Source organism: Halomarina oriensis (assembly GCF_009791395.1).
Classification (GTDB): Archaea; Halobacteriota; Halobacteria; order Halobacteriales; family Haloarculaceae; genus Halomarina; species Halomarina oriensis.
On sequence record NZ_WSZK01000027.1, the window covers coordinates 1 to 45733 of the forward strand.

Sequence of the window (45733 nt, forward strand, 5' to 3'; positions counted from 1 at the left end):
TCGTGAACTCGAAGCCGACACGCCGGCCGAGGAGTGAGTCACGGCGACGGCGACCGGTTCCCGCTCCGGCCTCAGCCCTGCCACTCCTCGAACGACCCGTAGAGTCCCTTCGAGAGGTATCGCTCGGAGGATCGGGGAAGACGGTCACGACCGAGTCGTGCGCGGAGCGGCGACGTCGCCGTCCCGAATCTCCTCGGCGACGGCACGGGCGGCGACGCTCGCCGCGCCGGCCGACGACGCGACCAACTGTCCCTCCTCGCGGGCGAGACGCTTGAGTTCCGCCTGTGCGCGGCGGTCGGGGACGGTGACGAGTTCGTCTACCAGGTCGGGGTCGAACAGTTCGTTCGTGGCGATGTCCCCCGTCCCGATACCTTCGGTCTTGTACTCGCCGTGCGCGGCGTCGTCCGAGTCCGAGCTAGCGGACTCGCTCTCGAAGAACCGGTGGTAGACGCTCCCCTCCGGTTGGACGGCGACGACGTGGGTGTCGGGGTGGTTCTCGCGGAAGTACCGTGCCATCCCCATCAGCGTCCCCGCGGTGCCACACCCGGCGACGACGGCACCGACCTCGCCGTCCAACGCGTCGTCGATCTCCGGGGCGGTCGTCGCGTAGTGCGCCTCGGCGTTCAACGGGTTCGAGAACTGCTGGGGGACGACGCCGTCACGCTCCGCGGCGAGTTCGTCGGCGCGCCGAATCGCCCCCTGCATCCCCTCCTCGGTCGGCGTGTTGACGACCTCGGCACCGAGCGCCCGCATCAACTGCTGTTTCTCCTGGCTGAACCGCTCGGGGACGACGAACACCGCGTTCACGTCGAGTTGGCCCGCCGCCAGCGCGAACCCGATACCGGTGTTGCCGGCGGTCGGTTCGACGACGGTGCCACCCGGTTCGAGCGTGCCGTCGTCGAGCATCGATTCGAGCATGTAGACCCCGATGCGGTCCTTGATGCTCGCGCCGGGGTTGAACGACTCCAGTTTCGCGTAGACGGGTACCTCGTCGGGGGCGGCGTGGACGGCGACCAGCGGTGTCTCGCCGACGGTCTCCAGCACCGACGATAGTGGCTCGCGGTGGGTGGTCATCTAGGCAAATATTGCACCGATGGGCCTAATAAGCGGGGCGGTTCGACGGGACGAGCGGACGGTCACACGAGACTCCCGAGGGGCGGACCGAGATGGTCACGCGGTCGTCCGAGGGCGACGGTGTATTCCCCCATCCGGGTGCAGGCCCGCGAACTACGGACGGGAGTCGTCCGTGCCCACTCCACGTGCCAGTTCGTAGCTGACGGGGGCGGGGCGTAGCTTCGGGTCGACGACGGACAGCACGTCCGCTCCCGGCGTTCCGCTCAGTTCTCGACCGCGTTCATCAGGGCGCGGACGCGGTCCTCGTCGACCGGCCCGGCGGGGTCGTCGCCCGACTTGAGCGCCGTCCCGACGATGGCACCGTCGGCCACCGTGAGGATGCCCGGTGCGGTCTCCCTCGTCACGCCGCTCCCGACGAACGTCGGGACGCCGTCCGCGGTGGCCTCGGCGACGGTCGACAGTTGGTCGGCGTGAATCGCTCGGCCGGTCCCGGCACCGGACACCACGACCGCATCCGCGAGGCCACGGTCGACCACGTCGTGCGTCGCCGCGACGACGTCCTCCTCGCCCAGCGGCGTGCTGTGTTTGACCGCCACGTCGGCGAGCACCGCCACGTCGCAGTCGAGACGCTCGCGGAGGCGCATCGTCTCGTGGGCGCGGGCCTCGACGACACCCTGGTCGGTGACGCGTGCGCCGGCGTGGACGTTCACCCGGATGGCCGACGCACCCGTGGCGGCGGCGACCGACAGTGCGGCCTCCGCGTCGTTGCGGAGGACGTTGACGCCGACCGGGAGGTCGGTCACGTCGCGCACCGCCCCGACGAGCGCGGTCATCTCGGCGACGACGTGTTTGGGAACGTCGTCGGGATAGAACGGCGCGTCCCCGAAGTTCTCGACCAGCACCGCGTCGACGCCACCCGCCGACAGCGCCCGAGCGTCGGCCAGCGCTCGCTCTCGGACGGCCGCCCGGTCGCCGTCGTACCCGGGGGCACCGGGGAGCGCCGAGAGGTGGACCATGCCGACGACCGTCGCGTCGAGAAACGGGTTGTTCATGGCTCGCTCGGCGCGCCGTCGTCAAAAAAGGGCGTCGGTCGGCGCTTCGAGGAAGCGTTCGGTCGTCGGGGGCACCCGACGGTTCCGTCACTCCCCGTCACAGCACTCGCAGGGACAGGGGTCGTCGCTACAGCAGTCACAGGCCGATTCGGTCGTGGTCACGTCGTCGGACACCATCACCCGAGTGGAGGCCCGCACCGACCGTGAACGTGGGTGACCCTCCGAGCGAACCGACAGTCCGGGTGGAGCGTCGCCGGACTCGGAGGGACCATACGGTTAACCCGGTCGCACCCGCTCGGAGGGTATGCCCGTTCGCACGTTCGACGGCCACGAACCGCAGCTTCACGAGAGCGCCCGCATCGACCCCGCCGCCACCGTCATCGGTGACGTGACCATCGAGGCGGACGCGAGCGTCTGGCCCGGCGCGGTCCTCCGGGGTGACGACGGCCACATCCACGTCCGCGGGGGCGCGAACGTCCAGGACGGCGCGGTCTGTCACGAGGGGGCGGACCTCGGCCCCTACGCCACGGTTGGTCACAACGCCATCGTCCACGGTGCGACGGTCGAGGAGCGCGCGATGGTCGGCATGGGTGCTATCGTCCTCGACGGGGCGACCGTCGGCGAACGTGCGCTCGTCGCCGCCGGCAGCGTCGTCACGGAGGACACCGACGTCCCGCCGGAGACGCTCGTCGCCGGGACACCGGCCAGCGTCGTCAAACAGGTCCCCGACTCGCCGTGGGCCGCCGCCGGCGACTACTACGTCGAACTAGCTCGACGCCACGACGAGACGAGTGACCCCGTCGAGCAGGGAGAGGACTAACCCGTACGCGACCGTACCGACGACCGTGACAGACGACTCGACGCCCGTCGACGGCGACGCCGTCCGGACGTTCTCCTCGTTTCCCGACGGCGGTCTCACCGACGCCCAGTTCCGGGCGCTCGACCGCGACGACCGCCTCGCCCTCGACTCGGTGGCGGGCTTCCCCCAGCAGAACCGCCTGACGCACGTCTCGGTCACGGTCGACCGGGAGGACGGCGAGCGACTCTACGTCGTCGGCTGGAACCCGGACGCCGAGGAGTGGGAACAGCTACTCACCGCCCCGCTCGACGACGAGGGACGGTTCCGAGTCGACGAGGACGAGACCGGCGCGTACGTCGACATCGACGCCATCACGGCCTACGACGAGTCGACGGGCGACCCGGTGGTCCGCTTCGTCCAAGGACCCGACGAACCGCCACGCGACGCCGTGGGCCGCTTTCTCCGTGCGTTCGTCGCCCACCGCTACGACCCCGCGACGGACGGCGACCCGGTGTTCTTCTACGCGAGCGGGCGCGAGGACGACACGCGTCTGGAGACCGTCCGTGGCGAGACCCCCGACTGGGCCGAGTGAGTCGACCGACCGGGGCGTCGGCCGACGACCGACCACGAGCGCGAACCTGTCGGCAGGGGGTTATATCAGTAGTCACGTACTACGACGCGGCAGACACGCTCATGCTTCGACGACTCCGCACCGCCGTCACGGTGAATCCGTGGCGCTACGCCCTCCCTGCCGGTCTCCTCACCGGTCTCTACGTCCTCCTCGCCACGGAGCAGTTCGGAACGTACGACCACACCGTCGTCCTCCTCGCCGGGTTCGTCGGTGGCCTGCTCGTCGGACACGACTCCGGACAGGCCCGGCGCGTCGGCTTCCTGACCGGCGTCGTCAGTTCGTTCCCGACCCTGCTCTGGGCGCTCGACACCGTTCCGGCGTTCTTCCAGTGGCCACAGCCACAGTGGTTCGCCGGCGTCCAGACGCTGGTCCTCGTCGCCGTGGTCGTCCTCGCCGCACTGATCGTCGGTCTCGCGGGCGCAGTCGGCGGGGCCGTCGGTAGCTGGCTCTCGCGGAAGACCGGACCGAACGAACCGCGTCGAATCGGCGGCTGACCGGAACCGACGACCACTCGGTGAGCGGCGGGAGAACACGGGGACTGAGGGGTTCGAACCGCGGTCGCTCTGCTCGTTCCCTGCTTCGAACCCCTCGACGGTTCGTTCACCGACCGCTCGTCGTTCGACTCGCGGTCGGACGAACGGGCGCTGAGGGATTCGAACCCCCGACAAACTGGTCCGAAGCCAGTCACTCTGTCCAGGCTGAGCTAAGCGCCCTCAGGCGTATCGAGTGCCACGAGCGGTTTAACTCTATTCATCCGGCGTGGACGGCGCGAGGTGACCACGCCCACGACCGTCCGTGGGTCAGTGGCCCCGCCCGTCCTCGAAACCACTGGTCCGGCGGTCCGGACCCACCACGGCCCTGGCCGAACCCACCACGATAGGTCCGGCGGGCCGCACACGCCCACGACGCTTTTGCCCGCAACGGCGCTACTCGGTGGATATGGCAGTCCAATCGAACGACCAGCTCCGCGACATCCTCGAATCGACCGAGACCATCGCCGTCGTCGGCTGTTCGACCACCGCGGGGAAGGCCGCACACGACATCCCGCAGTACATGCTCGACCGGGGGTACGACGTCGTCCCGGTCAACCCCCACGCCGACGAGGTGTTCGACCGAACGGCGTACGACTCGCTGGACGAGGTGACCGAACGTGTCGACATGGTCGACGTGTTCCGGCCGAGCGAGGAGGTGTCGGGCATCGTCGACGCAGTCCTGGAACGCGACGACGTCGACACCGTCTGGTGTCAGCTCGGCATCACCGACGACGAGGCGGGCGAGCGCGTCGAGGAGTCGGGCCGACAGTTCGTCCAGGACCGGTGTCTGAAGGTCGAGCACGGACGGCTGCTCGACTGACCCGTCCCGAGGCCGGGTCGGCAGTCGTCGTCAGTTGCCGGTCCCGGAGGAGTCGTCGTCGTCCGCCGTCGACGCGGTCGAGTCCGTCGTCGTGTCGGAGGTCGACTCCTCGGCCGACCGTGTGGTCTCGTCGGCCGGTTCGGTCGCGTCCTCGCCGGCGGACGCGACCGCTTCGGTCTCTGCTTCCTCGATGGCCGTCTCCGTGAGGACGGCGTCGACGTCGACGTCCTGCTCGGCGGCGAGCGCTTCGAGCAGCGCGCGGTTCTCCGCGGTCCGGCGGTCGACCCGCTCGACCGTCTCACGCATCGCCTGAATCTGGTCACGAAGCTCGTTGAGCTTCGCGTAGACGTCCTCGGCCATGCTGGCGACCTTCTGAAGCTTCTCGGTGGTCCCTCCGAATCCCATGTTCGACAGAGTCGGCCCGAGCCACGAGTGTGTTGCGTTCTCGCTTCGAGGACACCGCGAGGAGCACCCGGTGTGGACGAGACGGGGCCGGAGAGCGGCGGGTTAAAGGCTCGTCCGGACGCGCGTTGTGCCAATGGAGCGGACCCGCCTCGCGCCCACCGTCGGAATTGTCGCCTGCCTCGTACTCCTCGGCGTCCTCGTCGTCCCGTACCTCCTCATCCAGACGCCGGGAATCGCGGCGGCCTACTACGCAACGACCCTCATCAACCCCCTGTTCGCGGGGCTGTTCGCTCTGGTCACGCTGCTGGCGCTCGCGGCGGGCCGCCAGCGCCGGACCGACCCCGCTATCGCGGCCGCCGTCGGACTCGTCTTCGGTGCGTTCGCCGCGCTCATCTGTCTGGTCTGGACCCTGAGCGGTCCACAGGAGATCCTGCTGAACGTCGACCTCTCGCCGGGGTCGGGCAGCGGGGAGTCACCGTTCGTCCAGAGCCTCCAGTACCACCCGTATCTCGTCGTCGGCCTCTCGTTCGTGCCGCCGCTGAGCGCGGGGTGGTACGCGAGCGAACTCGGCCTGTTCTGAACAGGATCGGGCGACGAACGACGGCACGGGGAGGGCGAGAACCCCACCCACGCAGGTCGTGTGACCGAAACGGCTTTACGTCGAAGTGGACTACCGAGGTGATGGACTAGGTCGGGCAGTTAGGCCCTGCCCCTTCCCGCGATATGGTCTTCAGCGGGAGCCGAACCACGGGTGCGTCCGGACCGACCGGTGCGGGCCCTGCAAGCCAACGTAGAAGCCTCGTCCTTCGGGGGCGGCGGTCCGGGTCGGCCCATCTGCAGGGATGGTTCGACACCGGTTAGTCGTGGACAGTTCGCCAGGCGCGGAAGCGAGCAGCGAATCCGCGGACATCCGTCGCTCGAAGGGCCGCGGGGTGGAGACGGTGCGCAGGATTCCCCGTATCGGAACGACCGGGCAACCCCGTTCGTCCGTCTTTCAACACTCCCGAGCCGACGGCTCGTCTGCCGCGATATCGAGACGAATCGGACCACACAGCGACGCGGCTACTCCACGCAGGCGACGAGCGTTCCCTCCGCGGGAGGGACTGGCGAGGCGTTCGTATCCTCGGCGCGGCGTGCGAACCGCTCGGTGACGAGATACCGGGACCGGACCCGTCCGCTCGTCCCTGCCACCTCCGTCGGTTCTGCCGTCGGCGTACCCGACTGCGGTGTCGCCGTGTACGTGAACCCGACCGTCCCACTCGTCTCGACGACGAACCCCGTCCCCGACTCGTGAGTGGTGACGCTGACCGTGGACACGTCGACGGTGATCCGGCCGACCTCCGGCCGGTCGTGGCGGACCTCGTTGTGCCACCACGCTCGCTCGAACGCCGTCGCGAACGTCTTCGCACTCCCCTCCTCGAGGTCCGTGGGGAGGTCGGGGTACGGAAGCGGGTCGACGCCCGTGTCGGGCGCTCGTACCGTCGGCCGATAGCGGTCCGAACAGTCCTCGAGAGCCGGGAGGGAAGTCGCTGTCGCCGTGCCAGTGGCCTGCTCCGTCGGCGTCGACTGCGAGGACTGGTTCGGTTGCGAGCCGTCCGTGTCGAGACAGCCGGTGAGAACCGTCGCTGTCGTGCCGGCGATGGCTGTCAGGAGGGACCTGCGAGCGGGCATGGTTCGACGGGCGCGGCCTCCCGACAAGTGTCTTCTGTCGGGAGCGTCGGACCGGCGAGCCGGTGCCGTCGGCCGGGGGCGGGAGTTCAGTCGTCCGACTCGGGAGCGACGGTCTGGCCGTCCGCGAGCCGGATGCCGCCGGAGAGGTCCATCTGTGGGAACGGGATGGAGATACCTTCGGCGTCGAAGCGCTGTTTGACGTTCGTCACGAAGTCGCCACGGATGCGCATGAAGTCGGCCCGCGAGGGGTTGGCGATCCAGATGCGCGACTGGAGACCGACGTAGGAGTCGGCGAGTTCCGTCAGGCGCACCGACGGCGCGGGCTCGTCCATGATGTCGGGGTGGTCCTCCGCTTCGGTCATGATTATCTCCGTGGCCTGCTGGATGTCGTCGCTGTAGTCGATGCCGAAGGTGAACTTCAGCCGGAGTTCGTCCTTCGCCACGGGGTTCTTGATGACGCCGTCGGTCAACTGACTGTTGGGAACCGTCAGCAGTTCGTTGTCGAAGGTTCGGACCCGCGTGACGCGCAGCGAGATGTCCTCGACGATGCCCGAGTTCCCGTCCCACTCGATCCAGTCGCCGATGCGGAACGGCTTGTCCGTGTAGATGAACACGCCCGCGACGAAGTTCGCCAGCACGTCCTGCATCGCCAGTCCGATGGCGAGCGTCGCGGCGGCCGCGATGGTCGCCAGCGAGGTCAGGAAGTTGCCGAACCCGGCCAGTCCGAACGCCACCGAGACGGCGACGAACAGCATCACGAACGTGACGAGGCGGAGCAGCGGGGCCTTCGCGTGCTCGTCGAGTCCACGGGAGTCCATCACCCGTCTGACCAGCGGCGTCAGCAACGCCCGGCCGATAGCCCACAGCAGGACGAACGCGACGAGGAAGACGATGGCCTGACCGAGCGGCCCCGCCAACTGGTCGGGGACGCCGACGTCGGCCAGCAGTTCCGCGACCGGTTGGGAGGTGTCGGGGACTTCGGGAGTGGTGACACCGGTGTCGCCACCCGTCTCCGTCCCCTGTTGCAGGGGCGAGAGCGGCGTCATCGATGGTAGACGGCGGTGTGTCCACGGACGTCCACCACGTCCGCGTTCACCCGCTCGGCGAGTTCCTCGGCCAGTTCTTCGGTCGTCGTCCCGCCACGCGAGGCGCGGAGGAACTTCGTCTTCACCACGGTTCGGTCCGCCAACTGGTCGTTCAACTCGGGAACGACCGCGTCGAGACCGCTCTTACCGACCCAGACGGTGACCTCCGCGTCGTGCGCGAGCGTCTTCAGATCGTCAGCCATTGTTGTCCCGGCTTACGAAGCGGTGCGGTTCAACGTTTCCACTTCGAGGCGTCGGTCCGTGCGAGACTCCCGTCGGCGTGAACGCGACGGAGGGGCCGTCGTTCTCAGCCGCCGTCGCGGTACGGGTAGCGCTGGTGCGCACCGCAGTCGCAGGTCACCACGACGTGGCCCTCCTGCGTGCGGACGCGAGCGTTCCGCCCCGGTCGGAGGTAGACGTCACAGCGGTCGCAGGTGAAACGCTTGAACGGACGAGGCAGCCCACAGCGGTTGCGCTCGGCGATGCGTCGGGCGAGGCGGACGTACTCGCGCGAGCGTTCGTACTCGTCCTCGGCCGCCGCTCTCCGGGCGAGGGCGTGTAACCGGTCGATGCGCTCCTCCGCGATGGTGGCCATGCTGTGTTACGAGAGAGTGGTTGCTGGCAGTCGCGTATAGCGGTTGTCGTTCGTGATGGGGGAGTCCCGCGGGGAGCGAGTGGCTGTGAAGCAGCGACCTCGAAAGCCCTCGGCTGCTCGACTCGGGAGGCACACCCTGTGCTCCTCAAGCTATCGCCCCGCGGTGCTTGGGGTGGCCGCCGTCACCGAACGTTCGGACGCGGTCGACGGAGTCGGGGCGGCGCGGTTGTGGCCCTGGCGGACCGAGAGGGCGCAGGTGTAGCGTTCGATGACTCTCGATGCCGTCGGACCCACAGGACACCGAGCGACGCAGGAGCCGAGTCCACACACTCGATTCCGGCAGTCCTAACACCCGAACGGGACACTCGAAGACGAATGCGGGTTCTGAACTACCTGGAACTGGAAGGGCCGCTCCGTCGCTCGGGGTGGGCCACCTCCGTCGCCGCCCAGCGCAAGGCGCTCGCCGACACCGACGTCGAACTCCTCACCTCGCCGTGGCGCGGTGGCTCGCTGTCGACGGCGGCCGTCCACACCCTCGTCGGTGACGGCCCGGTCGTCGACTTCGACGTGGCCCACACCAACGCCATCGGGCCGGGGTCGGTCGCCGTCGCCCAGCACGCGAGACACCACGGGATGCCGCTCGTCGCCCACGCCCACATCACCCGCGAGGACTTCGCCGAGTCGTTCCGTGGCTCGGAGCAGGTCGGCCCCTACCTCGAACGCTACTTGCGGTGGTTCTACTCGCAGGCCGACCTGGTGGTCTGTCCGAGCGAGTACACGAAAGGCGTCCTCGAATCCTACCCCGTCGACGCCCCCATCCGCCCCATCACGAACGGCGTGGATATGGAGTCGCTGGCGGGGTACGAGGCGTTCCGCGAGGAGTACCGCGAGCGCTACGACCTGGAGGGGATGGTCCCGTTCGCCGTCGGCAACGTCTTCGAGCGCAAGGGGCTGACGACGTTCTGCGAACTCGCACGGGAGACGGAGTACGACTTCGCGTGGTTCGGCACCGTCGATGACGGACCCCAGGCCAGCGAGACGGTCAGGAAGTGGACGAGCGACCCGCCCGAGAACGTCACGTTCACCGGGTGGATAGACGACAAGCGCGGTGCGTTCGCCGCCGGGGACGTGTTCTGTTTCCCGGCGAAAGTCGAGAACCAGGGTATCGTCGTCCTCGAAGCGATGGCCTGTGGGAAGGCCGTCGTCCTCTCCGATATCCCCGTCTTCCGGGAGTTCTACACCGACGGCGAGGACTGTCTCATCTGCTCGTCGCGCGAGGAGTTCCGCGAGGCGCTGGACCGACTGGCCGAGAACCCCGACCTGCGCGAGCGACTGGGCGAGAACGCGAAGGAGACCGCTCGCGAGCACTCGCTGGACCGCGTCGGTGAGGGACTGAAGCAGGCCTACGAGGACGTGCTGTCGGGGCGCGTCTAATCGACTGTACTGTGGGGAGAGAGGGGATGGGAACGATGCGACGTATAATAGAAACCACGTATTTTGATCGAGTGTCGAATAGCCTTACCCGACGGCGCACACCTTGTAACGGTATTCGTAGTCCTCAGGTACGCACATGCGTCCGGTCACCTCACAATTGTTATAAAACCCATCATCACAAGGAAGATTAAGCGGTCCTCCTTGCCGGAGCAGTGATCCAACACAAGCCAGACAGCCGAAGGTCGCAGTACCCAGTGTTGCCGCACAGGCAGCACAACCGACCAAAAACGCGGGGATTTGGAGAGCCCAACCGATGATGTCGACGAAACAATTCCAGTTTTGGTCGAGAAACGGGCAGTCGGAGATAGGAACGGAGCAACAGCCCCCAGGCCCACCTCCTGTTGCAGCATCTGTACCAACACCCGGTTCGCGTACCAGTGTGGAGGTTTCTTGAGTGACATCACCACTCACCACGCGAGTGGTAGTGACACTACCGTCAGAAGAGCTGGAAAGTTGCAATGACGGTCCACCACTCACTTCCTCAAATCGATATCCGACCGCATGGAAATCAACTTCATCAGAGGGGTTTCCGAGCCAGAGGAGGTACGCTTCTTGATTGACGAGAGAACGCTTGTTGTCGAAAGTGATTACAGCGTACTCTCGCTCATCAACGGTTCGATATCTGCTCTGTTCGAATAGAGGAATCCAACCCTGTTCTTCCATCACGTTCAGAATCATCTCAGCCTCAGGGTCCGACTTTATTTTGGAGACTATTTCGTCTTTTTTTTATCGCCTTGGTGTTTTTTTAACTTCAGGGAATTCGCGGACATCTACGTTTCGTTCAGCACTGGAGGTTCGTATCAGGCTTGTGCCTGTGGCCGTAGCAGCCCCTGCTGTACCAATCGATTTAAGGAGTTTTCTTCTATTGACATCCATCAGTCAAATATCCGTAGTGCATGGTTTAAATCTTTGCATCCGTCGATGACAAAATTGGCAAGCTAAATTATTCAAACTACTCCATTAATAGTTGAAAACCATACGATCACACCGATGCAAACTAGAGCCACGCCAATCATCCCATATTCCAGAGCTACAGGTATCGATTCGTAGCTAGAGTCGAAAAAATAGTATAGAGAGGCGAGCGTCAGTAGCAACACCAACGAAATATCTGAGTAAAGCACACCTGATTCGGCACCACCAGACCAACCAGCGTAAGCACGTAGTGCGGTCCCCACGGCACCAAGCATGAAGACAATCGGGAGATATTTCTTCATTAACTTAATTGTCGTAGCGAGGATTGATAAAACTACTCGCCCAGGTGAAGAGACACCGTTAATAAAACCAGGAAATCTTACCGACGGAAGTTCATCAAGTGGGAGATTCAATATTTGAGTTTCGTTGTAAAACGTGCCGTATCACATGTTTATCTGCATTGAAATCGCGAGTATCTGGACAAACCGTCATCATACGCAAACGTAGGATGACGAGAGATTTAGAATTTTGTTAGAAAATGTCCGACATCATCTGATTAGGCGAATCAACGCTCCGCGTTATGTGTCTGCTGTATTATCACCCTGAGCTCGATTCAGAGCCTGCAGTTCAGATAACAACGACTTAGGCGTTCGACCGTCCATCGGTTGAAAATGCGACCCGACGTGGCCGTCTTCACCGACACGTATCTCCCGACGGTGAACGGCGTCACCTACACCATCCAGGCGTGGCGCGACCGGTGGGTCGGGCGTGGCGGCCGGATGCCCGTGGTCTACCCCCGCAGTGCGCACGACCCCGCGGTCGACGAGTACCCCGTGTTCAGCCTCCCGTTCCCGTTCTACGACGGCTTCCGCGTCGGCACACCCTGGATTCCGAAGGCGGTCCGCGATGTGGACCTCGTCCACTCACACACCCCGTTCGGAATCGGACTGGCGGGACTCGCACTCGCCAAGCGACGGGACCTCCCGTTCGTCGCCTCGTTCCACACGCCGACCTCCGAGTACGCCAACTACCTCTCGAACTCCGCGCTCGCGTCGGTCATCTCCTCGGTGGCCGACGGCTACGAGACCCGCGTCCTCAGACGAGCGGACCGCGTCGTCACGCCGTCGCCGAGCGCGAAACGTCGTCTCCGTGAACGCGGCGTCGACGTCCCCATCACCGTCGTTCCGAACGGTATCGACGTCGAGCGGTTCTCTCCGGGTGACGGCGAGGCGTTTCGCGAGCGCCACGGTCTCGACCTCGACGGGACCGTCGTCGGCTACATCGGCCGCCACGGCTACGAGAAGCGCCTGCAAGACGTCGTGACGGCCTGCGAGCGACTCGACCGCGAGGTGACGGTCGTCTTCGCCGGCGACGGTCCGGCCAGAGCGTCGCTCGAAGCCCGTGCCGAGGAGTCACCGCTCGACGTGCGCTTCCTCGGGTTCCTGGAGCGAGCGGAGATGCCGGCGTTCTACACCGCGCTCGACGTGTTCGGACACCCCAGTCCCGTCGAGACGGAGGGACTGGTCGCTCTCGAAGCCAACGCCTGCGGGACGCCCGTCGTCGGCGTCGACGCGGGCGGCCTCGCCGACACGGTTCGGGACGGGGAGACGGGCGTCCACTACCAGCCGGGGGACCTCGACGGGTTCGCCGACGGTATCGAACGGGCGCTCGCCGACCGCGAACGACTCCACGAGGCGTGTCTCGTCCGTCGTGACGAGACGAGCGTCGAACACGCCGTCGACCGCCTGGAGTCGGTCTACACCGAGGTGCTCGACGGAACGACCGACCGTCCGTCCGTCGAGACGCACCACGACTGAGCCTTCACGGCTGAACCCTCCGGCGTGTGGCGGCGCGTGTGAACCACACCCAGGGCTAGCATCGTTGAGTGAACGTCTTTTTGCCGAGAGTCCTTCGGCGTACGATATGAAACTCAGGGGACTGCTGTTCGGCGGGAAGCTTCGAGTCGTCGCGGTCGTGTTCCTCCTCGTCGCCGCGAGCGTCGTCGGGGCGTACACGCTCGGCCTCGTCGGGCGGCCGGCGGTGACGGACGTCGAGAACCGCTTCGGTGACGTCGACCGGAACGAGACGACCATCCGGACGGACCTCGCGCTGTCGAACCCCAACCCGGTCGGGGTCCGGTTGGGCGGCGCGTCGGTCGACTACACCGTCTACATGAACGACGTCGAGATGGCCCAGGGCGGCCGCGACGGGGTGAACCTCCCACGAGGCGACTCCGAGTTGGGGTTCACCACGCAGATGGACAACGAACGCATCCCTGCGTGGTGGGTCAGCCACATCGAGAACGACGAGCGCACCGAGGTGACCATCGACGCGAGCGTCCACTCCTCGACGCTCGGCCGGTCGTTCGACCTCCCGCAGCGACGCACCATCGAGACGGACATCATCGGGCAGTTCCGGTCGACGGAGGACCGGCCGGTGAACGCGAACCAACCGCTCGTCTCGGACCCGGTGCTCGTCGTCCGGGAGACCGACGCCCAGTGGGGTGAGGTCACCGAAGCCCGGACGCCCATCGACGCGTCGATGACCGTCTACAACCCGAAGTCGGTGCCGTACGTCGTCACCGAGATCGGCTACAACGTGACGATGAACGACGTCCCCGTCGGCAACGGGACGACCGACGAGGGGTACGTCATCCCCGCCGGGGCCGAGAAGACCGTCGGCACGACGATGGCCATCGACAACAGTCGCCTCGACGAGTGGTGGGTGACCCACCTCCGGAACGACCAGGTGACCGAGATGCGCATCGACTTCCACGCGACCATCCGCCTGCCCAACGGCGAGACGGTTCGCGTCCCGCTGGACGCACTGACCTACACGAAGACCATCGAGACGGACATCTTCGGGACGAAGAACGCCAGCACGAACGGGTCGGCGAGCGCGGGTGAGACGACGCCGGCGACGACGGCCGGCCCGACGTCGACACGAACGCAGCCGCCGACGACGAGCGACGACGGCGGACTGCTCGGCGGTGACGGGACGACGACGAGCACGCGACCGACCGAGACGGCGGCCGGGACGACGACCGACGACGGTGGACTGCTCGGCGCTGCCGACACCGAGACGGCGACGACGCCGGCACCCACGGCGACCCGGACCGAGAACGGGACGGGAGGACTGACCGGCGGCGGGACGGAGACCGACGACGGCGGCCTCCCCTGACGAGGGTCGAGGCGAGTCGAGTGGGCGAACAGAGAGTCACGGAGCGGCGAGTGAGACGGGGACCGCCCGCGAGCAGCGCCGTGGGGCGTGCGGTCGGGGCTCACACTACGTTTATCCCGTCCGTCGCGTAGAGACGGGTATGTCGCGGAGTCACCCCACTCCTGGTCGCGTTCTCCACTGACCGTACCGACGGTGTCGTCGAAGTCACCATCGACGGCGACACCTACTCCCTCTCGCCCGTCGCCGCCCGCGAACTGGCCGACGGTATCGCCGACGCGCTGACCGAGCGCCACGCGTTCGTCCACACCCGCTACGAGCGCCGCGGCGACGGTTCGGTCGTCGTCGCTCGCCGCCGCGCCGACTCGGCGGGCAACGAAGTCGTGTTCGACTCGTCCGAAGACCTGCGGGCGACGTTCGAGGCGTTGCCCGACCGCTTCGTCGCAGACGACGTCACTCGTGTCTCCGGGTCGAGACGCCACCTGCTGGTTCGCTTCTTCGCCGAAGCGCCCGCGTTCGACTGCGTGTTGGTCTCGGAGAACCCGCTGTGTGCGAAGAAAGGCGAGAGCGGGTAGCCACTGGGCAGGCCGTGACACACCGACGCACACGACCGGGCGATTGAAACCGGCCCTGTGAGAACCAGCGGTCGGATGCATCCCCTCGACGCAGCGGATACGGCGGCAGTCTGCTCGGGCCGAAGCGGGTGGGCCGGCCCGGCGGTGGCCGAGGCGCTCGCTCACGCCCCGCTGGACGCCATCGACACCGAATACCCCCACGACGTCCACGCGGTCGAGTCGCCGGACTCGGTGCCGGTCCCGAGCGAACAGCACCCGGTGTTTTTCGGCTGTTACGACTGGCACTCGGCCGTCCACAGCCACTGGGCGCTGGTCCGACAGCTCCGACTGTTCGAGGACCACCCCGACGAGACGGCCATCGTGCGGAGCATCGACGACCGACTCACCGACGCGACCGTCGCCCGAGAGGTCGCGTACTTCGACGAGCACGAGTCCTTCGAGAAGCCCTACGGCTGGGCGTGGCTCCTCCACCTCGCGGCGGAACTCCGGCGGTGGGACGACGAGCGCGCCGACCGGTGGTCCGGGACGCTGGAACCGCTCGAAGCGCGCGTCGTCGACCTGGTCGAGGGCGAGTTCCTGCCGCAGAACCGGGCGTTCCGGGTCGGTACCCACGGGAACACGGCCTTCGCCCTGCACTGCGTCCTCGACTACGCACGGAGCGTCGGGAACGGGTCGCTCGAATCGGCGGTCGTGGACACGTCGCTCCGACTGTTCGAGGACGACACCGACTACCCCGTCGAGTACGAGCCGCTGGGATGGGACTTCCTCTCGCCGGCACTGACCGAGGCGGACCTGCTCCGGCGCATCCTCGACCGCGAGGCGTTCACGACGTGGGTCGAGCGGTTCTTCCCCGAGGTGACGGACGCGCCGTACAGCGACCTGCTGTCGCCGGTCGGTCTCGACGACGACAGCGGTGGTGTCGCGCTCCACCTGGTCGGTCTGAACCTCTCGAAGGCGTGGGCCATGGCGGGCCTCGCCGACACGCTGGGGGACCACCGCTACGCCGGTCCGTTCGAGCGAGCGGCGCAGGACCACGCCGCCGCCGGTATCGACCACGCGTTCACCGACGACTACGCCGGGTCGCACTGGCTGTCGTCGTTCGTGCTCTACCTGCTCACGAGAAACGAGGGCGGCATCGCACCGGCGTGACGAGGACGGACCGACTCAGTCGATGGTGACGTGTTCGCTCTCGTCGTTGAGCGCGAGGTTCGTCGCTATCTCGGCGTTCCTGACGGCGTACTGGGCGGTCTGGGCGAGACTGACGAGCACCTCACGCACTTCGAGGAGGTCCGCGTTCGACATCTCCGGGAGGTCGTCGAGCATCTCGCGCTCGCGGTCGTTGATCTCCGCGAACAGCCGTCGGACCTCGATGGCGAGGTCGTAGTCGCGCTCGACGGCCGCACGGACGCCCTTCTCCGTTATCTCGTTGACGCTGTCGGTGAACTCCCGAATCTTGCGCATCGTCGACTCGTCGACGTCGAGGGTGTGACCCTCCGCCGAGAGCGCGATGTCGGCGATGTCCTCGGCGTTGTCGGCGGTGAGTTCGAGGTTCTTGGCGATGGAGCGGTAGCCGATGAGCGCGAACCCGTCGTCGAGGCCCAGCGCGCTCGTGAGGTTGGGGTTCTGGTAGGCGGTGAAGATGAGGCGCAACAGCAACACGAATATCTTGTTGGCCTGGCGCTCGCGGTTGAGCGCCCGCTGGGCCAGGTCCGGGTTGCCGTGAGCGAGCGCCTTGATGGCCTCGTTGCGCATCGTCGACCCGGTCGATTCGAGTCGTTCGAGCAGGTTGTCGAGGGTGAAGTCCTCCGGGTCGACGCTACACCGGATGGCGATGCGTTCGGGCCGTTCCTCGATGACGCCGAGGCCCATCAACTGCGTCTCGGCGTTGTAGACGGCGTTGATGGTCGCACTGTCGAGCGTCTCACCCTCCGGCGCTTCGACGTGGATGACCCGCCGCCCGAGGACGTACTGGGCGACGATAGCACGCTCGACGGCGTCCGAGTCGAGGCTGTCGGCGTGGATGGTCGCCTCCGACTCCTCCTGCTGGACGGACTCGGGCATCACCGTCAACATCCCCTTCTCACCGATACGAATCGACACCTCGTCGCCCTTCTCGACGTCGTAGGCTTTCGCCCACTCCGCCGGGAGCGTCATCGCCAGCGTCGACGGACCCAGGCGCTGGACCTTCCGCGTTTCCATGGTCCTCCTACTGCATCGATACCCCTTAAGGATGTTCCAAGACGCTCGGGAATCAGAACCGAATACCAGGGACAACAGTTACCATACGGCCGGCGACCGGCCGTCGTCTCGCTCGCCGCTCACCGCTCAGACCGTCTTCAGTAGTCGATGCTCGAAGCGACCGACGCGGACCTTCTGCCAGCCACGAAGCTCGTCGTCCAGGTCCGGGTCGCCCGTGTCGACGCGCAGCTCGCCGACGGTGTCGAGTTTCGACGGCGAGGCGACGACGACCACCGAACACCGGCGAATCACGGCCGGCGACAGCTGCTGGTTGCCCCGGCCGAAGACGAACCCCTGCCCACCGATGGGGGAGACGACGACGACGTTCGCCTCGCCGAGTGCGTCCAGAACCGCCTGCTCGGAGCCGTCACGGACGAGCAGTTCGCCACCGGCCTCCTCGCCGTCGTCGCCCGGTGCGTTCGCCCGCCACACGTCCACGCCGAGCGGTGACCCCTCGAACCCGAGTTCTCGCTTGATGGTCCCCACCGTACTGCCGGGACCCAGCACGTAGGTGACACCCGGTTCGACGTCCGCGGCGACGCCCGCCGCCAGCGCCTCGACGCTCCCACCGCCCAACTGCTTCGAGGACTGGACCTCGCTGGCGACGGGAACCGAGACGATGGCCTTCAGTTCGGTCCGGACCTCGCCCTCGCGGTAGGCCGCCTCGTCGATGTCGTTGACCTCGCGCTCCTCGGTGCGGTCGAAGGTGGCGGCGATGCGACCCGCCGACCGGGGCGTCACGCCGAACACCGACGAGTAGATTTTCACTCCCGCCGGGATACCGAGTATCGGTGTGTCGGTGCCCGACGCCGCGACGACCTCGGCCACGTCGACGGCCGTCCCGTCGCCGCCAGCGAACAGCAGCAGGTCGACACCGGCGTTGAGCAGCGCACGAACCGCCCTCCGAGTGTCGGCGGCGCTCGTCGCCTCGTCGTCGGGGTGGCCGAGCACTTCGAGGTCCAGACCGGCGGCCTCGGCTTCGACCGCCCCCATCTCGCCACCCCACGTCAGGAGTTCGACCGGTTCGGTCGCCGCGTTGGCGAGTGCGTCGAGCGCGTCACGGGCACGGCCGGGTGCTCGTGGCTCAGCGCCGCGCGCGCGGGCCTCCTCGACCATCCCGTCGGTCCCCTTCAGCCCGACACGACCACCCATCCCGGCGACGGGGTTGACGACGAATCCGATGCGTCTCACGTCGGCGGCTTCTGTCGGCAGCCCCAAAGCGTCGCCGGTACGCGGCGGTTCGGCCTCCGACAGCCACCACGACGGGTATCAACGCTTATACGACCGCCAGCGGAAGTGAGGGCATGAACGTGCTCCTGCAGGAAGGGGTCCAGACGGGCATCATCGACGCGTCGGGCTGGCTCATCGGCGTCGGCGGACTGGTACTGCTCGCCGTCTGGCTCGTCTACCTCACGCGCTGACCGCAGTCCACACCGCCACTGGAACCGCACTACTCCTCACGGCACCCGGTGGTCGTCGTTCGCCCGTTCGATGCCTCCCGGCGGTCGACCCTACCCCTCGCGGATTCCGGTGGACACCGCTCGGATTTCGGGGATGCTCGCTGGCGCTCGAATCTCCCTACTCCTCGACGGTCTCCGACCGCTCGGCCAGCCAGGCGGCCGCCGCCCGAACCTCCTCGGGGTCCGCCCCCCGAAAGCGCACGCTGACGTTCTCGCCGGGGTAGCTCCCGAGTGTCACGTCGAACTCCTCACGGACCTGTGCGAAGCGCTCGACGAGCGCGCTCTCGGGTTCGGCGACGACGATGGACTCGACGTGGAGGACGGTCCCCTCGAACTCCGCTCGAATCGCGTCGAACATCGCTTTCATCTCCGCTGGCACACCGGGGAGGACGTACACCGACCCGACGACACAGCCCGGCGCGACGCCGACGTCGTTGTGCAGCGGCCGCCCACCCTTCGGCAGTTCGGCCGTGCCCTCGGCGAGGTCCTCGCGCGTGTAGCCCCCCTCGGCTTCGAGCCACGACAGCGCCTCCTCGTTGCGTTCGAGCGGGACGCCGAAGGCGGCGGCGATTCCCGCCATCGTCAGGTCGTCGTGCGTCGGGCCGAGTCCACCGGTGACGACGACGGCGTCGTACTCCGCGCGGTACTCGTTGACGACACGGGCGATGTCGGCCTCCCGGTCCGGGAGCGTGACGACGCGCTCGACGGTCACCCCCCGTGCGGTCAGCTGTTCGCCCAGCCAACTCGCGTTCGTGTCCACCGTCTCCCCGGCGAGCAGTTCGTCACCCACAGTTACGACCGCGACACGCATGGCTCTGCGTTGGCGTGGGGCGACCAAAACGGCGCGGGTAGCGGGTGCGCGGTTCTCGCTCGTTCGCTGGCGCTCACTCCCTCCGAACCGCGCACATACGAACGGCGACCGTCGGGAGCCGTGAGTAGGGAGATTCGAGCGAAGCGAACGAGAACGGCGTTTTCGAGAACGACAGAGTCGCCGGTTTCCAGCGAAACCGTCGGTCTCACACGGCTCCCCGTTCGGGTTCTCGAAGATTCTCCTTCACTCGCTGCGCTCGTTCAGTCCGAACCGTGCTACTCCTCGCGGTTCACGTCGAGTGCGACCTCCTCGCGGCGACGCTCCAGGGCACGAATCTGCCGGAGGTAGTAGACCGCACCGGCGATGCCTGCGATGGTGAGCACCCCCGCTATCGACCCGAAGATGAGGAGGTCACGGTCGAGGTAGTAGCGCACCGAGACGTCCCGCGAGACGCTGTCCCAGCGGATGTGCGTGCGCCCGTCCTCCTCGAACGTCGCCGACGGACTCGGATTGACGTTCGAGAGCAGCGGGACGGCCGCGTCCGTCGCCGGCGGGAGTGCCGCCTCGTAGGAGACCCCCTCGATGAACGCCGGGACGGTGAACGACTTGCCGGGTTTCGGAGCCGAGAACGCCAGCGACCCGTTCGGTTCGGGCACGGTGATGTTCAACTCCTCGCGGCCCTGGTCGACGGTGAAGTTCGAGCTGTTGGCGGGCGTGATGACGGTGCCGTTCTGGTAGCGATATCGGAGGCCGCTGATGTCGAGCGGCCGCTCCAGTCCGAACCCGGTCCGTCCGTAGACGTCCAGACTCGTCCGGTTCTCACCGAGGTCGTACACCGCCCGGTAGCTGTCGGTCCCCACGTCGATGTAGACTCCCGCCTCCTCCTCCCAGAGGTCGTCGTAGGTCGCGTTCTCGTTCAACTGCTGGTCGGGGACCTCGCCGGGGCCGAAGAGGCTGGTGCAGCCCGCGCTCACCGTCAGGAGGGCGAGCAGACAGAGCGCGAGCGCACGCCTCATGGGACCACACAGAGCAGTTCGGCGGGCAGGTACTGCCCGACGCTGGCCAGGAGGCCCGGCGGGTCGGTGTCCGCTTTGCACACCACGGACTGTTCGAGCAGGCCGAGGCGCTCGACGGTGACGATGTCCTGTGCGTGGCCGGCGCGGTTGACCGTCGCTCGGACCTCCGCCCGTGTGGCGCTGTTGACGTTCAGCCGACCGGTCTCGGCACGCGTCCAGTCGTAGAGTCGGTCACGCTCGCTGTCGGCGAGTCGTGGCGCGTCTTCGTCGTAGACGAACCGCAACGGGAGGTGCTGGACGAGACCGAACCGGTTGCGAATCTGCTCGGGAGTCCCCTGGCCGAGGCCGAGTTCGCTCGCGGGGACGCGAACGCGCTCGCCCGCATCGAGGATGAACCCATCGTCGTCCCACGATTCGAGCGTCCCGACGTACTCCTCGCCGTCCTCGAAGGCGGACGTGATAGCGCCCCACTCCTCGCGGAGCAGGTTGCGGGCGACCACCTCGTCGTCACCCTCGACGGTCACGGAGGGGAAGTCGTCGTCGCGCAACCCGAGCGTCCACTCGACGTCGAGGTCCGCGAGTTCGTTGCCGACCAGCGACCGGAGGCTGTCGAGTGCCCGGTCACGGGCGTCTCCTTCGACGTAGATTTTCGTCGCGAGGACGACCATCTACGCCTGCGCCTCGTCGGCCGGTTCGACGTTGAGTTCGTCGCGCAGTTGCGCGATTCGCTCGTCCATCGCTCGGACCAACTGGTCGTTGCTCATCGACTCCAGGTCCGCACCGCAGGAGGGACACTCGAAGGTGAACTCCATCGCCTCGCCGAACTCGAAGCGGATGGACTCCTCGGGACAGAGGTAGAACTCGTTGTCGGCCTCGTACTGCTGGCGCTCTTCGAGCGCGTCCAGCAGGCGGTACATCTCGGACTCGAGCACCTCGGGGATCTGGTCGTACTCGAACGTCCAGAGGTACGTCAGCCATCCCGAGTCCTCGTCGCGCACCCGGCGGTACGACGCGAGGTCGTTCTCGTAGAGGATGAACAGCGCACGGCGAACGTCGTTGAGTTCCAGCCCGAGGTCCTCGGCCAGTTCCTCGTCGGTCACCTCCCCATCGGGGGGCGCGGCGGCGACGGGCATCCCCGTCGGTCCAACCAGTTCGTGGAGATACTTCTGGATGACGGGGTCGTTCAGTAGCTCTTCGAAAGCCATTACGGAAACGTGCGCGAGACTCGTGCCTAAAGGTTGCGCTCTCCGAGGACCGGACACGCCGGTCCAGAACCCGCTCCGTGGGCGTTCTCCGTCGAGCACACGGTTTAGCATCGTGCACCGACAACACCACTCATGGACGAGCCAGCACCGCCGGAGGACCTGCCAGCGGACGCCGCCGACGCCCTCCACGCTCTCGACGGTCACGACCTGCGAGAGGCCATCGTCTACGCACAGGAGTTGCTCCGGGCCCGCCAGGAGCCGTTTCCGTCGGTCGAACCGGCGGGCGACGAGGAGGTCGTCCGCGTCGACGAACACGAGGGGTATCTCGAAGTCCACAAACGTCACCGCGGCGCGGACGGGCGACTCGGTGGCCGGTACGTCTACCACGTCGCCAGCGAGCGCCACCCGGACGGGAGCGTGCGCCTCCGCTGGTCGCTCATCGGGAGGGCCGAAGAGAGAGACGACCACGCCGGGGACCGGTGACGTGTCGTCCGACTCGACGACGCGCCGCCGTCGAGACCCGACGCCGATGCACCGACGACCCCCCGAGACCCCTCGAACGTGGCTCTCGAACTGTGAGCGCACACGGCGAGTGCGGCACGCCCGACGTTCGATATAGCACGATCCGGTTCATCGTGTGGGTGTCGAACGCTCGCCGCCACGGCGGGACGAGCGGTGAGAACGCGCATCACTCCTCCGGGTCGACGGGGACCACCTTCTTCCCCGTCGCCATCGGGACGACGCGGCGGTCCGCGTCCGTCCACTCGCGGTCGAGTTCGCGGCCGTCGAACAGACGGTCGAGGAAGACGGCGAGGCCGGCGACCTCGGAGTGTGGCTGGTTCGTCACACCGACGTTGTAGTCCGCGGCCTCGTAGACGTCGAACGACACCTTCTCCGCACCGACGACGACGAGCACCGGCCCGTCGGCGTGGGCCGCCCGAATCTCGTCCTCCACGTTCTGGACCGGGAGGCCGTACATCGTGAGGTGGACGACCACCCCCGGAAACTCACGGATGATACGCTTGGGGTCGTCGGCCAGTTCCACGGAGAAGGGACCGCCGAAGCGGTCGGTGATGTCCGAAATCGTCTCCAGGGACGTCCTCGCGTCGCTGGCGAGGACGACCCGGTCGGCCCCGAGCGCCCGAGCCGTGAGGCCGACGTGGGTCGTCATGCGGTTGTCCCGGCCCGGTCGGTGGCCCAACCGGAGGACCGCGACCTCCTGTCCGTTCATGGGGGGAGTTCGCCGCGTGGCGGGAAGGCGTTTCGACTCTTCGGCTCGCCGGACGCGAGCGGAAGGCACTTGCCGGATTGCCGACGAGCGCACGCATGGACCTCACGGACAAGCGAATCGTCGTCACCGGCGGCGCGGGCCTCATCGGGTCACAGCTGACCGCGGACCTCGTCGCCGACAACGACGTGGTCGTCGTCGACGACCTCTCGAACGGCCGACTGGAGACGGTTCCCGAGGCGGCGACGTTCGTCGACGGCGACCTGCAGGACGAACGTGACGTCGCGTCGGCCATCACCCACGACGTGGACGTCGTCTTCCACCTCGCGGCGGCCGACAAGTACGTCGACACCGACTCCCCGCGCCGGCAGTTCGAGGCGAACACACGGATGACCCACAACGTCCTCGAACGGATGGAGGAGGTCGGTGTGGACGCGTTCGCGTTCACCTCGTCGTGTACCGTCTACGGCGAGGCCGGTGAACCTACACCGGAGGACTACGGCCCGCTCGAACCCATCAGCAGCTACGGCGCGACCAAACTCGCCGAGGAGTCGGTCTGTTCGGTCTACGCGCACTCTCACGAGTTCAGCGTCTGGACGTTCCGCTTCGCCAACATCGTCGGTCCGCGCTTCGGGGCGGGTGTCGTCCCGGACTTCGTCGAGAAACTCGACGCCACCCCGGAGACGCTGGAGATTCTCGGCAACGGCGAGCAGCGCAAGTCGTACATGCACGTCACGGACTGCACCGCGGCGATGCGCCACGTCGTCGAACACACCGACGCGCCGCTCAACGTGTTCAACCTGGGCACCCGCGACACGACGGACGTGACGGCCATCGCGGACATCGTCGCGGACGAGATGGGGCTGGACCCCGAGTACGCCTACACCGGTGGTGACCGGGGCTGGACCGGAGACATCCCGGTCGTCTACCTCCCCATCGACAGACTGCTCGCGACCGGTTTCGAACCGCAGTACGGGTCGGACCAGGCCGTCCGTCGCGTCACCTCACAGCTACTCGACCGACTCGACTGAAATCGTCCGTTCCGCTCGGCAGTCCTCCTCGTCCGCACGGAGCTCCCCGCGGACGGTGTACTCGCCGGTCGTCGACGGCGTCCACTCGAACTCGAAGGCGAGCGAGTCACCGGGAGCGACCGTCTCGTGACCCATCGCCATCGTGAACATCCGCCCCTCCGACCAGCGCCAGACCTCGCTGTCGCCGTCGAGGACGACGCAGTCGGCGTGACCGCCGTCACGGAACGTCAGTTCGACCGACTCCTCGCCGGTGTTCTCGACGGTGTACCGCACGTCGACGCTGCCGCCCGTCTCGACCGAGAGTTCGCCACTGAGCATGCCGGCCCGTTCGGGAGCGGCGGGCATAGGCGTGCGGTGTGTAAACGGCATGTTGCGATAGGAAATCGGTGTCGGCCGTGTGCAGCGAGGCGGGTCGTCGGGTGGTGCCGAGCGAGGGGACGGGGCCGCGGTCGACCGAGTACGTATTTATTGCCGCCCGTTCGAGGTGGGACGATGAGCGAGCGGACGATTCCGGTCGCCGACGAACCGGTCGCCGGTGCGATGCCTCAGACGGACGGACAGCGATGGCTCGTCCTCAACCCGACCAGCGGGAGCGCCGACCACACCGAACGGGTGCGGACGCTGGGCGAGGAGCGAGACTACCACATCGAGGAGACGACCGGTCCGGGGCACGCGATCGACCTCGCCGAACGGGCCGCCGAGGCGGGTGTGAACCTGCTCGCCGTCGCGGGCGGGGACGGGACGCTCCACGAAGTCGTGGGCGGACTGGTGCGAGCGGACGCGCTCGACCGGACCACCGTCGCCGTCGTCCCGACCGGGACCGAGAACATCTTCGCACAGAACGTCGGCATCGAGACCCCAGAACAGGCGTTCGACGTGGTCGAGACCGGTGCACGCCGTCGGGTCGACCTCGGCGTCGCCGGCGGCGAACCGTTCACGATGTCGTGTATCGCGGGACTGGTCGCCAACGCGAGCGTCTCCACGTCCGACGAGTTGAAAGAGCGCTTCGGGTCGCTGGCCTTCCTCGTCAACGGGTTGCAGGAGGCGGCGTCGTTCGACGGCCTCCACATCGACCTCACCGCCACCTCGAACGGCGAGGAGGTGACGTGGTCGGGCGACGCGCTCTGCGCACTGGTCGGCAACTCCCGGCGGTTCGTCGAGGAGGGAGGACAGGCGAACCTCGAAGACGGCCTCCTCGAAGTCGTCGTCATCGAGCGGATGCCCGCCGGTGACATCGTCGCCGAGGCGTTCGCCCAGCGGGTCTTCGGGCGGACGGGCGACAACGTGTTCCACACCCAGGCGAGTCAACTGACCATCAGCGCGTTCGACGACCACGACGACCCCATCGACTTCAGCCTCGACGGCGAACCCCGGAGCCACGACGACCTGACCATCCACTGCCGCCCCCGGTCGCTCCGCGTCTGTGTCGGGCCGGAGTACGACGTCTCGCCGGCCGACGACGGCGACTGACGGGAGCGAGGACCACACCCACGGTCGGGGGCGGGTCACGACACGCACCCGCCGAACACTGTCGGTGCGAATACTGTTGCCGACCGGACAGTACACCAATACGCACAGACAAGCCACGAGTTTAATCGTGCACAGTCCTGCGAATTCGCCGTGACGAATCACAGCAGACGAACGTTCATTCGACTGACCGGCGCGGCGGTCGGTGCCGCGACCCTCGGTGCTGGAACGGCGACGGCGAGCGAGTCGGACTCTCGCTTCTTCATCAACCTCCGCGACGTCGACCGGTCGGCGGTCCCCGACGACGTCGAGATCGTCCACGACCTCTCGGAGGCGGACGTGCTGGTGGCTCGCGGCGACCAGGACCGTGTGGACGGCACGACGGTCCCCGACGTCACCATCGACCGGAGCGAGGACAACGCGGGTGCCGTCGTCGAGGCCGACGGTCCGCCCGCCTCGGGCGGGAGTGCGAGCCACAACCACGACGGGCCCGCGTCGAACACGGAACTCCAGTGGGACAAACGTGTTCAGGACCTGAACAACGAACTGACCGACAAGCCCGGCGGCGGGAAGTCGATTCACGACACGACGACGGGCGCGGGCACACGCGTCGCCGTCGTCGACTCCGGCGTCTACGCCGAGCATCCCGACCTCGTCGACGTCGTCAACACGGAACTCTCCGAGAACCTCACGGGCGACGGGTTCGACTTCCGACCCAACGGTGCCGGCAGCCACGGGACACACGTCGCCGGTACCATCGCTGCGACCAACAGCAACGACGGAGCCGACGGCGGTGTCCTCGGGACCGCTCCGGACACCGAAATCGTCTCCTACCGGATGTTCTCCGGCAAGGAGGGCTTCCAGGGAGACGGCTACGCGGGCTGGATGAAGGCCGCCGAGGTCGGCTGTGACGTCATCAACTACAGCGTCGGGTTCCCGTTCCCGTTCGTCTTCCCGGAGGAGCTTCCGGCCCTGCGCGAGGAGAAACGTATCGCCGAACAGGTCGCGGCGTACGTCCGCTCGCAGGGGACGGTCGTCGTCAACTCGGCGGGGAACGACAGTCTCGACATGGGTTCGAGCGACCCCGAACGTGGAGAGATACTCAGCCTGCCGACGGAGGCCGAGGGCGTCTTCGGTGTCGCCGCGACCGGTCCCATCGGCTACGGCTGGGGCGGAAAGCACAGCGACAACGAGGCGAAGTGGCTGACGGGCAACCGCCTCGAGGACCCGACGGACTCGCCGGCGTTCTACACGAACTACGGTGACGGCGTCGACGTGAGTGCCGCGGGCGGTGACGCCGACCTCGACGCCCTCAACGGCGGCGTCGAGGACGCCGGACAGGACCTCGTCTACTCGACCGTCAACACGGTCGGAGAGGACGGCACCGTCACCGCGGGGTACGGCTGGAAGGCTGGCACCTCGATGGCCGCCCCGCAGGTCTCGGGTGCCGTCGCGCTCGTCCGGTCGCTGCGCCCCGACGCGAGCGTCGAGGAGGTCGAGTCGCTCATCCAGGAGACGGCCAGCAGCGCCCCCGGTGGCGAGCAGTACCACGGCGCGGGTCACCTCGACCTCGAAGCGCTCGTCAAGGCCGCTCGGTAACCGACGACGACACTCCGTCTTTCGTACGAGCGACGGCCGGCACTCGGTAGCGACGGGACGGGCCGGCGCGAGCGGTCGACGACGCCGGGCGGCTACGAGGCACGCTTCGACGAGGGAGACCCGATCGCTATCGAGCGGGCCTCCGGCCCGGAGACGGACGAGTAATGTCGAGAGCCGTGAACGAGCGTTCGAGAGACGAACCACAACTGTTTATTACGACATTCCGTAACGAGACACAATGAGACGCCGCCGTTTCCTCCGCGGGGCCATCGCCACGACGGGCGCACTCGCGCTCGCCGGATGTAGCGAGTCACAGGCCGACGAGAACGGGACGACCGGTATCGACAGCGGAACCACGGACGGAGCGCCGGCAGCGAACGGGACGGCCGACGCTGACGCTCCCGACGGCATCTACGTCCAGTCGTTCGCCGAGTCGATGTCGATGCAGGGGATGGCGACGAGCGGCGACTACCAGTTCGGGCTCATGTTCACCGTCCCGCACACGTTCTGGAACGTCAACGGGAGTTCCGTCGAGGAGACGTCGAGGACCGACGACGACAGCCTCCACCTGATGGCGAGCGTCTGGGACCCGGAGACGAAGACCGTCCTGCCGGAGACGGGCCTGTCGGTCGAGTTGCGCCGCGAGGAGGAACTGGTCAGTCAGGAGGTCATCTACCCGATGCTCAGTCAGCCGATGGGCTTTCACTACGGCGGGAACTTCTCGCTGCCCGGGAACGGCGAGTACACCGCGACGCTCAGCGTCGGCGGCCTCTCGACCCGGCGGACCGGCACGTTCGAGGGCCGGTTCGGCGACCCGGCGAACGTCGAGATACCGCTCTCGTTCACGGAGGAGACCCAGCGCGAGGTCGGTTCCCAACCCATCGAGAAGGCCGGCGACCGGGGGGCGCTCGCTCCGATGCAGATGGGGATGCTCCCCCAGTCGGTCCTGCCGACCCCCGACGAGATGCCGGGAGCACTGCTGGGGACGCCACGAAGCGACGACGCCGACTTCGTCACGCTCGCACTCGACGCGCCGCCGGCGGGCGTCGACGGCGACGGCTACCTGGCGGTGTCCGCCCGGACGCGCTACAACCGTCTCGTCCTCCCCGCGATGGGGCTGGAGGCGACGGTGACGCGCGGCGACGAGACGGTGTTCGACGGGTCGCTGGAACGGACGCTCGACCCCGACCTCGGCTACCACTACGGGGCGGGCGTCGCCGTCGAATCCGGCGACGAGGTGACGCTGTCGGTGTCGACGCCGCCGCAGGTGGCCCGTCACGAGGGGTACGAACGAGCCTTCCTCCAGTTCGAGCCGATGGAGCTGACCGTCGAGTAGTCGATGGCGGGAACCACACGACGCGTGCTCGCGGTCGCGCTCACCACCGTGCTCGTCCTCGCCAGCGTTCCGCTCCCGGTCAGCGCGCACGGCAACTCCGTCAGCGTCGACAGTCAGGTCGCGGCGGACGGCACCATCGTCGTCGAGAACAGCCTGTTCGTCTCGGACGGCTTCATCGTCGTCCACGCGACGAACGAGACCGGCGGCGTCGGTCCGGCGCTCGGCGAGCGGTTCGTCCCCAACGGGCTCGGCCTCCAGCGCGGCGTCACGGTGAACGTCTCCGACGACGCGTGGGCCGAGTGGGGCGACGAGCGGGAGGTCTGGGTGGTCGCCCACCACGACACGAACCGCAACGGCGAGTTCGACCCCGGCACCGACCGGGCGCTGAGTTCCTTCGGCCGTCTCGCCGGCGAACGCGTGACCGTCGGGAAGAGCGACGCGCCGGCGAACGTCGTCGTCGAAGGGTTCAGTCGGGTCGAGGCGGCCAACGGAACGATGACCCTCCACGGCGTCACGCTCCCCGAACCGGGCTACGTCGCGCTCGAACGGGCGTCCGAGAACGGGAGCGTCGAACTCGTCGGTGTGACGCGACTGGACGCCGGCACCCACCGCGACGTGGCCGTGAACCTAACGGAGTCGTTTCTCGCCCGCACGCCCGGCGACGTGGAACTGCGCGCGAAACTCTACCGGGAAGGGTCCGAACCGTTCGCCATCCGAGACCGCCCGAGCGCGCGAGCGAACGACCCGTTCACCGCGGGCGAGGAGAACGTCTCGACGCTGTTCCCGGCGACCGTCGCGGGAGACGGGGCGACGTCGTCCTCGGAGGTCCAGGTGAACACCCCCCGACCGACCACCGACGTGCCGGCGTCGGGGGCGTCGACCGACCGCGACACGGCGACGGCCGGTGGGGCGACGGCCGACGACGCCACGGACCCGAGGAGCGACGGCACGTCGAGCGGGACCGGCCCCGGATTCGGACTCGCAGTCGCGGCGCTCGCAGTCGTCGGGGCGCTCCTCGCACTCGCGCGACGGCCCCGGCCCTGAGCCGAGAACGGAGCGGCGAAGGTCGGCGGTCGTCGCTCACTCGGCGGTGAACGTCACGTCGGGCATCCCGCCCATCAGGCCGCCGAACGCGGTCTCGTAGCCCTCGTGACGCGCGGTCTGTGGCTGGGTCGTGACCGACAGCGTCACGTCGTCGCCGGACTCGACGCCGTCCATGGCCGCCCCGTAGTGGTAGCCGAGGTCGGGGTCGAAGGTACGGACGAGTTCGCCGTCGAACACTCGCTCGCTCCCCCGTTCGACGGTGGCGGTCAGCCCCATCGCGGGGACGACCAGTCCGTTGTACGGCGTGCGGGCGGAGACGGCGAGATACTGTCCGTCACCCTCGACGCCCTCGGGTGGAGTATCGAGGGCCGTCGTGACGAGCACCGCGTCGTTGCTCTTGCCCTGCCCGACGACGCGGCCGGGGAGGTCCGCCGGTGTGGGAGCCATCGAGTCGGCGTCCATCATCGTCGTGTTGGCCTCCAGTGCCCCCGGTTCGCCGGCGTCGTCACGAACCTGGAACGAGAGTCCGTCCTTGCGCTGTCTGCTGTAGTCGAACTCGATGGTGGCGCTGGCGGGGTCGGTGAACCGCTCTTCGAACCCACCCGTCTTGCGGGTTGACATCCCGCCGACGCTCACCGTCACGTCGTAGACGCCGTCGCCGTCCAACTCGAAGTTCGCGCCGTAGTGGAACCCCATCACCTGACTCAACATCGGGTAGATGGTCTCCTGGGTGACGACCTCACCGTCGCGTTCGACGTCGACGCTCATCCCCGTCTCGGGGAGCGACAGTCCGGTCTCCGGGTCCCAGACGGCCGTCATCAGGTGGACGGCGTCCTGCCCGGCCGACTCCGTACCAGTCTTCTCCACCGAGTCGCCGTTGACGTTCCAGAACCGGTGGGCGAAACTGTACATCAGGCCGAACCGGTAGTCGCCCGCCGTGCCCATCCCGGCCATCGCCATCCCCTCCTCGTGGCTGGGGACGTAGACCGCGTCGGGGCGGTTCTCGGGAATCGGGGGGATACCGGCGGCACGGGTCTCGAACACGCCGAGACAGCCAGCGGTCGCGGCGATGCCGGCACCGACACCGGCCTGGAGGAACGTCCGTCGTCTCATACTGGTCACTCGGGGGGTCGGACGAAAGGGCGTTCTGGTGCGATGGTCGAACGGTCGTGTGGCGGCGAGAGAACGTGCGAGAGCCACACGCTCGACCGACGCGGGCACGGTGGGGGGTTAGCCCGCCGTCACTCCTCGAGCAGGTTGTCGACCAGTCGCGTGAACCGGTCGACGAGACGACCGGGGAGCGAGGGCGTCGCCCGGCGGAGCAGTCGAGCGGTCTCCTCGGGACACGTGAGTTCGAGGTGGACCCGGTTTCGCGCGTCGCGGCGTTTCCGGACGAGGTCCTGCTCGACGAGTCGGCCGAGGTGCCACTCCAGCGTACTCCGGGCGATACCGACCCGCTCGGCGACGGCCGAGGGTCGGGCGGTGCCCTCATCGAGGAGTACCGCGACCACGTCCGCGGCCGTCTCCCGCGAGAGCAACGCGAGCGCCCGACGCTCCCACTCGTCGTACGTCGGCGGGTAGTAGTGGGTCTGGCCGTAGAGTCGCTGTTCGGCCACCTCGTCGGTCGAGCGGAGTCGCCCGAGGTGGTACTGGACCTGTCCCGGTGCGAGGTCGAGCGTCCGGACGAGCGCGTTGAAGTGGATGCCGGGGGTGGCGTCGACCTGTGCGGCGACGCGCCGGCGAGTGTCGCTCATCGACGCTCACCCGCGCCGGTCGCTCGTGCGCGGTCCGACCGAGCGGTGTAGACGGCGACCAGCAGGAACCCGACGAGTGCCACGTCCAGTGCGTGCTCCGCGGTGTGGTGGAGCGTCGCGTCGAGGACGCCGTTCATCGTGAGCGTCCCGGCAAGTGTCCGTAACAGGAGCGTGGCCAGTGCCAGCGTCACCAGCAGATACGACCGGGAGCGCCGCTGGACGAACGCCGCCGCCGCGAGGCCGACGAGCAACAGCGACCCGCCGCCCGCGAGAATCAGCGAGAGCGCGAGTCCGGAGTCGTGAACGCCACCCATACCCTCGCTAACCCGTCGAGGGCTATCGGCGTTCCGGTCGGCACGCCACCGACAGCGCCCGCACGGACCGCCTCAGAGGTTCGATACCATCTCGGTTGCGACCCGCACCTCCTCGTCGTTGACGCCGTGGCCCATCGCCTCGTAGATGCGCTCGTCTACCTCGGCGTCCATCCCCTCGAACACGTCGCGGGTCTCGTGGACCCGTTCGAGCGGGATGTGCGGGTCCCGGTCCGAACAGCCGAGGAACATCGGCGTCCCGTCGAACGACCCCTCGTAGTCGCGGGGCGTCCCCTCCGGGCCGTGCAGGCCACCCGAGAACGCGACGAACCCGCCGTACCGGCGTGCGTGCCGTGCGAGGTACTCGCTGGAGAGACACGCGCCCTGCGAGAAGCCCATCACCAGTACCTTCTCGGCGGGGATGCCGGCGTCGGTAGCCGTCTCGATGGCGGCTTCGAGCGCCCGGAACGCCGACCCGAGAGACGGCTGGTTCTCCGTCATCGGTTCGAGGAAGGAGTTCGGATACCAGGTGTTGCGGGCGGCCTGTGGCGCGAGCAGTGTGACGTCCTCACGCCCGTGGCTCACCTGCTGGGCCATCTGGAGGATGCTCCGGGCCGTCGCGCCGCGGCCGTGGACCGCGACGACGGCCGCGTTCGCCTCGGCCGGGTCGGCCCCGCCCGTGACGAGCGACTGGGACTGGTGGGGGCCGTCGTCGCTCATCGTGCGCTCACCCCGTCGGGGAGCGCTGCTGGTCGACGGTGAGCGATGCGAGCGGCGCTGGCGACGGGTCGGCTGTGTAGTTGCATCGATACACCTGGTTACCAGCCGAACTGCTTTAACGGCTCGCGGACGAAGGGACACCAGGTGACATCGATGTCAGGGGAACGGTACAGCGAGGAGGCGTGTGGCGTCATCGAATCCATCGAACAGATCGGCTCGCAGTGGCGACTCATCGTCCTCCACGACCTGCAGGAGGGTGAGAAGCGGTTCAACGAACTCAAACGCTCGACGGGGGCGTCCTCGCGGACGCTCTCTCGGGTGCTCGACGACCTCCAGGAGACGGGGTTCGTCGACCGGCGACTGGAGGAGGACGCGCCGGTGGCGACGTACTACTCGCTGACGGAGAAGGGCTGTTCGCTCCAGCCGGTGTTCGCCGAAATCGAGTGCTGGGCCAGCGAGTGGCTCGGCGAGAGCGTCGTCGACCCCGAGACGCCGCCGGCCGAACCGGAACTGAGCGAGTCGGTGGAGTGAGGGCGGGGCGAGCTACGGTCGTTCGAGCCTGAACCGGTCGTCGGTCGTCGCGTAGTAGTTGCCCGCGAGTCGACCGACCGCGTCGAGTTTCGTCACGTCCGGCTTCCCGTCGGTGACGACGCCGTCGTCGACGTGGGCGTAGACCACCTCGCCGAAGACGAGCGTCTGGTGGCCGACCTCCTGCGTGTCGTACAGTTCACACTCCAGGACGACCGGCGCGTCCGCGATGCGGGGCGCGTGGACGTTCGTCGCGTCGACCCGTTCGAGGCCCGCGTGCTCGAACTCGTCTTCGTCGGGGTCGAGCGCCGCGCTCGTCGCGTTCATCGCCTCGGCGAACTCGCGGGTGACGACGTGGACGGTGAACGCCTCGCTCTCGATGGCGTTGTTCGCGCTGTCTTTCCGGTCCTCGCCCGTGCCACCCGGCGCGAAGTAGATGACCGGGGGCGCGGCCGAGACGACGTTGAAGAAGGAGTACGGCGCGAGGTTCGCGGTCCCGTCGGCGTCGTAGCTGCCGACCCACGCGATGGGCCGGGGGACGACGACGCTCGACAGCAGGCGATAGCCCGAACCGAACTCGTCGGGCGTCCCCTCCATTCAGGCTCGCTCCACGGGCACGTCCGTCCCGGTTGGTGCGTCGGGCAGGTCGTGTTCCTCGACGGGGAGGCCGAGCGATTCGAGGGCGGCGGCGAGGTCCTCGCCGCGGACGAACTCCGCCCCGGCCTCGACGCGATGGGCGTGCGCGGTGGCGAGAACCTCGGCCCGCCGGTCGTCGGGGACGACGAACTTGTCCGCGACGAGTTCGACGACGAGGCCGTTGTGGTCCTTCGTGTAGAGACTGTGGAACGCCCCGCGGTCGAACTCCGAGAAGCGTCGGCCCGATTCCTGCAGGTTCTCGCGGGTCTCGCGGAACTGCGCGGGGTCGAGACGGAACGCGAGGTGGTGGACCGCGCCGACGCCGGGGGCCTGGTCCTCGGCGGACTCCCGGTCGGCCTCACAGAAGAACGTGACGAGCCGTCCGTCCCCGGCGTCGAAGAAGAGGTGTTCGACCTCCGAGCGGTCTAGATTGGGCTGACGCATCACGAGGCGCATCCCGAGCACGTCGCGGTAGAACGCGACGGTGTCCTCGGGGTTCGACCCGACGAGCGTCACGTGGTCGGTGCCCTCCACCGCGATGGTGCTGGCCGGTCGCTCCGCGCTGATGTCGATGTCGTCGGTCACGTGCCTGCCTACGCTCTTGGGACGTATAGCATCCCGCGGACGCGGCAGGAACCGGGTGACGTCGATGTCACCTGCCGGTCCGGACGGGGCGGCGAGCGAGCGCGACGCCCCCTCGCGCTACCCGAGGTTCAGGACGGCGCGCGCCTCGTCGGGCGTGGCGATGGGCCGCCCGAGCGTCTCGGCGACGTCGACGACGCGTTCGACGAGTTGGGCGTTGCTCTCGGCGAGTTCCCCACGGCGGTAGTAGACGTTGTCCTCCAGGCCGACGCGGACGTGGCCGCCGAACAGCAGGCCCATCGTGGCGAACGGGAGCTGGTGGGGGCCGAACCCGAGCGTGTTGAACGTCGCCCCCTCGGGCAGGTCGTGAATCAGTGCGAGGAAGTTCTCGGGTGTCGGGCGTGTGAGGCTCCCGGACCCGAAGATGAGCGTCGTGTGGACCGGGTCGACGAGGTCACGGCGTTCGAGGAACTGGTACGTCTCGGTCACCTGCCCGCCGTTGAACAGTTCGAGTTCGGGTTTGATGCCCCGCTCGCGCATCTCGTCGTACAGCGTGTCGACCGTCCCGCGAGTGTTCTCGCTCGTGAGGTGGTGGTAGCGGTTGACCGGCCCCATGTCGAGACTCGCCATCTCGGGGGCGGGGTCGGTTCGAAGGGGTTGGAGGCGCTGTTCGTCGGGCGCACCGGTCGCCCCCGTCGAGTGTTGAATCACGAGGTCCGGCGCTCGGGCGCGAATCTCGTCGTCGATCTCCTGGAAGCGCTCGGTCGAGAACGAGCGCTCGCCGTTGTCCTGCCGGGCGTGGACGTGAACGATGCTCGCGCCCGCCTCGCGGCAGGCGGCGGCCGCCTCACCGATCTCTTCGGGCGTCTCGGGGAGGTTCGGGTTCGCCTCCTTGCCGTGGACGCCGCCGGTGAGCGCCGCGGTGACGACTGCTGGCTCGCCGTCGAGGAACGCCCGGTAGCTCACAGCCCCTCGGCCTCGCGGTAGAACTCACAGTCCGTCTCGTGGTCGAGCGCGTACCGGTCGTTGCAGACGTCCGCTCGCATCGGCTGGACGAACGCGTCGACGGCCGTACAGTACGCTCGCTCGGTGTCGAACGACTGCTCGGCGGCCGCCGCGCGGTACTCCAGATAGGGACAGGCCATGGGACACCGACGCACGACTCGGCCAAAAGCGTTCGCGGGCCGCGGTGAGACCGGATGACGTGAGGGTGACCGACCCGAACCGGTGGGGACGCCGACCGGCGGGGACTCAGTCCCCGCGAGCGATGGGGTTGATTCGGTCGGGGTCGATACGCTGGCTGAACCAGTAGACACCGGTAGCGAGCACCGCCGCCGCCAGCGCGTCGGTCAGCCAGTGGATGCCGAGGTAGAGCGTCGACAGCACGATGACGAACGCGAGGACGCTCACCACTCGTGCGTAGTTCTCGGTCGCGTTTCGAGCGTACAGCGCCGCGAGTACCGACAGGCCGGTGTGGAGGCTGGGGAACGCCTTGACGAGCGTGTCGGTGGCCAGCACGCCGGCACGGATGACCGGGTCGAACTCCAGCATGAGCGGGTCGACCACCGGGAGGTAGAGTCCCGGAATCCCGACGGGAAACAGCAGGAAGAACGGCACCGCCGCGAGGACGAGCGCGACGTACGCCATCGCGTAGCGACGGGCCTGCGTCTCGTCGTGGGCCTTCAGCTTGAAGTACGTGAACAGCACGATGAACGGGAAGGCGACGAGGTACGCGACGGTGAAGAAGGCCGTCAGCGAGTAGGTGACCCACTCGGGGGCGACGCCGACGACGGACTGGAAACTAGCGACGGCCGACCCTTCGAGTTCGTAGACGTGGCTGGTGAACGTCCGGTCGGCGTGGAAGCGGTGTGCGAGTTCGTTGACGCAGAACGTGACGACCCAGGCGAGACCGATGTACCGCCAGTCCGTCCGGAGGAACTCGCGGGCGAACGCCAGTGGTCGAACGTCGGGGAGGAAGACGCGTGCGCCGAGGACGAACGCGGCCAGTGCGGCCGCGGTCATCCCGACGACGTACTGCGTCGCTGGTTGGAGGGGGACCATGACTGTAGCCTCTACGTTCCGGTATAGCGGTGAAATATCTTATCGTCTCGCGGTACGTCACGTTCTGCGTCATCGTCGCACACGGTGCGACCCGTCGAGACAGCGTTTTGCCCACCGGAATCGAACGCCGGGACGTGCAAGTCGTCGCGGCCGACCGGCGGGACCCCGCACTGCTCGTGGCGAGCGACGGCCACCTCGACCGACTCTCCCTGGCACCCGGAACCGACCTCTCGTACACGCTCGGCGAACGGCACTGCGTCGGGCAGGTCGACTACGACGCGGAGCGCCACGACGCCTGTCCGAACCCAGAGGCTCCGTACTGTCCGGTTCACAGCGTGCCGTGGTCGGTCCAGTCGAACGCCGACTCGCAGGAGGAACACGCCGTCTACCTCGCGGCGTTCGCCCCCGACGTGTTCAAGGTGGGCGTCACCCGCTCGTGGCGACTGGAGACACGTCTCCGCGAGCAGGGCGCGGACCGGGCCGCCCACATCCACACCGTCTCCGACGGGCGGGTCGCCCGTGACCTCGAAGCCGACGTCGCCGAGACGGTCGGCGACCAGGTCCGGGTGGCGACGAAGATAGCCGGGCTCCACCGAAGCGTCGACGAGGACGCGTGGAACGCGCTGTTGGTCGACCACCGCGTCGTCGAGACGTTCGAGTTCGACTACGGACTGGACCTCGACGCCCGCCCGGTGAGCGAGACGCTCCTGACGGGGACGGTCCGCGGGACGAAGGGACGAGTCCTCCTGCTCGACCGTGGCGGAACCACCTACGCCGTCGACCGCCGGGACCTGCTGGGCTACGAACTCGCCGAGCGTGCCGACGAGCGAGCGCTCCAGTCGAGTCTCGGGAGCTTCTGAGTCGCCTCGTCGCCACACGGCGAGCGGTGGCGTCGCCACTCGGCGACGAGCGGAACGTGTGGTGAGAAATCGGCGTCGCAGTGGGCCGCCGTCGGATTCAGTTGCGGTTCTCCAGCGCGTCGGCGATGCGCTGAATCTCGCGGCGCACGTCGTGAATCTCGTCGCGGACCTTCCGGACCTCGCGGACGAGTTCCTCGTTGGCGCGGGCGTTCTCGCCCTGTTCACGTGGGTCGGGGCCGCCGCCCATGCCGGGGGGGCCACCGCCCATTCCACCGGGGCCGCCACCGCCCCCACCCATCCCGCCGGGGCCACCGCCGCCGCCCATCATCCCGCCCATCATCTGGGCGAACGGGTTGCCACCGCCGCCCATCCCGCCGGGGCCGCCACCGCCACCGCCACCGAACGCCTCTTCGAGGCGCTCCTCGGGCGACTGCTCGCCCTCCCCGCTCTCGCGCTGTTCGGCTCGCTCCTGTCGAATCTCCTCGACGCGCTCGCGGAAGGACTTCTCCTCGTCGCTCTCCTCGTCGCCGCTGACGATGGGTTCCTCGTCGCTCGGTTCCTCGTCGGTGGGGTCGTCGGTCGGGTCGTCGCTCATGGCATCGCCTTCTCGCGCCCGTCACAAAAGGGTGTATGACTAGCCGAGACGGACCGCTACGGTCGGCGGCCGAGTAGCGTGGGACCGACGCTCGCCAGCGACGGCCTCCCGAGGGCGACCGCGTCCCCGGTACAGCGGCCGGTACCGCTCGCTGACCCCGGCCGTCGATGGCTGTCGACGCCCCGTAGCGGGTCGCCCTCGTCACCGGCACGACGGGGCCGAGCGCCCACACGACGTGGTGTGACGAATCGACGGGGTTTATCCGGTCGCTCCACGAGCGAGGTGTATGGAAGCGTCAGTCGGTTCCGACATGAGTCTGGGACTGGGTCTGTTGTTCGGTGCGCTCGGTGTCGGCGGTGCGCTGGTGATGCTCGTCGCCGCCTTCGACGGGATGAAGGTGCTCTCGGGGTGGGGGTTCGCCGCGGCGATGCTCGCCGCCGGCCTCCTCATCACCGTGTTGCATCTCGCCGAGTGAGCGCGGCCGCCGCGCACGCGACGGCGAGGCGGTCGGCCGCGGGCCGTAACCGTTAATCCATCGAGTCGCCTAGGCCGCGGCATGGCAGAGTTGAGCGAGGAAGACCAGCGCATCCTCGAGTATCTTCGTGACAGTGTCTCGAAGGGCGATCAGTACTTCCGCGCCAAGCGCATCGCCAAGGGGGTCGGACTCACCGCCAAGCAGGTCGGTGCCCGCCTGCCCCGCCTCGCCGACAACACCGAAGACGTCGATATCGAGAAGTGGGGCCGCGCCAAGTCGACGACGTGGCGCGTAACCCCCGGTGCCTGACCGGAACCCCACTGTAGTTTTTACCTGCGGTTCGTAGTACCTCCATGACCGTACGTGTCGAGCGAACGTTCGACCTCGATGCCTCGCCCGAGTCGGTGTGGGCGTTCATCTCGGACCCTCGCAAACGCGCCGAACCCATCAGCGTCGTCGACGAGTTCGAGGTGACCGGCGAGGGGACCGCCACCTGGCACGTGAAACTCCCCATCCCGCTGGTCAACCGCACGACCACCATCGAGACGCGGGAAACCGACGTCGAACCGCCGGAGTACGTTCGGTTCGTCGGCCGCTCGAAGGTGATGCGCGTCGTCGGCGAACACGAACTCACGCCCCACGACGGCGGTACACGTCTCACCAACCGCTTCACCGTCGACGGGAAGCTACCGGGCGTCGAGAAGTACTTCGAGCGCAACCTCGACGGCGAACTCGACAACCTCGAACGGGCACTCCGACGGGAACTCGGGTAGATGCGTCTCGCACTCGCCCAACTCGACGTCGAACCGACCGACGTCGGCGGGAACGTCGACCGTGCGGTGGCCGCCGTCGCGGACGCCGCCGACCGGGACGCCGACCTCGTGGTCCTCCCCGAACTGTTCACGGTGGGGTACTTCGCGTTCGACAGCTACGCCCGGAGCGCCGAGTCCCTCGACGGCCCGACGCTGACCCGACTCGCCGAGGCCGCCCGCGACCACGAGGTCGGTATCGTCGCCGGGAGCATCGTCGAGGACCTGGCGACGACCGACGGCGGTCCCGCCGCGGAGGGACTGGCCAACACCTCGGTGTTCCTCGACCGGACGGGCGAGCGGCGGGCGGTGTACCGCAAGCACCACCTGTTCGGCTACGACTCCGCCGAATCGGACCTGCTCGTCGCCGGGGAGTCCCTGCCGACGGTCGACTTCGAGGGGTTCACCGTCGCCACGACGACCTGTTACGACCTGCGCTTCCCCGGACTCTACCGACGACTCGTCGACGCGGGCACGACGCTCGTCGCGGTGCCGAGCGCGTGGCCCTACCCGCGCGTCGAGCACTGGCGACTGCTCCCGCGAGCGCGGGCCGTCGAGAACCTGCTGTACGTCGGGGCGGCCAACGGCGTCGGGCAGTTCGAGGACGCCCGACTCTGTGGCCGCTCGACCGTCTACGACCCGTGGGGGACCGCGCTCGCCGCCTCGGACGACCACCCGGCGCTCGTCGTCGCGGACTGTGACCCCGAGCGTGTCGCCGAGGTCCGTACGGAGTTCCCGGCGCTGCGTGACCGACGGCTGTAACGCCCTGCTCGGGCGGGCGGGCCGCCCGTCTCCACTACAACTCGACGCGCTCGCCGGTCGCCACGGACTCGTAGACGGCCACCATCGTCCGCACGTCGGTGAGGCCGTCTTCGCCGTCCGGTTCGATACCCCCATCAGTGGCGACCTGGTGGGCGAAGTAGTCGAACTCCTCGCGTAGTTCGTCCGTCGCGGGGAGGGTGAGGTCGGCCGTCCCCGCGTCCGTCTCGACGGTGACCCGTCGCTCGTGGTCCGGTTGGAAGGCGTCCTCGATGCGGAGGCGGCCCTCGCTCCCGACCACGGAGAGCGTGGCGTTCGACTGCCCGGAGAAGTTGGCGGTGAACGACCCGGTGCAGTCGGGCCACTCGACGGTGAACGCGACGTGTTCGTCCGCGGCGCGGTACGCGCCGTCGTCGTCCCGGCGTGGGGTGCCGTCGAACGGGTCGTCGCCGCTCGTGAACCCCGAGACGGCGACGGGGTCCGTTCCGAGGAGGAACCGGGCGGTGTTGAGCGGGTAGACGCCGACGTCGAACAGCGCGCCGCCACCGGCGAGGGCCGGGTCGAGTCGCCACTGGTCCGGGCCCCGCGAGCCACCCATCACGTCGAAGGTGAAGTCGCCGTGGAACTGGACGACGTCGCCGACGAGGGGAGGGAGGTGCTCGCGCAGGCGGCGCATCGCCGGGTCGAGCTGCATCCGGTAGGCGACCATCAGCGGGACGCCGGCCGCGGCGCAGGCGTCGACGGTGGCCGCGGCGTTCGCCACGGTGTCGGCGATGGGCTTCTCGGTGCAGACGGCCTTCCCCAGGTCGGCGGCCGCGGCGACGTGCTCGCGGTGGAGGGCGTTGGGCGTGGCGACGTACACCGCGTCGTAGGCGTCGGCGGCCTCGCCGTCGGCGTAGGCGTCGTAGTCCACGACGTGCTCGACGCCGTGTTCGGCCGCGAGGTCGGTCACGTCGTCGGGCGACCCGGTGACGAACACCGTCGGGTCGCAGTAGTCGGCGTCGGCGATGGCGGGGAGGGCAGCGTTGCGCGCGAACCCACCCATCCCGACGAGTGCGACGCGGAGTGTCGTCTCGACATCGGTATCCCAGTCACGTTCGCCGAACGCCTGCAGGTCGGCTCCGAGGTGCATGCCGACACCGAGGGCCAGGAGGGGTTTAGGTCGTTTCCCGACGCGAACCCCATCATGTTTATATGAGGACAGTCATACTGTCGTACGCCGGCAAACGACGCTTTTCTCGTCTACACCGGCAGAAAAATCGGCCGCCACCGCGATGCCGTCGGGTTTGGCCCGGAACCCGACGGCTATCCGCACTCGGGGAACGCTCCACTCGTCTCGCCGTCCGTCGCGTCTCGCTTCGCCACACGCCACCGAGCGGCCGCGCTGGGCCGTCAGGCCGACAGTCACCGAAGGTCCCGACGGCGCCGCCGCTCCGGCAGGCGTCCCGCCCGTCCGTGTGTGCCGTCTACTCCAGTTCCACCCCCGACCAGCGGTAGTGACACGTCTCGGGTCGCCGCCGGTTCCAGTAGACCGAGCGGACCGTCGGCGCGTCGTCGGGCACGTCCGCGCTCTTCTGGACCGACCTGTCGTCGGTCACCGCGAGGTCGCTCGTCGGTCGAACGAGTCCGGGCAGTCGATACGAGTCACAAGAGGAACGTCACGGTCACCGGGTTCCCGCCCGTCGGCCGCGTCGGCCTGTCAGCGGAACCGGAACGTCTCCAGGTTCTTCGGTGCGAACGTCCGCATGTTGAACTCGTGGTAGAGCGCACTGGAGAGGTCCTGCACCGACGACTCGTCGCCGTGGACACAGAGCACCTTCTCGGGCCGGGGGTTCATCGTCCGGACGAAGTTCATCAGGCCCTGTCGGTCGGCGTGTCCGGAGAAGCCGTCGACGGTCTCGACGTCCATCTTCAACTGCAGCGTGTTCGAGCGCCCGCCGCGGCCGTTGATGGGAATCTCGTCCCAGCCGTTCTGGATTCGGCGGCCGAGCGTCCCCTGTGCCTGGTAGCCGACGAACACCATCCGCGATTTCTCGTCGGGGCCGATATGTTCGAGCCACGACATGATTGGGCCGCCGGTGACCATCCCGGACGTCGAGAGGATGATACACTGGTCGCCGTCGGCGACGTCCTGGCGTTCCTCCTCGCCGCCGTCGATGTGGTTGAACTGTTCGGAGAGGAACGGGTTGGCGTCCTCGTGGAAGATACGGTCACGCAGTTCGTCGCGGAGGTACTCGGGGTAGGTGGTGTGGATGGCCGTCGCCTCCCAGATCATCCCGTCGAGGTGGACGGGCATCTCCGGAATCTTGCCCTTCCGCATCGCCTCCTCGAGGACGAGCATGATCTCCTGTGAGCGACCCACCGCGAACGCGGGGATGACGACCTTCCCGCCTTTGTCGTAGGTCTCGTTGATGACCTCGACGAGTTTGCGCTCGGAGTCCGCCTGGTCGGTCTGGAAGTCGTTGCGTCCGCCGTAGGTCGACTCCATCACGAGCGTCTCGACGCGCGGGAACTCGTTGACCGCGCCGTTGAACAGGCGCGTGTCGTCGTAGTGGATGTCACCGGAGAACGCGACGTTGTAGAGGCCGTCGCCGATGTGGAAGTGCGAGACGGCGCTCCCGAGGATGTGGCCCGCGTTGTGGAAGGTGAGTTTGATGTCCGGCGCGATGTCCGTGACGTCGCCGTACTCCAGCGGGATGGTGTGCTTGATGGCCTCGCGGACCATCTCGGACTCGTACGGTGGTGCGCGTCCCTCCTTGGCCGCGACGTCGAGGTAGTCGAGCGTCAGTAGCCCCATCAGGTCGCGTGTCGGCTCCGTACAGTAGATGGGGCCGTCGTAGCCGTACTTGAACAGCAGCGGAATGAGCGCCGAGTGGTCGAGGTGGGCGTGCGTCAGGACGACGGCGTCGATGTTCTGTGCGCCGGCCCCGAGCGCCTCGGGCACTTGGAGGTACGGCACCTCGCCCTCCGCGCCGGGCTTGTCCCCGCAGTCGATGAGGATGCGCGTCTCGGGCGTGTTGAGGACGAACGAGGCGCGACCGACCTCCCGGCAACAGCCGAGGGTGGAGATGCGGACCCACTCGTCGTCGGACATCTCCTTGCGGTGGATCTGTCGCCCGACGCGTTCGAGGATGTCCCGGCGGTCCTCGCGTTCCTGCTTGAGGAAGTTGCGGACGTTCGACACCGTCGAGGACTCGATGGGCGGCGTGCGGACGACTTCGGGCGTCCAGCCGACCTTCTGGGTTATCTCCCGGAGGGTCGAGCCGTGACGGCCGATGACCATGCCGGGTTTCTGGGCCTCGATGACCACCTCGCCGGTGTCGGCGTGGAAGTCGAGGTCCGTGACGCCCGCCTCCTCGGGGATGACGCTCCGAATCTCCTTCTCGGCGTCGGTCGGTCGGGAGAGGACGTCCGGGTCGGGGCGGACGGTGATGCGCTTGCGGAGGCGGCCCGCGAGGGTCCGGATGAGGTCGCCGTTCTGCGCGAACTTCTTCGGGTCGCGCGTGTAGATGACCAGTTCCGGTCCCTCGTAACTCACGTCGGAGATGGAGATGTCGTCGGGAACCTCGTCGGCTATCTGTGCTTTCAGGTCGTCGAGTTGCTTCTCTACCGTGCTCATAGCTGGCTCGGACGGGCGGGGTTCCGTGACGCGTGGCCGACAGACGAACCTCCGGAAGCCCGGAGCGTGGCCAGCGTCGGAACGAAGCAGTACGTCATGCTAGGGAGTCGTGACCGTGGAGACGGTCCGGAAAACCCGCGTTATCTGGGGGTATACCTGCACGATTATAAAAGCCTTCGCAAAGCCGACGTGGTTCCGTCGCCTGCGAAGGGTATGAACGTCACCCCCGAACGGGTCCGTGAGGAGTACGAATTCGTCCGTGACCGGCCGATAGCACCGCTCATCACCGAGGTCCGCGCCGAGTTGGGCGAGCTGTTCGGCACCGACGTCGCGGGCGTCTCGACCGAACGATACCGACAGGAAGTCGACGCCGTCTTCGCCGACGGGGACCGCGCGGTCAACGTCGCCGCGCTCGTCGCTATCCTCCGTGAGTTGGACGTGGAGGGCGACTATCCCGGCTTCGTCGTGGACGAGCAACTCGGACGGAAGCTCGCCGCGACCATCGCGGGCGGCGAACCGCTGACGACGCTCGCCGAGGCGACGTTCCACTACGCCGACGTCCACGTCCACGGTGACGAGTCGGAGGGTGCAGGCCTCGACGACCTGGACGCCGCGCTCGCGGCGGGGGTCCAGACGCGCCTGCCGGGGTGGGAGTGGCAGGAGTCGGCGAGTCCGTTCGCGGTCGGACCGGACGCGGAGTGACGACGGCGGTGGTACGAAGTGCCGAAACCGAACCGGGTTTCCCTCGGCGGGTCCCTCGCCCCGTATGGACCGCCGTGCCTCCGTCGTCGCCGGGATACGCGACGTCGCCCCGTTCCTGTTGGGCATCGTCCCCTTCGGCCTCGTCGCCGGCGCGGCCGTCGTCGCGGCCGGCCTCCCGCCGGAGTTGGCCGTCGGTCTCTCGGTGCTCGTCTTCGCCGGTGCGTCGCAACTGGCGGCCATCGACCTGCTCGGGACGGGCGCGAACGCGGCCGTCGTCGTCCTCACCGTGCTGGTCATCAACCTGCGGATGATGATGTACTCGGCGTCGCTCGCACCGTACCTCGACGGCCTCTCGTTGCGCGAGCGCGTCCCGGTCGCCTACCTGCTGACCGACCAGGCGTTCGCGCTCTCGGTCACTCGCTTCGAGGCGGACGACGTGGCTCGCCCGTGGTACTACCTCGGCGTCGCGGCCTCGGTGTGGGTCGTCTGGCAGACCTGTACCGTCGTCGGCGTCGTCGTCGGTGCGAGCGTCCCCGAGAGCGTCCCACTGGAGTTCGCCGTCCCGCTGACGTTCCTCGCGTTGCTCGTCCCCGCGACGAAGGGACGGGCGTCCGGCACGGCGGCACTGGTCGGCGGAACGGTGGCGCTCGTCCTCGCCACGGCCCCGTTCAACCTCGGGCTGGTCGTCGGGGCGCTGGCGGGCGTCCTCGCCGGTGTCGTCGCCGAGCACGTCGTCGGAACCGACCCGGAGACGAGAGGCGAGGACCGTGCGTGAGGCGTTGCTCTGGGCCGTCGTCCTCGTCGCCGGCGTCGGGACGTTCGCCGTCCGCTTCTCCTTCCTCGCGGTGTTCGAGCGCACGGGGAGCGTCCCGCCGCGACTCCAGCAGGCGCTGCGCTACGTCCCGCCCGCGGTGTTCGCCGCACTCGTCGTCCCGGCGCTCGTCTTCGGCGGCGAGGGGTCGGGGACGGCGGCGGTGACACCGTTGCGTATCGTCGCGGGAGCCGTCGCCGCGCTCGTCGCGTGGTACACCGAGTCGGTGCTGTGGACCATCTGCTCGGGTATCGTCGCGCTGGTCGTCCTCGAACTGCTGGTCGGCGTCGTCTGAGGCGGTCAGTCGTCGTCCGGGCGCGAGTAGACGAGTCGATGGAGGTCCTCGCGGCCGCCTTCCGGGACGTCGACCGACTCCGGATACGCCTTGAAGCCACACGACTCGTAGAACGCGACGAGACCCTCCCGACAGAGCAGTGTGGGGTTCACGGCCGCGAGGTCGGGGTGCTCGACGACGCCGCGGAGCAACTGCTCGCCGTCGCCTTCGCCACGACGGTCCTCAGCGACAATCACGTCGAACACGTTCGCGTAGAACGTGTAGTCGGTGACGACCCGTGCGCTGGCGACGAGTTCGTCACCCTGGCGGACACCGACCGCGACCGGGGTGTTCGCCAGTGCGCGTTCGGTCTCCACGAGCGTGCGGTCGTCCCACCAGCCGTACTGCTGGTAGAGGGCGTGGACCGCCTCCGCGTCGTCCGCGGAGAGGTCGACGGTTTCGGGCATGGCCCGAACGAGCGGCGAGTCGAACTTGGTGGTTCGGGTGGCGTGAGTCGTGGCCCCACGACGAACGTTCGCACCCCACCGTCGAGTTTTTGTGAGCCTGCGTACTCCCACCGAGTATGACCGACCGACACGCTCGGGTCGGCACGACGACCACCTCGCCGCCCTGTTCGGTCGCCCAGCCGCTCCCGCCGGGTGGCTCCTGAGCCACCGTTCCCCACCTTCTCACCCGACCGAAACGCACCGCGTTTAAGCGACCCGCAACAGACCACCACGTATGAGCGACGAGACACAGGAACTCGGAATCACCGAGTCGAAGCAGCACAGCCCCGGCGAGTGGTACGCCGAAGTCGTCCGGAAGGCAGGCCTCGCCGACTACGCCCCGATGGGTGGGTTCATCGTGACTCGCCCCCGTGGGTACGCCCTCTGGGAGGGTCTCCAGGACCACCTCGACGGCTGGTTCAAGGAGACCGGCGTCCAGAACGCCTACTTCCCCGTCCTCATCCCCGAGAGCT

Annotated in this window: 55 protein-coding genes, 1 tRNA gene, 1 other RNA gene and 2 pseudogenes; 27 read left to right on the top strand and 32 right to left on the bottom strand. The window is 67.9% G+C overall.

The window, feature by feature from the left end:
* Positions 1-71: 71 nt before the first annotated feature.
* A pseudogene (locus tag GQS65_RS15255) lies at positions 72-1074 on the bottom strand (PLP-dependent cysteine synthase family protein).
* 263 nt (positions 1075-1337) lie between these two features.
* A complete protein-coding gene (locus GQS65_RS15260) occupies positions 1338-2126 on the bottom strand; it encodes a BtpA/SgcQ family protein (RefSeq protein WP_158205497.1) in 789 nt (262 codons plus the stop codon).
* 304 nt (positions 2127-2430) lie between these two features.
* On the opposite strand from GQS65_RS15260, the gene GQS65_RS15265 reads away from it, so the two are divergent.
* The 3 genes from GQS65_RS15265 to GQS65_RS15275 all read left to right on the top strand — a co-directional run bounded on the left by GQS65_RS15265 (position 2431) and on the right by GQS65_RS15275 (position 4050).
* A complete protein-coding gene (locus GQS65_RS15265) occupies positions 2431-2946 on the top strand; it encodes a gamma carbonic anhydrase family protein (protein WP_158205498.1) in 516 nt (171 codons plus the stop codon).
* A gap of 25 nt (positions 2947-2971) precedes the next feature.
* Complete coding sequence (locus tag GQS65_RS15270; RefSeq protein WP_158205499.1) at positions 2972-3517, top strand: hypothetical protein; 546 nt, start codon at positions 2972-2974, stop codon at positions 3515-3517.
* Positions 3518-3618: 101 nt separating this feature from the next.
* Positions 3619-4050 (top strand): DUF5518 domain-containing protein, encoded by a 432-nt coding sequence (locus tag GQS65_RS15275; RefSeq protein ID WP_158205500.1) that lies wholly within the window; start codon positions 3619-3621, stop codon positions 4048-4050.
* A gap of 144 nt (positions 4051-4194) precedes the next feature.
* Here the strand turns inward: GQS65_RS15275 and GQS65_RS15280 are convergent.
* Positions 4195-4269 (bottom strand) — tRNA-Arg (locus GQS65_RS15280).
* 226 nt (positions 4270-4495) lie between these two features.
* On the opposite strand from GQS65_RS15280, the gene GQS65_RS15285 reads away from it, so the two are divergent.
* Entirely contained in the window at positions 4496-4909 is a 414-nt protein-coding gene (locus GQS65_RS15285) for a CoA-binding protein (RefSeq protein WP_158205501.1), read from the top strand.
* A gap of 30 nt (positions 4910-4939) precedes the next feature.
* On the opposite strand, the gene GQS65_RS15290 is transcribed toward GQS65_RS15285, so the two are convergent.
* Positions 4940-5314: a DUF5798 family protein gene (locus tag GQS65_RS15290; protein ID WP_158205502.1), complete on the bottom strand. Its 375-nt coding sequence runs from the start codon at positions 5312-5314 to the stop codon at positions 4940-4942.
* Positions 5315-5447: 133 nt separating this feature from the next.
* On the opposite strand from GQS65_RS15290, the gene GQS65_RS15295 reads away from it, so the two are divergent.
* The gene (locus GQS65_RS15295) at positions 5448-5894 is read left to right on the top strand and encodes a DUF7548 family protein (protein ID WP_158205503.1); all 447 of its coding nucleotides are present in this window, start codon (positions 5448-5450) and stop codon (positions 5892-5894) included.
* 99 nt (positions 5895-5993) lie between these two features.
* Positions 5994-6307, top strand: an RNA gene (gene ffs / locus GQS65_RS15300) — signal recognition particle sRNA.
* Between the two features lie 69 nt (positions 6308-6376).
* On the opposite strand, the gene GQS65_RS15305 is transcribed toward ffs, so the two are convergent.
* From GQS65_RS15305 to GQS65_RS15320, 4 genes are all read right to left on the bottom strand, one after another.
* The gene (locus GQS65_RS15305; RefSeq protein ID WP_158205504.1) at positions 6377-6985 is read right to left on the bottom strand and encodes a hypothetical protein; all 609 of its coding nucleotides are present in this window, start codon (positions 6983-6985) and stop codon (positions 6377-6379) included.
* Between the two features lie 86 nt (positions 6986-7071).
* Positions 7072-8031, bottom strand: a complete 960-nt coding sequence (locus GQS65_RS15310) for a mechanosensitive ion channel family protein (protein WP_158205505.1) — start codon at positions 8029-8031, stop codon at positions 7072-7074.
* Entirely contained in the window at positions 8028-8273 is a 246-nt protein-coding gene (locus GQS65_RS15315) for a YhbY family RNA-binding protein (protein ID WP_158205506.1), read from the bottom strand. Before GQS65_RS15315 ends, GQS65_RS15310 begins: the two co-directional genes overlap by 4 nt.
* Before the next feature lie 104 nt (positions 8274-8377).
* On the bottom strand, positions 8378-8665 hold the full coding sequence (locus GQS65_RS15320) for a ribonuclease P protein component 4 (RefSeq protein WP_158205507.1): 288 nt from the start codon (positions 8663-8665) through the stop codon (positions 8378-8380).
* 375 nt (positions 8666-9040) lie between these two features.
* Between GQS65_RS15320 and GQS65_RS15325 the strand changes: the two genes are divergently transcribed.
* Positions 9041-10099, top strand: coding sequence for a glycosyltransferase family 4 protein (locus tag GQS65_RS15325; RefSeq protein ID WP_158205508.1), 1059 nt, complete (start codon positions 9041-9043; stop codon positions 10097-10099).
* 84 nt (positions 10100-10183) lie between these two features.
* Here the strand turns inward: GQS65_RS15325 and GQS65_RS15330 are convergent, their stop codons facing one another.
* A complete protein-coding gene (locus GQS65_RS15330) occupies positions 10184-10837 on the bottom strand; it encodes a hypothetical protein (RefSeq protein WP_158205509.1) in 654 nt (217 codons plus the stop codon).
* Between the two features lie 48 nt (positions 10838-10885).
* Complete coding sequence (locus tag GQS65_RS22160; protein WP_158205510.1) at positions 10886-11035, bottom strand: twin-arginine translocation signal domain-containing protein; 150 nt, start codon at positions 11033-11035, stop codon at positions 10886-10888.
* A gap of 707 nt (positions 11036-11742) precedes the next feature.
* Between GQS65_RS22160 and GQS65_RS15340 the strand changes: the two genes are divergently transcribed.
* The 4 genes from GQS65_RS15340 (at position 11743) to GQS65_RS15355 (ending at position 15972) form a co-directional block, all read left to right on the top strand.
* Positions 11743-12888: a glycosyltransferase gene (locus GQS65_RS15340; RefSeq protein ID WP_158205511.1), complete on the top strand. Its 1146-nt coding sequence runs from the start codon at positions 11743-11745 to the stop codon at positions 12886-12888.
* 106 nt (positions 12889-12994) lie between these two features.
* Positions 12995-14251 (top strand): LEA type 2 family protein, encoded by a 1257-nt coding sequence (locus tag GQS65_RS15345; RefSeq protein WP_158205512.1) that lies wholly within the window; start codon positions 12995-12997, stop codon positions 14249-14251.
* A 209-nt stretch (positions 14252-14460) separates the two neighbouring features.
* Positions 14461-14823, top strand: a complete 363-nt coding sequence (locus GQS65_RS22310) for a DUF7528 family protein (RefSeq protein WP_449271796.1) — start codon at positions 14461-14463, stop codon at positions 14821-14823.
* A 75-nt stretch (positions 14824-14898) separates the two neighbouring features.
* Positions 14899-15972, top strand: coding sequence for a DUF2891 domain-containing protein (locus tag GQS65_RS15355; RefSeq protein WP_158205513.1), 1074 nt, complete (start codon positions 14899-14901; stop codon positions 15970-15972).
* 15 nt (positions 15973-15987) lie between these two features.
* Here GQS65_RS15355 and GQS65_RS15360 read toward each other — a convergent pair whose 3' ends face one another.
* The 6 genes from GQS65_RS15360 to GQS65_RS15385 all read right to left on the bottom strand — a co-directional run bounded on the left by GQS65_RS15360 (position 15988) and on the right by GQS65_RS15385 (position 21553).
* Positions 15988-17022: a phosphate uptake regulator PhoU gene (locus GQS65_RS15360; RefSeq protein ID WP_158205514.1), complete on the bottom strand. Its 1035-nt coding sequence runs from the start codon at positions 17020-17022 to the stop codon at positions 15988-15990.
* Between the two features lie 126 nt (positions 17023-17148).
* Entirely contained in the window at positions 17149-18252 is a 1104-nt protein-coding gene (locus GQS65_RS15365; protein ID WP_368280269.1) for an ATP-NAD kinase family protein, read from the bottom strand.
* Between the two features lie 387 nt (positions 18253-18639).
* Positions 18640-19332, bottom strand: a complete 693-nt coding sequence (locus GQS65_RS15370; protein WP_158205515.1) for a competence/damage-inducible protein A — start codon at positions 19330-19332, stop codon at positions 18640-18642.
* 275 nt (positions 19333-19607) lie between these two features.
* Entirely contained in the window at positions 19608-20348 is a 741-nt protein-coding gene (locus GQS65_RS15375) for a DUF5803 family protein (protein ID WP_158205516.1), read from the bottom strand.
* Positions 20345-21016 (bottom strand): DUF2110 family protein, encoded by a 672-nt coding sequence (locus GQS65_RS15380; protein WP_158205517.1) that lies wholly within the window; start codon positions 21014-21016, stop codon positions 20345-20347. Before GQS65_RS15380 ends, GQS65_RS15375 begins: the two co-directional genes overlap by 4 nt.
* The gene (locus GQS65_RS15385; RefSeq protein ID WP_158205518.1) at positions 21017-21553 is read right to left on the bottom strand and encodes a transcription factor; all 537 of its coding nucleotides are present in this window, start codon (positions 21551-21553) and stop codon (positions 21017-21019) included.
* Positions 21554-21685: 132 nt separating this feature from the next.
* On the opposite strand from GQS65_RS15385, the gene GQS65_RS15390 reads away from it, so the two are divergent.
* Entirely contained in the window at positions 21686-22036 is a 351-nt protein-coding gene (locus GQS65_RS15390; protein ID WP_158205519.1) for a hypothetical protein, read from the top strand.
* 205 nt (positions 22037-22241) lie between these two features.
* Here the strand turns inward: GQS65_RS15390 and GQS65_RS15395 are convergent, their stop codons facing one another.
* On the bottom strand, positions 22242-22784 hold the full coding sequence (locus GQS65_RS15395; protein ID WP_158205520.1) for a tRNA (cytidine(56)-2'-O)-methyltransferase: 543 nt from the start codon (positions 22782-22784) through the stop codon (positions 22242-22244).
* Positions 22785-22879: 95 nt separating this feature from the next.
* On the opposite strand from GQS65_RS15395, the gene GQS65_RS15400 reads away from it, so the two are divergent.
* A complete protein-coding gene (locus tag GQS65_RS15400; protein ID WP_158205521.1) occupies positions 22880-23812 on the top strand; it encodes an NAD-dependent epimerase/dehydratase family protein in 933 nt (310 codons plus the stop codon).
* Here the strand turns inward: GQS65_RS15400 and GQS65_RS15405 are convergent.
* Positions 23792-24130 carry a BsuPI-related putative proteinase inhibitor gene (locus tag GQS65_RS15405; protein ID WP_158205522.1) on the bottom strand — a complete coding sequence of 113 codons (339 nt, stop codon included), beginning with the start codon at positions 24128-24130 and terminating at the stop codon, positions 23792-23794. The genes GQS65_RS15400 and GQS65_RS15405 overlap by 21 nt on opposite strands.
* Positions 24131-24304: 174 nt before the next feature.
* On the opposite strand from GQS65_RS15405, the gene GQS65_RS15410 reads away from it, so the two are divergent.
* The 4 genes from GQS65_RS15410 to GQS65_RS15425 all read left to right on the top strand — a co-directional run bounded on the left by GQS65_RS15410 (position 24305) and on the right by GQS65_RS15425 (position 29258).
* Entirely contained in the window at positions 24305-25282 is a 978-nt protein-coding gene (locus GQS65_RS15410; RefSeq protein ID WP_158205523.1) for a diacylglycerol/lipid kinase family protein, read from the top strand.
* A gap of 150 nt (positions 25283-25432) precedes the next feature.
* Entirely contained in the window at positions 25433-26878 is a 1446-nt protein-coding gene (locus tag GQS65_RS15415; RefSeq protein WP_368280271.1) for a S8 family peptidase, read from the top strand.
* Between the two features lie 238 nt (positions 26879-27116).
* Positions 27117-28214 (top strand): twin-arginine translocation signal domain-containing protein, encoded by a 1098-nt coding sequence (locus GQS65_RS15420; protein ID WP_158205524.1) that lies wholly within the window; start codon positions 27117-27119, stop codon positions 28212-28214.
* Positions 28215-28217: 3 nt separating this feature from the next.
* Entirely contained in the window at positions 28218-29258 is a 1041-nt protein-coding gene (locus GQS65_RS15425) for a DUF7282 domain-containing protein (RefSeq protein ID WP_158205525.1), read from the top strand.
* Between the two features lie 36 nt (positions 29259-29294).
* Here GQS65_RS15425 and GQS65_RS15430 read toward each other — a convergent pair whose 3' ends face one another.
* The 4 genes from GQS65_RS15430 to GQS65_RS15445 all read right to left on the bottom strand — a co-directional run bounded on the left by GQS65_RS15430 (position 29295) and on the right by GQS65_RS15445 (position 32043).
* Positions 29295-30371 (bottom strand): iron transporter, encoded by a 1077-nt coding sequence (locus GQS65_RS15430; protein ID WP_158205526.1) that lies wholly within the window; start codon positions 30369-30371, stop codon positions 29295-29297.
* Positions 30372-30499: 128 nt separating this feature from the next.
* On the bottom strand, positions 30500-31012 hold the full coding sequence (locus GQS65_RS15435) for a winged helix-turn-helix transcriptional regulator (RefSeq protein WP_158205527.1): 513 nt from the start codon (positions 31010-31012) through the stop codon (positions 30500-30502).
* Positions 31009-31326, bottom strand: coding sequence for a DUF7471 family protein (locus GQS65_RS15440; protein WP_158205528.1), 318 nt, complete (start codon positions 31324-31326; stop codon positions 31009-31011). Before GQS65_RS15440 ends, GQS65_RS15435 begins: the two co-directional genes overlap by 4 nt.
* A gap of 72 nt (positions 31327-31398) precedes the next feature.
* On the bottom strand, positions 31399-32043 hold the full coding sequence (locus GQS65_RS15445; protein ID WP_158205529.1) for an alpha/beta hydrolase: 645 nt from the start codon (positions 32041-32043) through the stop codon (positions 31399-31401).
* A 153-nt stretch (positions 32044-32196) separates the two neighbouring features.
* Between GQS65_RS15445 and GQS65_RS15450 the strand changes: the two genes are divergently transcribed.
* Positions 32197-32574, top strand: coding sequence for a winged helix-turn-helix transcriptional regulator (locus tag GQS65_RS15450; RefSeq protein ID WP_158205530.1), 378 nt, complete (start codon positions 32197-32199; stop codon positions 32572-32574).
* A 12-nt stretch (positions 32575-32586) separates the two neighbouring features.
* Here the strand turns inward: GQS65_RS15450 and GQS65_RS15455 are convergent, their stop codons facing one another.
* The 5 genes from GQS65_RS15455 to GQS65_RS15475 all read right to left on the bottom strand — a co-directional run bounded on the left by GQS65_RS15455 (position 32587) and on the right by GQS65_RS15475 (position 35850).
* Positions 32587-33168, bottom strand: a complete 582-nt coding sequence (locus GQS65_RS15455; protein ID WP_158205531.1) for a flavin reductase family protein — start codon at positions 33166-33168, stop codon at positions 32587-32589.
* Entirely contained in the window at positions 33169-33792 is a 624-nt protein-coding gene (locus tag GQS65_RS15460; RefSeq protein WP_368280272.1) for a VOC family protein, read from the bottom strand.
* Between the two features lie 117 nt (positions 33793-33909).
* Positions 33910-34755: a 3-keto-5-aminohexanoate cleavage protein gene (locus GQS65_RS15465; protein WP_368280274.1), complete on the bottom strand. Its 846-nt coding sequence runs from the start codon at positions 34753-34755 to the stop codon at positions 33910-33912.
* Positions 34752-34934, bottom strand: coding sequence for a hypothetical protein (locus GQS65_RS15470; RefSeq protein ID WP_158205532.1), 183 nt, complete (start codon positions 34932-34934; stop codon positions 34752-34754). The genes GQS65_RS15465 and GQS65_RS15470 overlap by 4 nt, the downstream gene beginning before the upstream one ends.
* A gap of 106 nt (positions 34935-35040) precedes the next feature.
* Positions 35041-35850 carry a phosphatase PAP2 family protein gene (locus tag GQS65_RS15475; RefSeq protein ID WP_158205533.1) on the bottom strand — a complete coding sequence of 270 codons (810 nt, stop codon included), beginning with the start codon at positions 35848-35850 and terminating at the stop codon, positions 35041-35043.
* A gap of 134 nt (positions 35851-35984) precedes the next feature.
* Between GQS65_RS15475 and GQS65_RS15480 the strand changes: the two genes are divergently transcribed.
* Positions 35985-36710 (top strand): DUF2797 domain-containing protein, encoded by a 726-nt coding sequence (locus GQS65_RS15480; RefSeq protein WP_368280275.1) that lies wholly within the window; start codon positions 35985-35987, stop codon positions 36708-36710.
* A 97-nt stretch (positions 36711-36807) separates the two neighbouring features.
* Here the strand turns inward: GQS65_RS15480 and GQS65_RS21455 are convergent, their stop codons facing one another.
* Complete coding sequence (locus GQS65_RS21455; protein WP_199268483.1) at positions 36808-37305, bottom strand: hypothetical protein; 498 nt, start codon at positions 37303-37305, stop codon at positions 36808-36810.
* Between the two features lie 286 nt (positions 37306-37591).
* Between GQS65_RS21455 and GQS65_RS15490 the strand changes: the two genes are divergently transcribed.
* The 4 genes from GQS65_RS15490 to GQS65_RS15505 all read left to right on the top strand — a co-directional run bounded on the left by GQS65_RS15490 (position 37592) and on the right by GQS65_RS15505 (position 39351).
* Positions 37592-37780: a DUF7525 family protein gene (locus GQS65_RS15490; protein ID WP_158205535.1), complete on the top strand. Its 189-nt coding sequence runs from the start codon at positions 37592-37594 to the stop codon at positions 37778-37780.
* A gap of 81 nt (positions 37781-37861) precedes the next feature.
* On the top strand, positions 37862-38089 hold the full coding sequence (locus GQS65_RS15495) for a DUF7123 family protein (RefSeq protein WP_158205536.1): 228 nt from the start codon (positions 37862-37864) through the stop codon (positions 38087-38089).
* Positions 38090-38133: 44 nt separating this feature from the next.
* Positions 38134-38553 carry an SRPBCC family protein gene (locus GQS65_RS15500; protein WP_158205537.1) on the top strand — a complete coding sequence of 140 codons (420 nt, stop codon included), beginning with the start codon at positions 38134-38136 and terminating at the stop codon, positions 38551-38553.
* On the top strand, positions 38554-39351 hold the full coding sequence (locus tag GQS65_RS15505) for a nitrilase-related carbon-nitrogen hydrolase (RefSeq protein WP_158205538.1): 798 nt from the start codon (positions 38554-38556) through the stop codon (positions 39349-39351).
* A 34-nt stretch (positions 39352-39385) separates the two neighbouring features.
* On the opposite strand, the gene gfo6 is transcribed toward GQS65_RS15505, so the two are convergent.
* The 3 genes from gfo6 to GQS65_RS15515 form a co-directional block, all read right to left on the bottom strand.
* Complete coding sequence (gene gfo6 / locus GQS65_RS15510; RefSeq protein WP_158205539.1) at positions 39386-40480, bottom strand: D-xylose 1-dehydrogenase Gfo6; 1095 nt, start codon at positions 40478-40480, stop codon at positions 39386-39388.
* 334 nt (positions 40481-40814) lie between these two features.
* Positions 40815-40946, bottom strand: a complete 132-nt coding sequence (locus GQS65_RS21960; protein WP_267902925.1) for a hypothetical protein — start codon at positions 40944-40946, stop codon at positions 40815-40817.
* A 101-nt stretch (positions 40947-41047) separates the two neighbouring features.
* The gene (locus GQS65_RS15515; protein ID WP_158205540.1) at positions 41048-42967 is read right to left on the bottom strand and encodes a beta-CASP ribonuclease aCPSF1; all 1920 of its coding nucleotides are present in this window, start codon (positions 42965-42967) and stop codon (positions 41048-41050) included.
* Between the two features lie 213 nt (positions 42968-43180).
* On the opposite strand from GQS65_RS15515, the gene GQS65_RS15520 reads away from it, so the two are divergent.
* The 3 genes from GQS65_RS15520 to GQS65_RS15530 all read left to right on the top strand — a co-directional run bounded on the left by GQS65_RS15520 (position 43181) and on the right by GQS65_RS15530 (position 44775).
* The gene (locus tag GQS65_RS15520) at positions 43181-43669 is read left to right on the top strand and encodes a hypothetical protein (protein WP_158205541.1); all 489 of its coding nucleotides are present in this window, start codon (positions 43181-43183) and stop codon (positions 43667-43669) included.
* 64 nt (positions 43670-43733) lie between these two features.
* Positions 43734-44444: an AzlC family ABC transporter permease gene (locus tag GQS65_RS15525; RefSeq protein WP_158205542.1), complete on the top strand. Its 711-nt coding sequence runs from the start codon at positions 43734-43736 to the stop codon at positions 44442-44444.
* Positions 44437-44775 carry an AzlD domain-containing protein gene (locus GQS65_RS15530; RefSeq protein WP_368280276.1) on the top strand — a complete coding sequence of 113 codons (339 nt, stop codon included), beginning with the start codon at positions 44437-44439 and terminating at the stop codon, positions 44773-44775. Before GQS65_RS15525 ends, GQS65_RS15530 begins: the two co-directional genes overlap by 8 nt.
* Before the next feature lie 5 nt (positions 44776-44780).
* Here the strand turns inward: GQS65_RS15530 and GQS65_RS15535 are convergent, their stop codons facing one another.
* A complete protein-coding gene (locus GQS65_RS15535; protein ID WP_158205543.1) occupies positions 44781-45221 on the bottom strand; it encodes a GNAT family N-acetyltransferase in 441 nt (146 codons plus the stop codon).
* 274 nt (positions 45222-45495) lie between these two features.
* Between GQS65_RS15535 and GQS65_RS15540 the strand changes: the two are divergent.
* Positions 45496-45733: pseudogene (locus tag GQS65_RS15540) on the top strand (proline--tRNA ligase); the annotation flags it as partial.

Bases quoted from the DNA above. Each gene is read 5' to 3' on its own strand.
- GQS65_RS15260 (WP_158205497.1), bottom strand. From the start codon at position 2,126: ATGAACAACCCGTTTCTCGACGCGACGGTCGTCGGCATGGTCCACCTC.
- GQS65_RS15305 (WP_158205504.1), bottom strand. From the start codon at position 6,985: ATGCCCGCTCGCAGGTCCCTCCTGACAGCCATCGCCGGCACGACAGCG.
- GQS65_RS15340 (WP_158205511.1), top strand. From the start codon at position 11,743: ATGCGACCCGACGTGGCCGTCTTCACCGACACGTATCTCCCGACGGTG.
- GQS65_RS15360 (WP_158205514.1), bottom strand. From the start codon at position 17,022: ATGGAAACGCGGAAGGTCCAGCGCCTGGGTCCGTCGACGCTGGCGATG.
- GQS65_RS22160 (WP_158205510.1), bottom strand. From the start codon at position 11,035: ATGGATGTCAATAGAAGAAAACTCCTTAAATCGATTGGTACAGCAGGG.
- GQS65_RS15435 (WP_158205527.1), bottom strand. From the start codon at position 31,012: ATGAGCGACACTCGCCGGCGCGTCGCCGCACAGGTCGACGCCACCCCC.
- GQS65_RS15325 (WP_158205508.1), top strand. From the start codon at position 9,041: ATGCGGGTTCTGAACTACCTGGAACTGGAAGGGCCGCTCCGTCGCTCG.
- GQS65_RS15505 (WP_158205538.1), top strand. From the start codon at position 38,554: ATGCGTCTCGCACTCGCCCAACTCGACGTCGAACCGACCGACGTCGGC.
- GQS65_RS15385 (WP_158205518.1), bottom strand. From the start codon at position 21,553: ATGGCTTTCGAAGAGCTACTGAACGACCCCGTCATCCAGAAGTATCTC.
- GQS65_RS15405 (WP_158205522.1), bottom strand. From the start codon at position 24,130: ATGCTCAGTGGCGAACTCTCGGTCGAGACGGGCGGCAGCGTCGACGTG.
- GQS65_RS15375 (WP_158205516.1), bottom strand. From the start codon at position 20,348: ATGAGGCGTGCGCTCGCGCTCTGTCTGCTCGCCCTCCTGACGGTGAGC.
- GQS65_RS15520 (WP_158205541.1), top strand. From the start codon at position 43,181: ATGAACGTCACCCCCGAACGGGTCCGTGAGGAGTACGAATTCGTCCGT.
- GQS65_RS15290 (WP_158205502.1), bottom strand. From the start codon at position 5,314: ATGGGATTCGGAGGGACCACCGAGAAGCTTCAGAAGGTCGCCAGCATG.
- GQS65_RS15390 (WP_158205519.1), top strand. From the start codon at position 21,686: ATGGACGAGCCAGCACCGCCGGAGGACCTGCCAGCGGACGCCGCCGAC.
- GQS65_RS15310 (WP_158205505.1), bottom strand. From the start codon at position 8,031: ATGACGCCGCTCTCGCCCCTGCAACAGGGGACGGAGACGGGTGGCGAC.
- GQS65_RS15490 (WP_158205535.1), top strand. From the start codon at position 37,592: ATGGAAGCGTCAGTCGGTTCCGACATGAGTCTGGGACTGGGTCTGTTG.
- GQS65_RS15345 (WP_158205512.1), top strand. From the start codon at position 12,995: ATGAAACTCAGGGGACTGCTGTTCGGCGGGAAGCTTCGAGTCGTCGCG.
- GQS65_RS15395 (WP_158205520.1), bottom strand. From the start codon at position 22,784: ATGAACGGACAGGAGGTCGCGGTCCTCCGGTTGGGCCACCGACCGGGC.
- GQS65_RS15400 (WP_158205521.1), top strand. From the start codon at position 22,880: ATGGACCTCACGGACAAGCGAATCGTCGTCACCGGCGGCGCGGGCCTC.
- GQS65_RS15320 (WP_158205507.1), bottom strand. From the start codon at position 8,665: ATGGCCACCATCGCGGAGGAGCGCATCGACCGGTTACACGCCCTCGCC.
- GQS65_RS15295 (WP_158205503.1), top strand. From the start codon at position 5,448: ATGGAGCGGACCCGCCTCGCGCCCACCGTCGGAATTGTCGCCTGCCTC.
- GQS65_RS15500 (WP_158205537.1), top strand. From the start codon at position 38,134: ATGACCGTACGTGTCGAGCGAACGTTCGACCTCGATGCCTCGCCCGAG.
- GQS65_RS15495 (WP_158205536.1), top strand. From the start codon at position 37,862: ATGGCAGAGTTGAGCGAGGAAGACCAGCGCATCCTCGAGTATCTTCGT.
- GQS65_RS15380 (WP_158205517.1), bottom strand. From the start codon at position 21,016: ATGGTCGTCCTCGCGACGAAAATCTACGTCGAAGGAGACGCCCGTGAC.
- GQS65_RS15370 (WP_158205515.1), bottom strand. From the start codon at position 19,332: ATGCGTGTCGCGGTCGTAACTGTGGGTGACGAACTGCTCGCCGGGGAG.
- GQS65_RS15425 (WP_158205525.1), top strand. From the start codon at position 28,218: ATGGCGGGAACCACACGACGCGTGCTCGCGGTCGCGCTCACCACCGTG.
- GQS65_RS15315 (WP_158205506.1), bottom strand. From the start codon at position 8,273: ATGGCTGACGATCTGAAGACGCTCGCGCACGACGCGGAGGTCACCGTC.
- GQS65_RS15475 (WP_158205533.1), bottom strand. From the start codon at position 35,850: ATGGTCCCCCTCCAACCAGCGACGCAGTACGTCGTCGGGATGACCGCG.
- GQS65_RS15355 (WP_158205513.1), top strand. From the start codon at position 14,899: ATGCATCCCCTCGACGCAGCGGATACGGCGGCAGTCTGCTCGGGCCGA.
- GQS65_RS15525 (WP_158205542.1), top strand. From the start codon at position 43,734: ATGGACCGCCGTGCCTCCGTCGTCGCCGGGATACGCGACGTCGCCCCG.
- GQS65_RS15265 (WP_158205498.1), top strand. From the start codon at position 2,431: ATGCCCGTTCGCACGTTCGACGGCCACGAACCGCAGCTTCACGAGAGC.
- GQS65_RS15410 (WP_158205523.1), top strand. From the start codon at position 24,305: ATGAGCGAGCGGACGATTCCGGTCGCCGACGAACCGGTCGCCGGTGCG.
- GQS65_RS15455 (WP_158205531.1), bottom strand. From the start codon at position 33,168: ATGGAGGGGACGCCCGACGAGTTCGGTTCGGGCTATCGCCTGCTGTCG.
- GQS65_RS15285 (WP_158205501.1), top strand. From the start codon at position 4,496: ATGGCAGTCCAATCGAACGACCAGCTCCGCGACATCCTCGAATCGACC.
- GQS65_RS15535 (WP_158205543.1), bottom strand. From the start codon at position 45,221: ATGCCCGAAACCGTCGACCTCTCCGCGGACGACGCGGAGGCGGTCCAC.
- GQS65_RS15420 (WP_158205524.1), top strand. From the start codon at position 27,117: ATGAGACGCCGCCGTTTCCTCCGCGGGGCCATCGCCACGACGGGCGCA.
- GQS65_RS15450 (WP_158205530.1), top strand. From the start codon at position 32,197: ATGTCAGGGGAACGGTACAGCGAGGAGGCGTGTGGCGTCATCGAATCC.
- GQS65_RS15330 (WP_158205509.1), bottom strand. From the start codon at position 10,837: ATGATTCTGAACGTGATGGAAGAACAGGGTTGGATTCCTCTATTCGAA.
- GQS65_RS15470 (WP_158205532.1), bottom strand. From the start codon at position 34,934: ATGGCCTGTCCCTATCTGGAGTACCGCGCGGCGGCCGCCGAGCAGTCG.
- GQS65_RS15430 (WP_158205526.1), bottom strand. From the start codon at position 30,371: ATGAGACGACGGACGTTCCTCCAGGCCGGTGTCGGTGCCGGCATCGCC.
- GQS65_RS15445 (WP_158205529.1), bottom strand. From the start codon at position 32,043: ATGAGCGACGACGGCCCCCACCAGTCCCAGTCGCTCGTCACGGGCGGG.
- GQS65_RS15275 (WP_158205500.1), top strand. From the start codon at position 3,619: ATGCTTCGACGACTCCGCACCGCCGTCACGGTGAATCCGTGGCGCTAC.
- GQS65_RS15515 (WP_158205540.1), bottom strand. From the start codon at position 42,967: ATGAGCACGGTAGAGAAGCAACTCGACGACCTGAAAGCACAGATAGCC.
- GQS65_RS21455 (WP_199268483.1), bottom strand. From the start codon at position 37,305: ATGAGCGACGACCCGACCGACGACCCCACCGACGAGGAACCGAGCGAC.
- gfo6 (WP_158205539.1), bottom strand. From the start codon at position 40,480: ATGCACCTCGGAGCCGACCTGCAGGCGTTCGGCGAACGTGACTGGGAT.
- GQS65_RS15440 (WP_158205528.1), bottom strand. From the start codon at position 31,326: ATGGGTGGCGTTCACGACTCCGGACTCGCGCTCTCGCTGATTCTCGCG.